Annotated in this window: 54 protein-coding genes and 1 riboswitch (1 of these 55 running past the window's edge); of the genes, 41 read left to right on the top strand and 13 right to left on the bottom strand. The window is 27.6% G+C overall.

Translation table 4 applies throughout. The annotated features are described in order from the left end of the window. Together RDJ14_RS03715 and RDJ14_RS03710 are read right to left on the bottom strand one after the other, a co-directional pair. Window positions 1-39, bottom strand: the beginning of a protein-coding gene (locus tag RDJ14_RS03715) for a hypothetical protein (RefSeq protein WP_308150034.1). 546 nt of this gene lie to the left of the window's left edge; only the first 39 of its 585 coding nucleotides appear in the window; its start codon is at window positions 37-39; its stop codon lies off the left edge, out of view. Window positions 40-103: 64 nt separating this feature from the next. Then, complete coding sequence (locus tag RDJ14_RS03710; RefSeq protein WP_308150033.1) at window positions 104-1756, bottom strand: hypothetical protein; 1653 nt, start codon at window positions 1754-1756, stop codon at window positions 104-106. A 222-nt stretch (window positions 1757-1978) separates the two neighbouring features. After that, window positions 1979-2146, top strand: a riboswitch (M-box (ykoK) riboswitch). 108 nt (window positions 2147-2254) lie between these two features. Between RDJ14_RS03710 and mgtA the strand changes: the two genes are divergently transcribed. Next, the gene (gene mgtA / locus RDJ14_RS03705) at window positions 2255-4972 is read left to right on the top strand and encodes a magnesium-translocating P-type ATPase (RefSeq protein WP_308150032.1); all 2718 of its coding nucleotides are present in this window, start codon (window positions 2255-2257) and stop codon (window positions 4970-4972) included. 85 nt (window positions 4973-5057) lie between these two features. Here mgtA and RDJ14_RS03700 read toward each other — a convergent pair whose 3' ends face one another. From RDJ14_RS03700 to nusA, 6 genes are all read right to left on the bottom strand, one after another. Further along, window positions 5058-5552 (bottom strand): hypothetical protein, encoded by a 495-nt coding sequence (locus tag RDJ14_RS03700; protein WP_308150031.1) that lies wholly within the window; start codon window positions 5550-5552, stop codon window positions 5058-5060. 216 nt (window positions 5553-5768) lie between these two features. Then, entirely contained in the window at window positions 5769-6449 is a 681-nt protein-coding gene (locus RDJ14_RS03695; RefSeq protein ID WP_308150030.1) for an agmatine deiminase family protein, read from the bottom strand. 132 nt (window positions 6450-6581) lie between these two features. Beyond that, entirely contained in the window at window positions 6582-6941 is a 360-nt protein-coding gene (gene rbfA / locus RDJ14_RS03690; protein ID WP_308150029.1) for a 30S ribosome-binding factor RbfA, read from the bottom strand. A 1-nt stretch (window position 6942) separates the two neighbouring features. After that, the gene (gene infB / locus RDJ14_RS03685) at window positions 6943-8775 is read right to left on the bottom strand and encodes a translation initiation factor IF-2 (RefSeq protein ID WP_308150028.1); all 1833 of its coding nucleotides are present in this window, start codon (window positions 8773-8775) and stop codon (window positions 6943-6945) included. 27 nt (window positions 8776-8802) lie between these two features. Then, entirely contained in the window at window positions 8803-9093 is a 291-nt protein-coding gene (gene rnpM, locus RDJ14_RS03680; protein WP_308150027.1) for an RNase P modulator RnpM, read from the bottom strand. A gap of 16 nt (window positions 9094-9109) precedes the next feature. Continuing rightward, window positions 9110-10291 carry a transcription termination factor NusA gene (gene nusA / locus RDJ14_RS03675; protein ID WP_308150026.1) on the bottom strand — a complete coding sequence of 394 codons (1182 nt, stop codon included), beginning with the start codon at window positions 10289-10291 and terminating at the stop codon, window positions 9110-9112. A 389-nt stretch (window positions 10292-10680) separates the two neighbouring features. On the opposite strand from nusA, the gene RDJ14_RS03670 reads away from it, so the two are divergent. Further along, the gene (locus RDJ14_RS03670) at window positions 10681-10953 is read left to right on the top strand and encodes a hypothetical protein (RefSeq protein ID WP_308150025.1); all 273 of its coding nucleotides are present in this window, start codon (window positions 10681-10683) and stop codon (window positions 10951-10953) included. Here RDJ14_RS03670 and RDJ14_RS03665 read toward each other — a convergent pair. Both RDJ14_RS03665 and RDJ14_RS03660 read right to left on the bottom strand, forming a co-directional pair. After that, on the bottom strand, window positions 10950-14237 hold the full coding sequence (locus RDJ14_RS03665) for a DEAD/DEAH box helicase (RefSeq protein WP_308150024.1): 3288 nt from the start codon (window positions 14235-14237) through the stop codon (window positions 10950-10952). The genes RDJ14_RS03670 and RDJ14_RS03665 overlap by 4 nt on opposite strands. 499 nt (window positions 14238-14736) lie before the next feature. After that, the gene (locus RDJ14_RS03660) at window positions 14737-15339 is read right to left on the bottom strand and encodes an FMN-dependent NADH-azoreductase (protein WP_308150023.1); all 603 of its coding nucleotides are present in this window, start codon (window positions 15337-15339) and stop codon (window positions 14737-14739) included. 244 nt (window positions 15340-15583) lie between these two features. On the opposite strand from RDJ14_RS03660, the gene RDJ14_RS03655 reads away from it, so the two are divergent. The 5 genes from RDJ14_RS03655 to RDJ14_RS03635 all read left to right on the top strand — a co-directional run bounded on the left by RDJ14_RS03655 (window position 15584) and on the right by RDJ14_RS03635 (window position 20772). Beyond that, window positions 15584-16930 carry an ankyrin repeat domain-containing protein gene (locus tag RDJ14_RS03655; RefSeq protein ID WP_308150022.1) on the top strand — a complete coding sequence of 449 codons (1347 nt, stop codon included), beginning with the start codon at window positions 15584-15586 and terminating at the stop codon, window positions 16928-16930. A gap of 120 nt (window positions 16931-17050) precedes the next feature. Continuing rightward, window positions 17051-18772 carry a phosphoenolpyruvate--protein phosphotransferase gene (ptsP, locus tag RDJ14_RS03650; RefSeq protein WP_308150021.1) on the top strand — a complete coding sequence of 574 codons (1722 nt, stop codon included), beginning with the start codon at window positions 17051-17053 and terminating at the stop codon, window positions 18770-18772. A 16-nt stretch (window positions 18773-18788) separates the two neighbouring features. Further along, a complete protein-coding gene (locus tag RDJ14_RS03645) occupies window positions 18789-19061 on the top strand; it encodes a hypothetical protein (protein WP_308150020.1) in 273 nt (90 codons plus the stop codon). 59 nt (window positions 19062-19120) lie between these two features. Further along, window positions 19121-19639, top strand: a complete 519-nt coding sequence (locus RDJ14_RS03640; RefSeq protein ID WP_308150019.1) for a PTS glucose transporter subunit IIA — start codon at window positions 19121-19123, stop codon at window positions 19637-19639. A 170-nt stretch (window positions 19640-19809) separates the two neighbouring features. After that, window positions 19810-20772, top strand: coding sequence for an alpha/beta fold hydrolase (locus tag RDJ14_RS03635; RefSeq protein ID WP_308150018.1), 963 nt, complete (start codon window positions 19810-19812; stop codon window positions 20770-20772). Between the two features lie 154 nt (window positions 20773-20926). On the opposite strand, the gene RDJ14_RS03630 is transcribed toward RDJ14_RS03635, so the two are convergent. Beyond that, on the bottom strand, window positions 20927-22084 hold the full coding sequence (locus RDJ14_RS03630; protein WP_308150017.1) for a hypothetical protein: 1158 nt from the start codon (window positions 22082-22084) through the stop codon (window positions 20927-20929). Between the two features lie 271 nt (window positions 22085-22355). Between RDJ14_RS03630 and RDJ14_RS03625 the strand changes: the two genes are divergently transcribed. After that, the gene (locus RDJ14_RS03625; RefSeq protein ID WP_308150016.1) at window positions 22356-23780 is read left to right on the top strand and encodes a hypothetical protein; all 1425 of its coding nucleotides are present in this window, start codon (window positions 22356-22358) and stop codon (window positions 23778-23780) included. Between the two features lie 634 nt (window positions 23781-24414). Beyond that, complete coding sequence (locus tag RDJ14_RS03620) at window positions 24415-25323, top strand: hypothetical protein (protein ID WP_308150015.1); 909 nt, start codon at window positions 24415-24417, stop codon at window positions 25321-25323. Window positions 25324-25493: 170 nt separating this feature from the next. On the opposite strand, the gene RDJ14_RS03615 is transcribed toward RDJ14_RS03620, so the two are convergent. Beyond that, window positions 25494-25718 carry a hypothetical protein gene (locus tag RDJ14_RS03615; protein WP_308150014.1) on the bottom strand — a complete coding sequence of 75 codons (225 nt, stop codon included), beginning with the start codon at window positions 25716-25718 and terminating at the stop codon, window positions 25494-25496. Between the two features lie 38 nt (window positions 25719-25756). Continuing rightward, complete coding sequence (locus tag RDJ14_RS03610) at window positions 25757-27160, bottom strand: ABC transporter ATP-binding protein (protein ID WP_308150013.1); 1404 nt, start codon at window positions 27158-27160, stop codon at window positions 25757-25759. Between the two features lie 387 nt (window positions 27161-27547). Between RDJ14_RS03610 and RDJ14_RS03605 the strand changes: the two genes are divergently transcribed. From RDJ14_RS03605 to RDJ14_RS03455, 32 genes are all read left to right on the top strand, one after another. After that, on the top strand, window positions 27548-28417 hold the full coding sequence (locus RDJ14_RS03605) for a hypothetical protein (protein ID WP_308150012.1): 870 nt from the start codon (window positions 27548-27550) through the stop codon (window positions 28415-28417). Between the two features lie 197 nt (window positions 28418-28614). Then, a complete protein-coding gene (gene mraZ / locus RDJ14_RS03600; protein ID WP_308150011.1) occupies window positions 28615-29079 on the top strand; it encodes a division/cell wall cluster transcriptional repressor MraZ in 465 nt (154 codons plus the stop codon). 4 nt (window positions 29080-29083) lie between these two features. After that, window positions 29084-30031, top strand: a complete 948-nt coding sequence (rsmH, locus tag RDJ14_RS03595; protein WP_308150010.1) for a 16S rRNA (cytosine(1402)-N(4))-methyltransferase RsmH — start codon at window positions 29084-29086, stop codon at window positions 30029-30031. 27 nt (window positions 30032-30058) lie between these two features. Continuing rightward, window positions 30059-31327, top strand: a complete 1269-nt coding sequence (locus RDJ14_RS03590; protein WP_308150009.1) for a hypothetical protein — start codon at window positions 30059-30061, stop codon at window positions 31325-31327. A 35-nt stretch (window positions 31328-31362) separates the two neighbouring features. Further along, window positions 31363-32568, top strand: coding sequence for a cell division protein FtsZ (gene ftsZ / locus RDJ14_RS03585; RefSeq protein ID WP_308150008.1), 1206 nt, complete (start codon window positions 31363-31365; stop codon window positions 32566-32568). A 6-nt stretch (window positions 32569-32574) separates the two neighbouring features. Further along, window positions 32575-32856, top strand: coding sequence for a cell division protein SepF (gene sepF, locus RDJ14_RS03580; protein ID WP_308150007.1), 282 nt, complete (start codon window positions 32575-32577; stop codon window positions 32854-32856). 394 nt (window positions 32857-33250) lie between these two features. Then, the gene (locus RDJ14_RS03575; protein WP_308150006.1) at window positions 33251-33457 is read left to right on the top strand and encodes a hypothetical protein; all 207 of its coding nucleotides are present in this window, start codon (window positions 33251-33253) and stop codon (window positions 33455-33457) included. Window positions 33458-33716: 259 nt separating this feature from the next. After that, window positions 33717-34508 (top strand): SPE_1075/MLC_0560 family membrane protein, encoded by a 792-nt coding sequence (locus RDJ14_RS03570; protein WP_308150005.1) that lies wholly within the window; start codon window positions 33717-33719, stop codon window positions 34506-34508. A gap of 319 nt (window positions 34509-34827) precedes the next feature. Then, the gene (locus RDJ14_RS03565; protein WP_308150004.1) at window positions 34828-35106 is read left to right on the top strand and encodes a hypothetical protein; all 279 of its coding nucleotides are present in this window, start codon (window positions 34828-34830) and stop codon (window positions 35104-35106) included. A 16-nt stretch (window positions 35107-35122) separates the two neighbouring features. Continuing rightward, a complete protein-coding gene (locus RDJ14_RS03560; RefSeq protein ID WP_308150003.1) occupies window positions 35123-35341 on the top strand; it encodes a hypothetical protein in 219 nt (72 codons plus the stop codon). Between the two features lie 177 nt (window positions 35342-35518). Next, a complete protein-coding gene (locus tag RDJ14_RS03555) occupies window positions 35519-35761 on the top strand; it encodes a hypothetical protein (RefSeq protein WP_308150002.1) in 243 nt (80 codons plus the stop codon). 236 nt (window positions 35762-35997) lie between these two features. Beyond that, window positions 35998-36981 carry a signal recognition particle-docking protein FtsY gene (gene ftsY, locus RDJ14_RS03550; RefSeq protein ID WP_308150001.1) on the top strand — a complete coding sequence of 328 codons (984 nt, stop codon included), beginning with the start codon at window positions 35998-36000 and terminating at the stop codon, window positions 36979-36981. Further along, window positions 36974-37285, top strand: coding sequence for a YlxM family DNA-binding protein (gene ylxM, locus RDJ14_RS03545; RefSeq protein WP_308150000.1), 312 nt, complete (start codon window positions 36974-36976; stop codon window positions 37283-37285). The genes ftsY and ylxM overlap by 8 nt, the downstream gene beginning before the upstream one ends. 19 nt (window positions 37286-37304) lie before the next feature. Then, a complete protein-coding gene (locus tag RDJ14_RS03540) occupies window positions 37305-38132 on the top strand; it encodes a TIGR00282 family metallophosphoesterase (protein WP_308149999.1) in 828 nt (275 codons plus the stop codon). 26 nt (window positions 38133-38158) lie between these two features. After that, window positions 38159-39175, top strand: a complete 1017-nt coding sequence (locus RDJ14_RS03535) for an alpha/beta fold hydrolase (RefSeq protein WP_308149998.1) — start codon at window positions 38159-38161, stop codon at window positions 39173-39175. Next, the gene (gene metK / locus RDJ14_RS03530) at window positions 39159-40358 is read left to right on the top strand and encodes a methionine adenosyltransferase (protein WP_308149997.1); all 1200 of its coding nucleotides are present in this window, start codon (window positions 39159-39161) and stop codon (window positions 40356-40358) included. The genes RDJ14_RS03535 and metK overlap by 17 nt, the downstream gene beginning before the upstream one ends. Window positions 40359-40360: 2 nt before the next feature. Further along, window positions 40361-41035, top strand: coding sequence for a copper homeostasis protein CutC (locus RDJ14_RS03525; RefSeq protein WP_308149996.1), 675 nt, complete (start codon window positions 40361-40363; stop codon window positions 41033-41035). Between the two features lie 218 nt (window positions 41036-41253). Then, complete coding sequence (locus RDJ14_RS03520; protein WP_308149995.1) at window positions 41254-43587, top strand: hypothetical protein; 2334 nt, start codon at window positions 41254-41256, stop codon at window positions 43585-43587. A 346-nt stretch (window positions 43588-43933) separates the two neighbouring features. Then, window positions 43934-44704 carry a 30S ribosomal protein S2 gene (rpsB, locus tag RDJ14_RS03515; RefSeq protein WP_308149994.1) on the top strand — a complete coding sequence of 257 codons (771 nt, stop codon included), beginning with the start codon at window positions 43934-43936 and terminating at the stop codon, window positions 44702-44704. A 23-nt stretch (window positions 44705-44727) separates the two neighbouring features. Continuing rightward, complete coding sequence (tsf, locus tag RDJ14_RS03510) at window positions 44728-45591, top strand: translation elongation factor Ts (RefSeq protein ID WP_308149993.1); 864 nt, start codon at window positions 44728-44730, stop codon at window positions 45589-45591. Window positions 45592-45606: 15 nt separating this feature from the next. Further along, window positions 45607-46164, top strand: coding sequence for a hypothetical protein (locus tag RDJ14_RS03505; protein WP_308149992.1), 558 nt, complete (start codon window positions 45607-45609; stop codon window positions 46162-46164). Window positions 46165-46232: 68 nt separating this feature from the next. Then, window positions 46233-46958 carry a UMP kinase gene (gene pyrH / locus RDJ14_RS03500; protein ID WP_308149991.1) on the top strand — a complete coding sequence of 242 codons (726 nt, stop codon included), beginning with the start codon at window positions 46233-46235 and terminating at the stop codon, window positions 46956-46958. Window positions 46959-47584: 626 nt separating this feature from the next. Beyond that, window positions 47585-47839: a phosphate acyltransferase gene (locus tag RDJ14_RS05230; protein WP_374047465.1), complete on the top strand. Its 255-nt coding sequence runs from the start codon at window positions 47585-47587 to the stop codon at window positions 47837-47839. 11 nt (window positions 47840-47850) lie between these two features. Further along, window positions 47851-48135 carry a phosphate acyltransferase gene (locus tag RDJ14_RS03495; protein ID WP_308149990.1) on the top strand — a complete coding sequence of 95 codons (285 nt, stop codon included), beginning with the start codon at window positions 47851-47853 and terminating at the stop codon, window positions 48133-48135. 13 nt (window positions 48136-48148) lie between these two features. Beyond that, window positions 48149-49402 carry an acetate kinase gene (locus RDJ14_RS03490; RefSeq protein ID WP_308149989.1) on the top strand — a complete coding sequence of 418 codons (1254 nt, stop codon included), beginning with the start codon at window positions 48149-48151 and terminating at the stop codon, window positions 49400-49402. 78 nt (window positions 49403-49480) lie between these two features. Beyond that, complete coding sequence (locus RDJ14_RS03485) at window positions 49481-50974, top strand: FAD-dependent oxidoreductase (RefSeq protein WP_308149988.1); 1494 nt, start codon at window positions 49481-49483, stop codon at window positions 50972-50974. A 309-nt stretch (window positions 50975-51283) separates the two neighbouring features. Then, window positions 51284-52420 (top strand): alpha/beta hydrolase, encoded by a 1137-nt coding sequence (locus RDJ14_RS03480; RefSeq protein WP_308149987.1) that lies wholly within the window; start codon window positions 51284-51286, stop codon window positions 52418-52420. Beyond that, window positions 52420-53412, top strand: coding sequence for a lipoate--protein ligase (locus tag RDJ14_RS03475; protein WP_308149986.1), 993 nt, complete (start codon window positions 52420-52422; stop codon window positions 53410-53412). Before RDJ14_RS03480 ends, RDJ14_RS03475 begins: the two co-directional genes overlap by 1 nt. A gap of 84 nt (window positions 53413-53496) precedes the next feature. Beyond that, complete coding sequence (locus RDJ14_RS03470; RefSeq protein WP_308149985.1) at window positions 53497-54654, top strand: thiamine pyrophosphate-dependent enzyme; 1158 nt, start codon at window positions 53497-53499, stop codon at window positions 54652-54654. A 2-nt stretch (window positions 54655-54656) separates the two neighbouring features. Further along, the gene (locus RDJ14_RS03465) at window positions 54657-55697 is read left to right on the top strand and encodes an alpha-ketoacid dehydrogenase subunit beta (RefSeq protein ID WP_308149984.1); all 1041 of its coding nucleotides are present in this window, start codon (window positions 54657-54659) and stop codon (window positions 55695-55697) included. Between the two features lie 23 nt (window positions 55698-55720). Continuing rightward, complete coding sequence (locus RDJ14_RS03460; protein ID WP_308149983.1) at window positions 55721-57013, top strand: dihydrolipoamide acetyltransferase family protein; 1293 nt, start codon at window positions 55721-55723, stop codon at window positions 57011-57013. A gap of 349 nt (window positions 57014-57362) precedes the next feature. Then, window positions 57363-57593: a hypothetical protein gene (locus RDJ14_RS03455; protein WP_308149982.1), complete on the top strand. Its 231-nt coding sequence runs from the start codon at window positions 57363-57365 to the stop codon at window positions 57591-57593. Window positions 57594-57671: the final 78 nt, after the last annotated feature.

Here is a 57671-nt window from a genome sequence, read left to right as displayed (position 1 = left end):
GTTTACTTTGACAAGATTATCTTTTTCATTTTTTAACAATTTATTTCTTTCACATTGTTGAGTATTTATGTGGAGAGTATTTTGTAAGTTTTCAGTAGTTTCCTTAATTAATGTAGTTAATGTGGTAACTTCATTTGTTAAGTTTTTTGAATTGTTCAGTTTCTTTGGTTATTATCTCTTGAGGTTCATCTAATTTTTGTGAAGCATTATGTGTTTTTGATTCTTTACTAGTTGAGGGAATAGCAATATTATTTTCTTGGGATATAGGATTTGGTTTCGTAATTAGTTCTGCTTTATTTTCTGATTTGACATTAGTTAAATTTTGTTTATCTTTATTGGTAAAAGATACACTAGTTTCTAAATTTTCTTGTTTGAACTGAGTAGTATTTTTTGATGATTGTCGTTTCTTTTTCTTTTTAATTTGTTTTTTATCAGTTGCAGTAGATTCTTCTTCTAAACCTTTATCTATCATAAATTGTTTTATGTCTTCTTTTTGTTGTTTTTGACTAATTTGATTAAGAACTATTGATTGTTGTATTTCTATACCTTGGTGACTTACATTTGGTATTAGTTCAGGTATTGTTGATGTTTGTAAAATTAAATCTTCTATTGGACTTATATCAACAAAAGAATATGTTTTTTCTGTTTCTTTAATAAAACTGTCTAATGTTGTTGAAAATAATTTATTTTCATTAAAACGTTTTTCTTTAGAATTTATTTCTTCAATCTTATTAGTAAATCTATTAATAAATTGCTCATTAGTAAATTTAAAAATTGAATCTTTAAGTAAGTTTAGATTATATAAGAATATTTTTATATGTTTTTGTTTGTTTTTTGATTTTTTATTTGATTCTTTAATAGCAGTTAATTTTCATTCTTCAATTTGTTTATTTACAATATGAAAATTGAAAATAATATCAAAATTCATAAAATCAAATTTTTTTTCAGTAAAATAATTAAATTTTGCTTTTATCATCGTTTGTAATTCTTTTTCATTTGGTAGATTTTCAACAATTTTCTTTTTATGAAAAGTAGTAGAATCTAAAAGTTTTTCTATTTCTAATTTATCAGTATCTATCCGTAAAAAAGAGACATTATCATATCCTTTTGCCATAAAATTTCATAAAATTGTTGTTTCTATCTTTTTAATTACTGTAAATTGTTGAATTTTCTCTTTTCAAAATTCTAATTTAATAGTATTGTTATTGTGTTTATCATTTTTTATTGTTTCTAAGATGTATTCTAATGTACTTTTAATTTTTGGTGCCATTTTTAATGTAATAGCATTAAAATCATCATTAGTTTTAATTTGTTCATTTCAATCTTTAATTTCTAATATTTCTTCTAAATTATGAATATCAGTAGCAAACATTTCTTGGTATTTTGTAGTTTTCATTTCAAGAGTTCAATTAAGAATAAAATTTAAGATTCAGATATTGACCTCTGATTTTAAATGTAGTATTGTTGTTTCTAATGATTTTATTTTTTTATTGTTATTCTCCTTTAAAGTTTTAAAATCTTCATAATTAAGAATTTGACTATCATCAATTGTTAAATCTCCTGTATTTATATCAAATTCTTTAATTATTTTATTTTCTTTTATCTCTTTTAGAATTGATGTTGTAAAAATATCTTTTATACTATCTTTTTTTCAAATCTCTAGTGTTTTTATTTTTAACTGAAGTTGAAAAGCTTTAACAATATCAAGATTACGGGTAATCATTTCTTCAGTAATTAATTCATAAGATTTAGCCATTTCAATTATTCCTCTCTTATGTTCTTAAATAAAAAATGCAAATCTCTAAACTTGTAAAAAAGTTTAAGGACTTACATTTTTAATATTATAACACGAATATTTTAATAACGTAATATTAATAATCAGTATGGGAAATAGATAAAGATTAGGTTAATTATATCAATATTGATTGATATTTATTTTTAATTCTGTTATAAATAACTTGTATTTTAAAAACTAATAATTATATTCTGTTCAAAAAGGCTCCTTTATAGAAATACGCTACTGCCCATCCTATGTCCAAAGACATTTTATGGGTCAACAGCAACAGTCGGATTAAGGCTTTTGCTAATGTAGCTGGTAGTATACCCTAAGCTATATCGTGCTCATTCTGCAACGAGGGAATATTAATGTCCTGCTATTTTTTGTAATTATCACGACTTTATTCTCTTTGAATAAAGTTTTTTTATTTATAGTATACAATTAAAGTAAACAAGTTTAGAACTGGGGTTTTGTGTCATGCGCTTTTGAAAGAAAAAACATAAAGAACTAAAAACAACGACTATGTTTAAACAATTCTCCCAAATGTCAAAAGAAGAAGCCATCAAAAAATTAAATGGTAATATGAAAGGTTTAAAAATCAATGATGTTGAAGATAGAATCAAAGAATATGGGAAAAATATTTTTTCTCATAAACGTTTTGTCTGATACAAAAAATTAGTTCATAATATTATTAATCCATTTATTATTATATTAACATTAATTGTTATTTATAATTTTATTAGTTATAGTGTGATTGATGATAGCGATGATCGTAATGTCGATTTGTTTAGTGCTATTATTGTGTTAGTGATGATTGTAATGAGCGTATTTATTTCTTATTTTCAAGATTATCGTTCCTATAAATCATCAGAAAAATTACGACAATTAATTGAAACAACCGCCAGTGTTTTTCGATTTCAGGACAAAAATAAAAATATTGATTTTAATGATTTAAATAGTATTTCAAATTTTACGCAAGAAGTACTAATTGAGAATTTAGTACCTGGTGATATTATTTTCTTATCTTCAGGTGATATGATTCCTGCTGATGTTCGAATTTTAGCATCAACCGATTTATTTATTAATCAAGCAGCCTTAACAGGTGAAACCTTACCAGTAGAGAAACACGCTATTGACCCCACTAACGATGTTAAGAAAAGTAGTATCTTGGAACTACAAAACTTATGTTTTATGGGAACAAGTGTTGTTTCTGGTGGTGCTATTGCTATTGTTATGGCGACAGGTGCTAATACATACTTTGGTTCGATTGCTAGTGCTGTCACAGGAAAACGACCTACTACTAGTTTTAATAAAGGTATCAAAAAAGTAAGTTATATTTTAGTTGGTTTTATGTGTGTGATGGTACCATTAATTTTTATTGTTAATGTCGTTACTAAAGAAAGTATTTTAACTGCGTTAATCTTTTCAATCTCGGTTGCTGTAGGTATTACCCCAGAAATGTTACCAATGATTGTTAGTGCTAATCTAGCACGAGGTGCTGTAAAATTATCACGTAAAAAAGTTATTGTTAAAAATTTAACTAGTATTCAAAATTTCGGCGCCATGGATATTTTATGTACCGATAAAACTGGGACATTAACTGAAGACCGTATTGAGTTAGTTAAACATTTAAATCCTGAAGGTGTTGAATCCGATAAAGTGTTAGCAATGGCTTATTTAAATAGTTCTTTTCAAACAGGATTAAAAAATAATATTGATAAAACAATTGTTGAACATATTAAAGCTCATCATAATAGTGTTACTGATATTCCATATCGTAAAATTGATGAAATTCCTTTTGATTTTGCACGACGTAGAATGTCAGTTGTCGTATCAAAAAATAAAGTAACTAACACTTTAATTTGTAAGGGTGCCGTTGAAGAAATATTAAAAATTTGTACACAAGTTGATATTGGTGGCAAAGTTATTACATTAACTGATAAAATTAAAGATAATGTTTTAAAATTAAGTGTTGATCTGAATAATGATGGCTTACGGGTAATTGCTATTGCCTATAAACCATTTACAAGTGATAAAAAAATCTTTAAAATTAGTGATGAAGAAAAATTAATTTTATCAGGATATATTGGTTTTTTAGATGTACCCAAACCAAGTGCTATTAAAGCAATTAATTCATTAAATCAACATGGGGTAGCAGTTAAAATCTTAACTGGTGATAATGAAATTGTTACTAAAGCCATTTGTAAAAAAGTAGGATTAGAACCAGGTGTTCCATTGTTGGGAACTGATATTGAAAATATGGATGACCAACTTTTACGCACTATTGTTGATAAAACAACTATTTTTGCAAAAATGGATCCACTACAAAAAGCACGTATTATTGATATGCTAAAACTAAATGGTCATACTGTTGGATTTTTAGGTGACGGTATTAATGATGCTGTGGCTTTACACCATGCTGATGTGGGAATTTCTGTTAATAGTGCTACTGATATTGCCAAAGAAGCTTCTGATATTATTTTATTAGAAAAAGATTTAGAAGTTCTAGAACAAGGTGTTGTTAGTGGTCGGATTACCTTTGGTAATATTTTGAAATATATTAAAATTACTATTTCTTCTAATTTTGGTAATTCACTAAGTATTTTAATTGCTTCAATTTGATTACCATTTTTACCAATGATGGCTATTCAATTGTTGTTGCAAAACTTGTTATATGATATTTCACAATTAGCAATTCCTTGAGACCGTGTTGATAATGACTTTGTGGCTAAACCACAAAAGTGAGATACTAAGAGTATTTTACCCTTTGCCTTCTGAAATGGTCCTTTAAGTTCGTTCTTTGACATCACCACCTTCTTATTTTTAGGATACGGTTTACATATTTTTAGCAACTATAATAATTCATCAGGAGCAGATGCCTTATATTGAATATCGTTATTTCAAACAGGATGATTTATCTTAGGAATTACTAGTCAAACCTTAATTGTTCAGTTATTACGAACTTCAAAAATCCCCTTTTTACAAAGTCGTCCATCATGACAGTTATTCAGTACTACCGTTTTAATTACCGGAATTGGGATTTTAATCCCTTATACAGCATTAGGAACTATTATTGGTTTAACAACAATTTCACCAATCTTTTATGTTTATTTATCAGGAGTAGTAGTAGTATACTTCTTTGCTAGTCAATTGTTAAAAATGATTTATATTAAAGTTAATAAACGGTGATTGTAGGTATAAATATTTTTATTATTTATACCTAAGTGGTATTATATTAATGTTATAAGATGAAAGTTATACAAGGAATAGTTAATGCTTTTTATTTTTTTAATGTATCCAATTGAGTTTTAAACTTTGAATTTTCTTCTTGCAAATCATGAATTCAATCTATTAGTTGTTCTAACTGTTCTTTATGTTTTTTTAAAACACTATAATTAATTGAATTTGGATTTATATTAAAATTTTCTTTTATTTCCATCTGAACAAGTTTTATAAAAAATGTACTATATCGATCTAATTCAATAGATTTATTAAATGTGTCTTTTCAAATATCACTAATCTCGTTGAACTTAATTGTTCTAGAATATATAGGTCTTATAAAATTGATATGATTATCATTTTTAATATTAAAATAATCATGATTGCTAGATTCAGTTGTTATTAGTTGTACTTTTACATGACTTGGATAAGACTTAATAACAATGGCAGGACGATATTTTTGTTTTCCAGTTTCTTTCTCAATATCATTGATTATTTGAACTCTTATACCACGACCTCTTTGTAATTTTCTTCAATCTCAAGATTTATTTTTCATGTTTTTCTCCATTAAATTTTCGTAATATTTTCTATTGATAAAATATTGATTTATGGTATCATTAATATTGCAAGAGGGAGTAAACTCTCGCATTCCCAACCCTAGTTGTTGGGGTTTTTATAATATGATAATGATATAATTTAATTAATTTAACTAAGCAAATTCGAGAGATATTACTGCTCTGGTGGATAACTAAACCTTAGCGTATTTTGAACCTTATGGATTATTTTTTTCTTGTAATTCTGGTTGATAGCATATGAAACTATTTAATCCACTTTTCCCTAAAAGTAGCTCTCTAACATCAATAACTATGATTTGTTTATCATTAAAAAGTATTGACATAATATCTAATACTTTTTCTTGGGTTTCTTTATGATTAAAACTAGGAATTAAAACTATTTTATTACTAATGTATAAATTAACATAACTAGTTACTAATTTTTGATTGGGAAGTACTACTTGATGATAAATATTATAATCAATTAGTTTAATATCTTCTTCATTGCGAACGTCCATGGGTGGTAAAGGAACTTTAATGACATTATAACGTTTACCGTGAACATTAGTAGCTCGTAATAAAATATCATAAGCAGCTTTTACTGCTTGATAGCGATCATCTTCGGCATTATTAGTTCAACTTACTAAAATGGTTTTATTGTCAACTACATACATTATATTTTCTAAACGACCTTTAGTTTCATCAAAAGGTAAGCCATGAGGAATTCAAATAATGTTAATAACATTTAAATAATTTTTTAAATAGTCTTCAGCTTGTTCGACAGTTAAACTAGGATTACGATCTTCACACATAATCCCTTCATAACTGGCAAAACATGTTTGGTCATTATCAATCATAATCATACTTGCTATTAAAGTTGTTGCTAATATTTTTTTCATAGTTATCACTTTTACTACCATTATAGCAACTATAGTATGAAAATTTCAAAAAATTTAGCCTTTAAAAGTCAGTCTAATTATGGAAATAGACTTGATTTATTGTTTTAATTTAAGTATTAAAATTATTTATTATTATTCATTGTTATTTGAATTTTTTTTAATGTTTGAAAGAATTTCATCAATCTTTTTAACTTTAGTACTAGTTTCATCATATTTAAAACGGAGAATCGGTACTTTATATTTACTACTAGTTTTAGCTAAAGCACTACGACAGAAACCTTTCGCCTTTTCTAAAGCCACACTTACTGCTTTGATATCAATGTTATCAAAGTAAATAGTTCAATAAATGGTTGCATAACTATTATCTTTAGTAATTTTAACATCAGTAATAGTAATATCTTTGAATAAAATATTGTTAGCTTGTGTTTTAAGAATAATGTTTATTTCTTTTTTAAAAGCACTTGCTTGTTGCTCTAATTTTAATAAGACCATGTTATTTCTCCAATACTTCCTCAACTAAGAATGATTCAATAATATCATTTTCTTTTAAGTCATTATAGTTTTTAATAGTAATTCCACATTGCGTTTCTTTTTTTGCTTCTTTTAAATCATTTTTTTCATGTTTTAAAGTGCTAATATCACCAGTGTAAATTACAACATCATCACGAATGATATGAACTTTACTATTACGTTTAATTAACCCATCAATAACCACACAACCAGCAATTGTTCCTACTTTTGAGAAGTGAAAGGTTTGGATTACTCGTGCTTGACCAAGGACTTTATCTTCAAAAGTTGGCTCTAGTAGTCCTTTAGCGGCTAATTGTAGTTCTTCAGTTACTTTGTAAATAATGTTATGTAACCTGATTTCAACGCCAGCATTTTCTGCTGCGGTGCGAACAACATTATTAGGGCGAACATTGAAACCATAAACAATACTATTTGAAGTTTGGGCTAGTTTAATATCAGATTCACTAATTCCGCCAACAGTGGCCCGAATAAATTTAACAGTAATATCATTAACATTAATTTTTTGTACGGCTTGCACAATTGCTTGGACTGAACCTTGCGTGTCAGCACGAAGAATAACGTTAATTTGTTTTAATTCACCATCAGATGCATCTTGTACTAAGTTACCTAAAGTAATTTGACAATTATTACGTGATGTATTTGTTTCTTGTGTTTTTCGTGCAAGAGCTATTCTTCGTGCTGTTTTATCATCATTAAAAACAATAAATGATTCACCAGGACTAGGTGCAGTTTCAAAACCTAATACTTGGACAGGCATTGATGGCCCTGCTTTAGTAATTTCTTTTCCTAAATCATTGATTAAGCGTTTAATTTTTCCTTTAACACTACCTGCTACGACAATATCGGTTACTTTTAATGTTCCACCTTGTACTAATAATGTACAAATTGATCCAACGTTTTTATCATGGTGTGATTCAATAACTGTTCCATTAGCAATGCGACTAGGATTAGCTGTTAATTCTTTAAGTTCTGCAACTACTAGTATCGCTTCTAACAAGTCATCAATACCTTGATGTTTTAAGGCACTACCATAAACAAAGATAGTATCACCACCTCATTCTTCACTAGTTAATCCACATACTGATAGTTCATTCATAATGCGGTCAGTGTTAACGGTAGGTTTATCCATTTTGTTAACAAAAACAATAATGGAAACGCCAGCTACTTTGGCATGGTCAATAGCTTCACGGGTTTGAGGCATAACACCATCATCAGCAGCTACTACTAATATGACAATATCGGTAATTTTAGAACCACGAGAACGCATTTCTGTAAATGCTTCGTGACCTGGTGTGTCAATAAAAGTAATTAGTTTATTAGTTGCAGTTTTTACTTGATAAGCACCGATGTGTTGGGTAATACCACCATGCTCTTTGTGTGTAATTTTAGAATTACGAATGGTATCTAGTAGTGTTGTTTTGCCGTGGTCAACGTGTCCCATGATGGTTACCACTGGTGGGCGTTCTACTAGTTTTTTCGGGTCATTATCTAATTCTATATTTTCTAATAGGTTTTCATAAGTAATGACTTTGGTTTCTTCAAAGTCAAAACCTCATTCTAAACAGATTTCAGCCATGCTATCTTTGTCCAATACTTTATTTTGATTAAATAGTTGACCTTTTTTCATGAAGTATCGGATGATGTCGGTTACTGGGTGATTTAAACTTTTGGCAAATTCTGATATTGTTAGTGGTTCACTAAATAAGAATGTTCCTTTTTCGTTAATTCGTGATGTTTTTTGTTTTAATTGTTGGTTAATATTTTGTGTTTGTTGAGATACTCGTTTTTTTGCCATGTGCATCTCGCCTTTCGTTTGGGAAAATTAGTCTCAATTTTCTTGGATTTCTTTTATTAGTGCATCATAAAATTCATTGGGAATTTTTGTTTTTAGCGCACGTGCTAATCCCTGATTTTTTTTCAATTGAGGAATTAAATTCAATCTGGGTTGGATGTAAGCACCACGACCAGCATGTTTACCAGAAGTATCAATTAGCAGTGTCCCGTCTTTGGTAACAACAATTCTAATTAGTTCGCGTTTTGGTAAAATAGTGTTAGTAATAACACATTTGCGCATAGAGATTTTTTTGCGTTGGATTAATGGGTGATTTTCCATAAACTCCTCCTTTTATTTAATAACGAACTTTATTATTTCAGTGGGTTTTCTTTTTCAACTCTTTGATAAAATTATCGTACTCGTTTTCTTTAATATTACCATTTCAAGTGAATTTAATATTGTTTTCTTGTGCTTGTTCTAATGAAGAAATATTAATGTTTCAGTGAGTAACTCCAGCTGCTAGTTTTGCTGCCATGCCATTTTTACCAATGGCTAATGATAACTGTTCAGTTGGGACAATAATATTAGCTTGTTTATTTTGTTCGTCAATCGTAATTGAAATAACTTTAGCAGGTGTTAAAGCGTTAATAATATAAGTTTTAATATCAGGGCTTCAAGCAATAATATCAATTTTTTCACCACTTAGTTCAGTAGTAACTAGTTTTGTTCGTTCGCCGTTTTTACCAATACAAGCTCCGATTCCATCAATACTTGGGTCATGACTTAAAATGGCTACTTTAGCACGAATCCCAGGAATGCGGGCCACATCTTTTATTTCAATTACGCCTTGAGCAATTTCTGGTACTTCTAATTCTAGTAAACAACGTAAGAAGTTGGGATGAGTTCTTGATGCTAAGATTTGACCATAGTTTTTATTTTTAATGATGTCCTCAACATAAAATTTAATGTGTTCAGTATTAACAATTGGTGTATCTTTGGTTGGAATTTCATTAGGAATTTGATTTTGACGTGGTAAAAAGGCATAAGCACGTCCAATTTTAATAAGCATGTATGTTTCTTCTCTGCTTTCAACAGTACCAATTAAGATATGGTCTTTTTTGTCAATGAATTCATCGTAAATTGATGTTTTTTCAGCTTCACGAATTGATTGTTTGACTACTTGAATAGCTTGAAAAATTGATAAACGTGAAAATTGATCAGTGGGGATTAGTTTGGTATATGTATCACCAATCGTTAAATCTGGATTTAACTTTTTAACAGTTGATAAAGCAATTTCAGTATCAATATCTTCTACCTTTGCTACTACTTTTAAATCTTGATAAATTTTAATTTCGCCTTTTTGCAAAGCAATTTGAACACGGATATTTTCAAGTGTATCACTTTGACTTTGACGTTCATAAGCTTTAATTAACCCTTCCTTTAAAGCTTCGATAATGTCTTCTTCATTAATTTGTTTTTCTTCAGCGATTTCTTTAATTGCTGCTAAAATAACCTCATTGCGTTCTTTTTCGCTCATTTTATCCTCCTTAAAGTTTGGTAAATAAATTATGTTTTTATAATATTTGAAATAGATTTATTTCAAAATGTTTATATATTAATTATTCTCTGATAAAGAAAGATTAATATATTACATTAAAAATAATAAAGACAGCTTGTAGCTGTCTTGCTATAATTCTAATTCATAAATTATTATACAATAATCTTATTGATAAAACAATATTTTCAAACAATAAAATTTATTTTACAGTAACTTTGAACACCTATAATTTAGAAAGAAAGACAAATTTGCTGGTTTTTAATGACTTAGTTACTAAACTTTGTTATGATAAATAGTGTTTAGATATAGATATTAGAAAAACATAAGGTTATATTATTCAATAATAAAAGAATGGTGGATAAGTGTATATGTTTAAAAAAGATGGTGTTATTAGTCTAATTGACTATTTTAATATGACAATTATGGTTAATTATCTTAATTTGGAAAAAACTAAATCACAAAAGAAAATTGATAAGAACTTAAAATTTGAAATTGAAAATGTGATGTTGGATTTGAGAAGTTTATTTTTACAATTAGAAGGCTTAGTAAAAACTATTAATACTAATCAAACGCAAATTATATTTAAAAATTTACTTAGTCAAGAACAATTTGTACTATTTGAAGATATAATAAAAAATTAATTTAGATCTAGTAGACTTTTTAGTTCAGTTTCACTTAAGTTAGTAATTAGTTGTGCATCATCAGAACTATCAATTACAGAATCAATCATTGCTCGTTTTTTATCTTGAATGGTAATGATTTTTTCTTCAATTGTGCCTTTGGTAATTAGTTTGATGACTTGGACAACTTTTTTTTGTCCAATGCGGTGGGCACGGTCAGTAGCTTGGTTTTCTGTTGATGGATTTCATCATGGATCAAAGTGAATTACAACATCAGCGCTAGTTAAATTAAGACCAACTCCTCCTGCTTTTAAAGAAATTAGAAATACGCTAATATTTTTATCATTATTAAATTCTTCTACCATCGCTAAACGTGATTGGGTTTTAGTGCTACCATCTAAATAAAGAAAGTTAATATTTAATTTTTCACAAATGGGAGCAATATTTTTTAAAACACGAGTAAATTGAGAGAAAATTAAAATTTTATGTCCTAAACCAATTAACTCTGATAGCATGTCTTTTAAAGCATCAATTTTAGCACTTTCATTAGCATAACCTTCATTTAAAATACTAGGGTCACAACAAATTTGACGTAACATTGTTAAGACAGCTAAAATTTTAATTTTGCTTTGGTTAAAACCTTTAGTATCAATGGTAGCATCTAAATCTTTTTTGGCAGCACTCACGTAGGCACTATACATTTTTTTCTGACGGTCAGTCATCTCAATAATAATTTTATTTTCAATTTTATCAGGTAACTCTAAAGTTACATCTTTTTTTAATCTTCGCAAAATAAAAGGTTGTACTTTACTATTTAATTCGTTTAATAACAGTTTATCTTCATTTTTAACAATTGGTGTTTCATATTGTTTTTTAAATTTATGGTGTGATAATAAGAAACCAGGTAATACAAAATCAAAGATTGATCATAGCTCTGTTAAATTGTTTTCAATTGGTGTTCCTGTTAGGGCAAACCGAATCGGAGCATTAATATCTTTAGTAGCTTTGGCATTTAACGAAGTAGGATTTTTAATGTGTTGGGCTTCATCAATAAAGCAATGAGAAAATGATAGAGATTCATATTGAGTAAAATCACGTCGTAATAGTGGATATGAAGTAATTAACACTTGGTAATTTTGATGATCAGATAAGATAGATTTTCTTGTCGCTTTGTCACCAGCAATAACAATAGTTTTTATGTGAGGAGCAAACTTATTGAATTCACTTTCTCAGTTGTAAATAATAGAAGCAGGGCCAATAATTAATATTGGTTTCATGCTGGGATTTTCTTCGTATTCTTGAGCAATATAACTAATAGTTTGTAATGTTTTTCCAAGACCCATTTCATCAGCTAGAATGCCACCAAACCCAATTCCGGCTAAGGTTTTTAATCATTGATGACCTTTGATTTGATAATCACGTAATGTAGCATTAAGGTTTGAATTAATAGTAATTTTATTTTCTGCAAAATTTTTAACTTTTTTAACAAAATCTTTAAAAAATTGATCTTTTTTAATTGACACACCTTTAAATGATTTTAGTTGTTGCTCTAAAAAGAAGGCGTTAAATTTTGGTAATTTTAATTTACCAGGTGCTAGAACATTTACTGGGACATCAAATTTATCAATCAATTTCGCAAATTTTTGTAGTGTTTTATTTTGCAAGTCAATAATCGCACCATCTTCTAAGCGGTGATATTTATTAGTAGATTTCATGGCATTAAAGATTGCTTGTAGTTCTGTAGCAGGGATTTCGCCTAAGGCAAAATCAAATTCTAACAGACTATTTTCTGGGTTTAGACGAACAGCACTAGTAACTAATTTAAACTCAATAAAACGTACTTTTTTAAAATCATCAGTATAATAAATGGTTGAATGTTCTTCTAATGGTGGTAGGAATTGGTCTAGTAATTTCATAATATCATTAATATCACTTAAAAATAGTTGATTATCTTGTTTAACAAATGGTAGTAAATTGATAAAATTATAGTATTTTTTTTCTTTATCATAATCACGGATTACTAGTTTTGTAGGGTGATTACGATTATTATCTATATCAAACAAGACTTTACTGTAATTAAAAATTGGTTTTAAGATTACTGATTTTCCATCAAAATCAAAGTAACTTTCAATTACTAAACTGTTATTTTCAACATATTCTGGTAATTGTTCATCAATAGTAACAATATCTGTTTCTTGTTTTAAAACAGGAATAATATATTGAAATGCTTCTTGACTACCCTTTTCATCAAATAAAATTTCATTTTTATTTTGCAAGTTCATGGTTTGTAAAATAAACCCACTACTATTACGATATTTATCTTGTAAAAATGATATTTTATTGTTATCGAAAATGGTTTGTAGGCGGATAGTTAAAAATAAAGGGTTAGTCTTTTCATTTTTAATTAGAATTTTATTATCTTGGAGTTTAACACTTAAATTAACTTGGTAGTATTTTTCAGTTATGGGAACATTAGCATATAAAGTATCTTTTATTACTAAATCAATTCTTTCATTTTTCATAAACTTGAAAAAACGTTCCGTTTGTAACGCTAACATATTAAAACAATTGCTTCTATTTTTATGATAAACATAGTTAAATTGTGCTATTTGGGAATGATTAAACAACTCTGTTTCTTCTTTTAAAAATTTTAATAATCTTAAAAATTTGTTACTATATTGTTCTGATTCAGGAATTAAAGGAATACCATAAAGATTGGCAAAACGTCTTTCTTGCACAAATGTCGGTTTTTCTTTCATTAATAATTCCAAAAATTCATTAATATCTTTTACTTCTTTGAAATTTTTAATTCCGACACTAAATTTTAATGCAGCTTTGTTTTCATTAATAATTTCACATGTAATTTTACAATCAATAGTATCTGTTGTTACAATTTTATTAGATGATTGTTGCATTTTAAAAAAGTTAATTAAATCAGTAGTTGGTTGGAGAAAGCCACTTCATTGTAAAATATCTCCATTTGATTTATAAAAACAATAAAGTAAAGCACCAATAATATGTTTACAATCAGCTCGATTAGTTAAAACATACATGCAATTACATGTTACCTTTTCTAACTCAACTTTATTATTAAAATATAAAAAACTAATTCCAACTTTATACTCTTCATTACTTTGTGAAGCTAAACAGGAAAAAATAAAAATCAATTGATTTCTTTCATTACTGATATTAATTATTTCTTTTTTAAGTAATGTTAAATAATTATTTTTATATATGCTTTGACCACGATATAATATTGTAGTTGGTGCTATTTGTTTAATGAATTCAATATTAAAATTTGACATTTTAGTTATTTTTGCTCCTTCAATTTAGTTAAAAGTTATTATATAATTATACCTAAAAGTATATTTTTAAAATATAGAAAAACTAAATATTTTAAAATTATTCCTGTGTCCCAAAATGAGATATTATTATTGTGATCTTAATCTAAATTGTGGATCATTGGGGAATATTAATTTTACTATAAATTTTTTTAAATTGTTTATTTTACATGTTTATTATAGATTTAATTTGATTGTTATAATTTATAAATTATTTAAAATTAAAATCGTAGAAGTCTAATAAAAAGTTTGTAATTTCTATAATAATTTATTCCGCTTTGATTTAGAAATTAATGGTTATAACTATGGAATGTTTAGTAGAAATAATATTACTATTAAACAAGGTGATAATGATTCAATTTGACCTGCTTAATCCTAAATTCTATAAAGTTTTAACATTAATAAATGAAATGGAGCTACTAAGAAAACCCTTAGTAACTCCATTTTAAGAAAAGTCTTTATTCTAGAATTCTTTAGCAGCAGATTTAATTTTAGTATCATATTTATCAATTAATTGTTCAGGTGTTAAATCACCTTCTGGCTTAACTTTTGTTCCTGCTACTAATATCGGTTCTACTACTTTTGCCCCAACAAAGTTTCAAGTGCCACGTAAATATTCAGTATGATTTCCTCAAGGATATCAACTAAAGGGTGCACCTTGTGTTGTTAAGATTTGTACTTTTAAGTTATCTAATAAACCAATGGCGTCACCCTTTTTTTGATATTTATAAGAGAAAGTTTTGTTAGCTACTAGAATATGATCTAAGTATGTTTTGCCAATAGGACTAATATTAAAATTAATCATCGGTGAAACAAAAATTACTTTTTGGACACTTTTTAATTGGTTAATATAAAAATCTGAGTCAGTCTCATTGAAATATTCATTAAAGTTATGAGTATTAATATTTTTTTTACTCATATCTATTTCATTTAAATCTAATTCAATAATTTCGTCTTCTTGATGAAATTCACGATAATATTTAACAAAACGATTACCTAGTGCTGTTGAATATGATTTTTCTTTGGTAATTGGTGATGATTTGATTACTAATACTTTGTTTGACATTATTTTTCGTTACCTCCTAATATTTTTATAATTATGATTCTATCATTTTTAATAGTTTTGTTTGTATTTAATAAAAATCGCTAAAACATGTTTAATATGAAATTTCAAGATATTTTATTTTCAAATTTTCTCCCACACATGTATGCAAAAATAACAAATAAATATCAATGAATTCTTGGGTATTGCTTGATATTTATGTGATACAATCTTAATTATATATAGGATTAAAAAAAGGAGCAAGGAAATGGAAGAGAAATATTCAATAAATTCTAAAAATATTATTAAAGAAAGAAATGATTTTATAGAAACTTTAGTAAAAGAAAAACTATCTGTTAATTTAGCACATTTAGAAATGAGTAGAGCATTAAAAGAAAATCAAAAAATTGTAAGTGTTTGCTTAGAATTTCAAGAAGAATATGTAGCAACTATTAATGATAGTAATGAAAAACTAGCAGTTGCCAACAATATCAGTAAAACTAAGATTATTTTGGGATTTTATGATTTTTTTATTACTACTTTCAAAAAAGCTGCTAGCACTAAAAAAGCATTATTTAAAAAGACAACACGCTCAATTGTTTTTGAAAAAATAATTTTTTTATTAATTGATATGAATATTAAAGTTGGTAAAAATACTAATCAGCTTCGTAAACAATTTACTACTCAAATTAATAAAATGATTGATAAAATAATTTCACTAAATAAAAAATATCATTATTTAAAAATTGAAATGGAAAGTTTTCAAGAGATTTCATTAATCAAATTATTTTATGAGATTGGTGTTGATTTTAACCAATTACTTAATCATGTTATTACTGAAAAGAATAAAGAAATAAAATATTCACCATTACATTTAGCAGCAAATAGTGGAAATTATGAATTAGTAAGAGCAATTTTATCATGAGGAGTTGATATTAATGTTGTTGATGGATTAGGAGCTAATGCTTTGTTTATTGCTGCTTATCAGGAAAATATTGCCATAGTAAAATATTTATTAGCAAATGGTGCTAATATTAACATTTTAGCTGATGATGTTAGTACTATTGAAATGCTGATTGAGAAAAATAATCATGAAATACTACAGTTATTAATTGATAGTGGTGCTGACGTTAATATTAGAGATAAAAACTATAAAGTGCCTCTTTATATAGCTATTGAAACTAATAACATTAAACTTATTCAATTATTAATTGATAATGGTGCTGATATTACTAATAATAATGCTTTGCTATTAGTCATTACTGCAATGATAAGCACGCCAACTGTTTTAAAACTACTATTGAATAATGGTGTTGATTTAAACATTAGCAGTGATTTAGATAATGATGTATCATTATTGCATACTGTTGTTACTTATAAGAAAAATAATTTTATTAAGTTACTTATTGAAAAAGGAATGAATATTAATAGTAAAGATAATAAATTTGGACATACTCCATTGCATACTGCAATTGTTAATAACAACAAAGAAGTTGCTGAAATATTATCAACACTTGGTGCTAATGTTTATATTAAAGATAGTAAAGGTCAAACCCCATTTTATTTAACACAAAAAAAGAAAAACTTTGACTTTATTAAGAATGTTAAAAACTAATTTACTATTTAACTTTGATATTTATCACAAATAAATAATTTTTTTCACCAATTATAGGAAATATTCATTATAATTTAAATAGATGTTAAACAAATACAAAGAATATAAGGAGTGAATTGAATGCTAAAATTAAAAGGCATTGGCGCTAGTAACGGTATCGCTGTAGCTAAAGCTTTAGTTTTAAAACATGAAGTAATTAAAACTAGTGATAAAAAGGTTAGTGAAAAAGAATTAGCTAATGAAATTAAAAAATTTCATGACGCTTTAGAAGCTGCTGGTAAAGAAATTAAAGTTTTAATTCAAAAAACAACAGTAACGATGGGTGAAGAAAAAGCTGCTGTTTTTGAAGCTCATCTTAGTGTCACAACCGACCCTGAACTAGTAGAAGGCGTAGAGGAACTAATTAAATCAGAAATGTTAAATGCAGCACGTGCTACTGAAATTGTTGCTAATAAAACTATTACTACTTTACAAGGAATGGATGATGACTATTTCCGTGAACGTGTTGGGGATGTCATTGATGTTCGTGATCGTATTTTAAGAAAAATCTTAAATATTAAAACTATCGATTTAACAAACATTAAAGAAGAAATAATTATTGTTAGTCATGATTTAACTCCATCAGAAACTAGTCAGTTAAATCCAAAATTTGTCAAAGGATTCTTATGCGATATTGGTGGTAGAACATCACATGCAGCCATTATGGCACGTAGTATTGGCATTCCTGCTGTTCTTGGTTTACAAGATGTGACTATTAAAATCAAAGATAATCAAATTTGTGCTTTAGATGGTAGTGAAGGAACCGTTGAAATTAATTTGGATGGTAGTGAAAAAGCGAAATGGGTTGCTAAACAAACATCATGAGTTAAATTGCAAGCAGAATTACTAGTATTTAAAGGCAAAAAAACTATAACTAAAGATAATCATGAAGTGAAATTAGAAGCTAATATTGGTTCACCAAAAGATATGGATAAAGTATTAGAATTTGATGCGCAAGGTGTAGGATTATTTAGAACTGAATTTTTATACATGGAAAGTAAAGATTTCCCTACGGAAGATTTCCAATTTGAACAATATAAAGCCGTATTGGAAAAAACAAAAAATCAAATTGTTATTAGAACTTTAGATATTGGTGGTGATAAAGAATTATCTTATCTAGATTTACCAAAAGAAATGAATCCATTCCTTGGTTATCGTGCTATTCGTTTATGTTTAGATCGTAAAGATATTTTTAAAACCCAATTACGTGCTTTATTGCGTGCCTCTGTCTTTGGTAAATTAGCTATTATGTTTCCAATGATTGCCACAGTTGAAGAGTTCAAAGCAGCCAAGGCATTAACTTTAGAATGTAAAGATGAATTAAAAAAAGCTAAGATTGGTGTTAGCGATGATATTAAAATTGGAATGATGATTGAAATTCCGGTTGCTGCTATTAATGCTGAAACATTTGCTAAATACGCTGATTTCTTTTCAATTGGTACAAATGATTTAATTCAATATAGTATTGCAGCTGACCGTATGTCAGAAAAAGTATCATATTTGTACCAACCATATCACCCTGCTATTTTACGTTTAATTAAAATGACAATTGATGGTGGTCATAAATATAATCGTCCTGTTGCCATGTGTGGTGAAATGGCTGGTGACCAAATTGCTGTCCCATTATTAGTAGGATTAGGGTTAGACGAATTTTCAATGTCAGCATCTAGTGTTTTAGAAACAAGAAAGATTATTAGTACTTTAAATAAAAAGGATATGGAACAATTAGTTACCAAAGCCTTAGAATGTGAAACGAACGATGAAGTTAAATCATTAGTTGAAAAAATGTTAAAAACAAAATAAAAAGGATATGTATAAAATGTATTGAAATTTTCAAGCAGTAGAAACACCTCAAACTACAACAACTGTTGGATTTATTGTGTGAATAACTTCATCAGTAGTGCTAGGAATGATTTTTTTAGGGATTCATTTATGATGAAGTAAACGACCAAATAATCAAAAGTATTTGAAGATTAGCAAAGAAGAAGGTATTTTAGTATTCATTAAACGTAAAATTTTTTTAATGATTGCCTTTATGTTTTTAGTTTCGTTAATAAGTTCCATTATGGCATTAATTAGTTGGTTAAATTAATAAAAGTTATGCTAGAATTATAAAGTATACATATATTGTAATTAAAGAGGAGAATAAAAATGCGAAAATGATTTTCAAAAAATACGGGTCAAAGTAAGAAATTAGAAATTTATGCCCCAGTTTCTGGAAAAATTATTAATCTTAGTGAAGTGCAAGATCCTGTTTTTTCCCAAGAAATGTTAGGAACTGGTTTTGCCATTATTCCTCATTATAAAGAAAAAGCAGGAATTAGTTTTGTTGCACCATTTAGTGGAGTTTTAGCAACTGTTTTCAGTACAGGTCATGCCTATGGTATTAAAGATGATACTACTGGTGTTGAATGTTTAGTTCATATTGGCATTGATACAGTTGAATTAGCAGGTAAAGGTTTTGACATTAAAGTTAAGCAAGGCAATAGAATTAATCAAAATGATGTTATGGTGATTGCAAATTTACAAGAAATCAAAGAAAAAGGTAAAAAAGAAGTTGTTACACCAATTTTATTTACTACTGAAACAATGTTAGACTATAAAGTTAATGTGTTAGTTAAAGGTGAAGTAACACAAGGACAATTAATTGCTGAGATTGTTAAAAAATAATAATTTTATAAAGAATAAATGCATCTAAGAATTATCTAGATGCATTTTAAAACACTTTTTTAATTAAATATACTAGAATTGCTTTAGTTTGAATAAATTATTAATTAATTTGATAAAATATTAATAAGCAGTTTTATTCTTGTGCTATTTTTGGAGGTTATTAAATTATTATGGATAATTTTTGGCAACAGTATTGATGAACAGTAGTCATTGGTATTTTAGCAGTCTTACTATTAATTTATATTATTTATCGCATTTATCAAATTTTTCATATTGACTATTATTGAGAACGAAATCTCCATTTTCCTCAATGAAGTAATGAAGGAATCATAACCCGTGATAATTATTTTTTACATACTGAATTTAAATTTGTTGATAATAGTAAGTATATTATTATTGGTGTTCATGGCATGGGTGCTTCGTTAACTGATTTTAAAACATCAACTAAATATTTTACTAAAAATGGCATTTCTTTTTTAAGTTTTGATCAACGTGGTTTTGGCGAAAATGAAAAATGAAAATATCATACATTAGGAACAACTATTAATGATATTAAAGATATTATTAGTGTTTTAAATGAACGATATCCTGATAAAAAGATTATCTTAATGGGTGAGTCATTAGGTTCTGCTTTAACAGCATTAGCTGCTAAGAAATTAACTAAAATGATTGATGGTGCAATATTAACTAATTTTGTTACTAAAAAACAAGTATTTAAATTAAAACCATCATTGGTTTGTCAATCGTTATGAGGTTTTCTGTTTCATAAGCATCATAATTTACCGCTTACTTTTGAAATGGAAGAAATATCAACTAATCCTAAATATATTAAAAATGGTAAAATGCGAGCAATGACTAATATGAAATTTACTTTGTTATTTTCCTTGCAAGCACAAAAGTTAAGTAAAAATGTTCCTAAAAATCTTAATAGTGCTAAATGTCCAGTTTTAATTGTGCAATCAGGTAAAGATGCATTTGCTGATTTCAATAAGATTAAAATTAATAATAAACATTGGCGAGATGGGATTACTTATAATTTCTACGAAAATGGCAAGCATGCAATTTTAAATGAGTCTAATATTATTGAAATTTTAGATGATGTTAAGAAGTGAATTGATTCTTCAAATGTTTAGCCATAAAACTTGTTAGTTGTTTAAACAACTAACAAGTTTTAAATATTAAGTAAATAAAAGATAATGTTTTAACTTAAAGTAGTAGTTAAAAAATAACTTTCATATGTTAATGTGTCCATAACAATACTTTTATTAAGATTAATTGCGCCTAAGTTTAAATAATTAGTAGGAAAATTTTAATATTATTTCCAGTTTTGTCTATCACATATGATTTACTTTGTCCATTAGTAAATAGTGAAAACATCAAATAATTAGTGTTTACTACAACAGGTTTTGTGGCAAAATCATAACTAATAGGTAAATTATTAATTTTAATTTGAGTATAGTTTAATTCATTTGTTATAATATTTTGACTAATTAAGTAAGATGATTCATTTTGATTAAAAATTATGCCAAGATTATTAGTACAAAATTTAAAGTCACCTGAATGCTTTAGCGCAGAAAAAGAACCATCAATATTTATTTGATATAACGTATCACCTTCTGTGATAATGGTTTTATTGTTTAAAAATTCTAGACCTGTACTTTTAAAATCTAATAATTTTAAAGTGACATAATTATTATTAGTAACTCAGTAGGTTTGCTTGTCAACTGTTGTTAATATACCATTTTGATCATTGAACATTTTAATATCAGCAAAATAAATATCATCAAATTCTTGGATTTGTTTGTTATTAACAATATCATAAATAATTGTAATGCCTACTTTTTTTGTAGGGAATACTTTTATTTTTAAAATAGCAACTAGATTATTACTAATTTTCTTGACATCCAAAACTTCAGTATTTAATTTTATAATATCTATTTTTTCATTGTTAATAGTTAATAAAAATCCAATATGATTTTTATCAATAATCATGATATGAGTATCATCAATTATTTGAGTATTTATAATTTCTACATTTTTTAAAATATCAAAACTGTTTAGATCAACAAATTTATATTTTTTATTAACTAAAAAGAACTGAAATGGTTCGTTAACAGTTTTTCCACCAATAATAATAGCATAATTATCATTAATAATTTGGGTAAAATCATTAGAATTAAGATCGGCATTGTATAAATTAGTATTTTTAATTTCACCTTGGGAATTAATGAAAAAAAGTTTATTAGTTTTTTGTTCTTTAAAAACACTAGTTGTATTATTTCAATATGTTAAACTTTGGATATTTTTATTAGTTTTAGTAAATTTTCATGATAGGTTTGATACAGTTTTTGTAGTATTGGTAAGTGTTAATTGATGATGATTAATAGTTGGTGCTACAGTTCCTATTACAGTTGCTGTTGCAATTAATGCTAATAATGATTTCATAATTTCATTCCTTTCCAAAATACTAAAAATAGTATTTGTAAGTAATTATATATAATAAGTGTTATTTTATATTTTTTTAAATCAAGAAAATAGTAGGTGTTAATTTTGTAAGTAAGGTAGTGTTATTATTTGGTTAAATTGGTTCTCCATCCATATTACTGATTAATCGAATAAGTATATTTATCATTATATAATAATATAATACACTTAGAATGTTTCACAAAATAAGTGATACTTTCAACATAATAAGACAGAAAGAGGGTAAGAATTTATGAGAAAACTATTATCTTTATTAACAGTATTAATTTTGACAGTACCAGTTCCATTAAATGTTGTAGCTTGTGGTAGTAAAGCAAATCCAACACCTAATCCAGATAATGAACCAATAGATACTATAGGTTTATTGAAAACAGCAGAAAACAAAATCTCTGAATTATTTGGAAATCTAATTATAGAAAATAAGAATTTATTAAAACCAAGTAATTTTGGTCAAAAAAATACAGGATCATTGTTAACAGGAGTTGATGCTGCTGCGGTAGGAGTCATTTCCAATCTTGCTTTAACAAATTCATTTTATGATATTTTTAAAGAAAATATTAAAAGTTTTGGTTCATATTTAGCAAATGATGAAAAGTTAAAATTATTATTTTATGGTATTAATAGTAATGAAATTTTAAAGTTAGATGAAAATAAATCAACAATTAATAAAAAAACTTTTGAGGAATGAAAACAAGATGGTGCATTTGGTATTTCTGATTATACATCAACCAAATATAAAGTTGATAGTTGAAATTACCTAAGTTCTAGATTAGTTTTAACTTTAAAATATAAAGCTAATGATGGTCAAATCACAGATTATGAATTAGACCAAAATTATGATTTTTATTTAGCTAACGATGAAGCACAATTAAGTACTATTGTTCACTTAGCTAGCGATAATGTCGTTAATAATTTAAAAAACTATTTAATTGAAATTAAAGGAAATAATAAATTTAATTTATCAAAATGAATTCAAGACCAAGATTTATTACAAAATTTTAAAAACAACATAACAACAAAAATCAATAATTCTAAAGTTACAATTATTGATTCAAATTTAGATGAAACATCAGTAATGACGGGAAATGTATTAGATGGATCTGAACCTACTATTTTTACTAAAGATAAGCAGCAAGTAATTCAAGATATTAAAAATCTTGCTTCAAAAAATAATGAAGAATTTGAAAAAAAATTAAATTCATGAACAAGCAAGAGTTTAATTGCACCACAAGACTTAGATAAAGTTACTTTAATTGGTAGTTATCAACTTAATAATTGAAAATACAATGATTTAATTTTAATACCTACTAAAATTTCAACAGTAGTTATAGGAAATCAAACAAGAAATGAAAAAATTGAGGATGATTCTAATAAATTTGCAGAACTTTTTTCTACAGAAGGTATTTTAATAAATAAATTTTGAAATACAAAATTAGGAGATGCTTCTTATGATACTGGTTTTGTGATGAATGCTTCAGATTTTGATGCTTATGATACCAATAATAGTACTTTTAATGATGCACTTTTATATATGAGTGAAAAAGTAAAAAGTTTTGCTGTTAGCAAAAATATTTTAAATAGCAGTGATTTTTGTACTTGCATTAATTACTATAATGGAAGTGATATTGGGAATACTATTTTAAATACAAAAAAATAGATGATAAATTTTATATGAGTGGTATAAAGAGATTTGATATAAATTTTGGGGTATGTATATAATGGTTTTTCTTCTACTAATTTTACAATTAAAAAAGGTGTAGATAATAAAGTTTGACCATAACAAAATTTTTACAGTTCAGACAATACATCATTTATTAGTAGAAAGAATTTACTTTGAATTTATTATAATTTAAAGTTAAGATAAGTTAGTTCCACAAGTAAAGTATTGATGTTAGTTGAATTTGCATACTTAATTTAATATCTTGGTGATACAGTTCAGTATTTAAGTGACAAGACTAGTGCTTTAGCGACTGCAAAAGGTATTATCAATAATAATGATTTACTAATGATGAAAAATTATCATACAGGCACATCGGGACAAAATTTTAATAATCAAGCTTTAAATACTATAAATTAGTTGATAATAATAAATTTATACATACACAAGGAAGAGGTATTATTGATGTTTGGATGTATTTTAATAGTTTTGCGTATTCATTTGGTTATAGTTCTGTAAACTATATTGTTAATAAAGGTGAAAATAATAAAATTTGAAGTTAATAAATTATTTATCTAGTGGGTAGAATATTAGAATATTCCCACTAGATATTAATTATTAAGGAGTTATGCATATGACTACTAATAAAAGCAGTTGAAATAATTTATTTCAATTTATTTTAATTAAAATTTCTTATTCTTTTATTACCTTATTTTTAATATGCTTGTCATTATTTGTTTCTTTAATCACAACTTTTGTTTTTTTTAACTTAAAATTAGACGCTAATAAATTTTTTATTAATTTTCAATATTATATTATGATTTTATATGGCATTCTTTTATTTATTTTTGTTTTAATAAACGCAATTAAATTATTTGGAACGCAAGTTGAAGATAGTTCTTTTCTTTTATTATTAACTAAACCTTATTCGGTTAAGTCTAAAGTTCCTACTTTATTAGAGTATAATCTTACTAATTCTTATGTTGAAGAATCAGGTGTCAAAACAAATTTAAATGCCAATGATTGAACTAAAGCTTTTAAAGATAGTACAACTTATGTTCGTTTTAACGGGTCTTTGCGTAATCAATATGATGCGATATTTTTAAATCCCGTTTATATTTTACTAAGAACTGTCGAAGACTACATTTATAATCAAATATTAACTTATTACTTAGTAGCAAATAACCAAATTAATAATGATGAAAATTTTGCAAAATATAATAGTACTATGAAAATATATAAAGTTCTTAATTATTTTAATTTTATTGAACATTGAAGTCAATTGTGAACTTATTTCCAAGGCTATTATGGTGATTTTTGATTTAAACCATTAGCACTTTCTGCTATTGATTTTAATATTCAAAAAAATTCTTTATTTAGTTATCCAGATTTTACTTTTCATTTAACTAGTGATTTTAAAATAAATGTCAATGCTATACAAAGTATTCAAAATAATGTAACTATTATTCTTGTTTATAGTGGTTTATGCATTTTCCTGTTTGGATTATCAACTTTCTTATTTATGAAAAAAGTTATTAGTTAGAAGTCAGAAAACATACCATCACAAAATAATTATAAGAGATTAGGGTATGATTTTAATTTTTATTTTCGTACTTGTGATTACAATTCGAGATGATAAATATGCTCAATTAATAAAAAACCAACCTAGTTAAAAACTATGGTTGGTTTAAAAGCATTTATTATAATAAGTATTTAACCCATAATTCCTGCTTCATATAAATGTTTAAAGTGGCCTTCTTTAATTTTTAATTCATCAAAAGTGCCAATTTGCACTAATCCTTTTCCTTTTTCTAATACTAAGATTTTATCAACAGTTTTAATGGTTGATAAACGGTGAGCAATAACAATACTTGTCCGACCAATCATCAACTTATTAAATTGAGCTTGAATTTCTTTTTCAACAATGTTATCAAGCACACTTGTGGCTTCATCTAAGATTAGTAATTCAGGATTTTTTAAAAGATACGGGCAATGGCAACTCTTTGTTTTTGACCACCAGATAAGTTAATACCACGTTCTCCTAAAATAGTATTATAACCATTAGGTAGTTCTTGAATATAGTCATGAAGATTAGCCTTTGTTGCTGCTGCTTTGATTTCATCTAATGTTGCACCTTGCTTGGTATAACTAATGTTTTCAGCAAAGGTACCATATAAAATTTGTGGATCTTGTTCAATATAACCAATGTGATGTAAATATTGTGCTAAATCAACATCACGTAAGTCAGTATCTTTGTTAATTAAAATCCGACCTTGAGCAGGATCATAATAACGTAATAATAATTTTGAAATAGTAGTTTTTCCAACTCCTGTGGCACCAATAATGACATAACTTTTTCCTTTTTCAAATGTGAAATTAAAGTTTTCTAAGATTCATGCTTCTTTATCATCATAACGGAAGTTAACATTTTCAAAAATAATATCATTAGTAATTTCATTAACTGCTAAAGCATTATCTTTCGTTTTAATTTTTGGTTCAACTTCTAAAATTTCGTTAACTCGGATAATTGAAGTTGATGTTTTAGCAAGGTTACCAAGTAAGACAATACTTTGAATAACAGGGAAAATTAAAGTATTAACAGCTAAGATAAAAGCAATTAAAGTTGTGGGTTGTAACATTCCTTTATTAACGAAAATAAATCCTGCTACTAATCCAACAATATTAATACCTGTTAGTAGGGTAATTAGTAATGCTCTAGTAAAACTATCAAAGGTAATAGTTTTCTTAGCAGCTTGATAGTATTTAAGATGTTCATTGAAAAATCTTTCATTTTCTGTTTTTTCGGTAGCATTACTTTTGATTAAGGTAATGGTGCTTAAACGGTCGGTAATATCAGCATTAACATCAGTATATACTTTTCGTCATTTGTAGTTTAAGTAACGAATAATTTGAACATTTAATATTGATACTACTAAGATTAATAAGACAATTCCTAAAACAATTAATGATAACTGTCAGTTTAAAGAGAAAATAACATAAATTGAGCCGAAAAAGGTAACAACAGAACTAAGAATAGTTAAAGGAATTGATTGCATGTTTTCACCAATCACACCTGTATCACTAATAAGTTTAGTTAGAGTGTCGCCAATTTTACGGTCTTCATAATATGACATATCTAATTCTAATAAATGTTTTAAAACTTTATTACGATATTCAATTTCTACTTTAACACCAATCATACTTCCTGTTAAGTTACGAATATACATAAATAATCCTGAACCAATTTGTAAACTAATAAGAATGTAAGCTAAATTTAGAATGTTGCTTAAATTAGTAAAACCATCAGGTTTTGCTAAAAAGTTATTGGTAATTTTAGGGATGATTACTGACACTGCAGCTGATATTACAGTTGCGAGCATGGCAATCATATAAAGGATTGGATACTTTTTAAAGTATTTAAAACAGTTAACATGAAGCCACTTTTTTTAATACGTAGTATTGTATTGTATTTTAATATTATTAGTTTTATAATAGTTTTATAAACACATAAATGGAATATTTGCTTAATTTATTTAAGCCTATTTAGTAACTATACTAGATAGGTTTTTTTGTGTTTAAAAGTAAAAAAGAGATTAAAAAGAGAAAGAAGATAGTAAAAATGCCAATAACAAATAATCAAGAATATAGCCGTTTTAGTAAGAAACGAAGAAGAATTAGCAATTAAAATAGAAGAACCTGTAGTAAACACAGTAATAAAAATATCACTTGATGACAAAATTGCAGTTAGTCAACAAATTGGTGGTCTTATGCAAATGATTAAAGATAATCCTTTTGCTAAAGATTTAACTAACTTTTTAACCAATTTTAATAATCAATTAGGAAAATTAATCAGTGATAATTTATTACAAATTAAAACTATTCTTAGCGACTTTGAAAAAAATATTAAAAGTCAAACTGGTATGTCATCAGCAAATATTTTAAAATTAGTTTTATCAGTTGTTTCATCAATTGGTGCTGCAACTATTACTTTAGCTTTACATAATGCACATCCAATTGCACAATTAATGAATATTACTAATGCTGTTGCTAGAACAGCAGGTACTGTTTATGAAATAGCGCGTGGAAATAATTTAACTCCTTTAGAAGAACAAATTCTTGCAGGACTTGGTATACTTATAAATATTTCTTATTTCATTTCAACTTTAGAAGTAAATGTGGCAGACACAATATTTAAAACAGCGTTACAAGCAACAGATTTTACAATAGGAAATCCATTACCTTATGGCCTATTCACAAGTACTACTATTACAGGAGGTCTTAGTGCTGTACTAAATTTATGTAAAGCTCGTTTAAAAGCAGCAGGAAATGGAAACCTATATAAAACCCTAGATAGAATATCTACTATTTCAGGTGTCACATGTCAAACTGGTGTTCTGGCTGGTGGAGTATCATTATTTACTGTTAAACCAGAACTTTCTACTAAAGGTATAGTTGGTGGTCTTGTTGATGGTACATGTGGATTAACAGCTTCACTAATAGAACTATTTAATAATCCAAATTTTTATAAAGAAAATCCTATTGAACAGGAATTAAAAGAAATTATTGTTAATGTTAAAGAAAAGCTTAAACCTTTTTGCCCAGATACAGTAATTGAAATTGAAACTTTATCTGAATAAGTACAAGACACAAGTAGTTTAAATTCCAACTATTCGTGTTCATAAATTAGTAAAAGGTAACTATAATAACTATTTAATAATCAATTCTAAGTAGTAAGTATCATAATATACTTACTACTTTTTTCTATCCCTATTTCCTATCATTTCTTCCCCTTTTATCCTTATTTATTGCAATTATTTTATAAAGATGAGATAATATGGGTAATAGTGGGAAAGTGTGGGTGATATTAATGCTACTAGGCCAAGCCATATCAACTATTGATGAGAAAAAGCGGATGATAATTCCAGCCAAGTTTAGGGGTTACTTTCATGAAAATGAAACAGTTGTTGTCTCCAAAGGTTTTGAAGGATGTCTCGTTATTCGTAACGAACCTGAATTCATTAAATGACAAGACAAAATTTTAAAACAATCAGAAGGACAGAAAGAAGCACGAATTCTAGCGCGACAAGTATTTGCCAACTCAGAAGAATTAAAAATAGATGGTAAAGGTCGCATTAACATTCCCCACTCATTATTGATATTAGCTGATATTAAACAAAAAGTAATTATGATTGGACTGTCCAACAAAATTGAAATTTGATCAGAAACTAACTGAAATCGCTTTAACCAAGATACCAACGATAAATTTGAGTTAGCAGCAGCTACTCTAGATGAGATTTAACGATATGAATAATACCAATTTACTAGCACATGTTTCTGTTATGTTAACAGAAACTATCGATTTCTTAAATATTAAACCTGACGGGATTTATGTTGACTGTACCTTAGGCCGTGCTGGTCATAGTAAAGTCATCTTAAGTAAACTTACCTCTGGTAAACTATATGCCTTTGACCAAGATGAACAAGCCATTGTTCAAAGTAATGACATCTTACAACCCTTTGTTGATAAATATGAAATCATTAAAAGCAACTTCGTTCATCTTCGAAAACAATTGTTACAAAGAAACATTACGAAAGTTGATGGCATCTTATATGACTTAGGTATCTCATCACCACAAGTTGATGAAGATATTAGAGGTTTTAGTTATATGAAAGACGCTAAGCTTGATATGAGAATGGATCAATCACAAACACTAAGTGCTTGAGACATTGTTAACAACTATGATTATCAACAACTAGTAATGATTATTAGAAATTATGGTGATGAATCATTTGCTAGTAAGATTGCTAATAATATCATTAAAGCAAGAACTATTAAACCAATTAATACAACTTTTGAGTTAGTAGCGATTATTAAAAAATCATTACCAGCCAAAGCATTAAATAAACAACATCATCCTGCTAAAAAAACTTTTCAGGCCTTACGGATTGCCGTTAATAACGAATTAAACAACTTACAAGATTCGTTAAATCAAGCTTTAACTTTATTAAATCCCCAAGGCAGAATAGTAGTTATTAGTTTTCATTCTTTAGAAGATAGAATTGTCAAACAAACATTTAATAAAGTATTAATTGACCCTTTAGCCCAACTCTATGCCAAACTACCAATTGCTAGTAAGTGAACTCCTAAATATGAGTTAATCACAAAACGAGCTTTAGCACCAACGACCAAAGAAATTAACTTAAACCCACGAGCACGCAGTGCTAAGTTACGAGTTATTGCTTTTCTATAACTCTTAAAATTGTTTGGAGGTGAACTTATGAATTACCAAGAACTATATGTTGTTTGTCAAATTGAAGATTTCAATTTAAAATTAATGGTTAACAATTATGTTAATAATCAAATTCAAGTTCTATACAAAGCAAGAATAGAAAATGAACAGTTTGCTGAAAATGGTGTTATCATCAATCCTATTGCCACAGGTAATAGTTTACGCAAGATGCTTGATAAAATTAATAAAACTTTAAATATCAATGTGCAAAGAATTGTTTTAAGTTTGCCATCAAACAATTTAAAAATTTATCAATCACAAGCCATGATGGATTTTAAAGATGACAACCATATTATTACTAATGCTGATTGTAGCAAAGTGATTGATATGGCCAAAAACATTATTATTGATAGTACTGAGGTTGTATGCTTAACTAAACCTTACAGTTTTAAAGTTAATAATGAAAGAAGTAGTGAACAATTACCAATCGGGTTAAAAGGACAAGTATTGAATGTTGATGCGTTAGTTTATTCACTACCTAAAACTTTATATTCTTCACAATTAGAAGTATTTAAAAATGCCCAAGTTGATTTATTAACAGTTACCCTAGATCAGTTTGCCCTAGCATGTAATATTAATAACAACAATAATATTGTCTTAATTGATTGAAACTTAAATAGTACTAAAATTAGTGTATTTAACAATTCTGTTTTATATGCTACTACTAACATTAAAATTGGTTGAAATCAAATTATTCAAGCTTTAATGAAACAAATGCATTGTGGCTATGATAAAGCAGAAAAATATTTACAAAAGATTATTAACATTAATAGTAATTATTTATGTGATATTGTAGTTGATAAACATCTTAATGAACATAAACAAGAAATTTGCTTAACCAAATCTGATTTACAAACGACAGTGCAAAACCAAATTAATGAAATTATTACTTGTATTGAATATTTCCTAGACGAAGTAAGTAATAACAATAGTAGGGAAATGGAAGTTATTTGCACAGGTATTACTGTCGGATTAGCTGGCTTTGCTAATTATTTTAAAAATCATAGTAAACTAGCAACTATTAAATATATGTTAAATCAAAATTTAGGTGCCTACAGTTATAATTGAACTAGTTTAATTGGTGTTACCCACTACCAGCACTTGGTTAATGTTTTTAACAACAATATGATTTCATCGATAAATACTTTACCAATATTGCCAAAAGCCAATCACCATCGTTTACCACAAAATAATGAAACAAAAAAATATAATTCACCTAATTTCTCAAGTTATCAGTATAATGGTAATAGTAAATAGAATGAATTTTAAAAAAGTATTAAGGAGTTGAGAAAATGGAAAATGACAACACTAGTCAATTTGAACAGTTAGCCTCTATTATTAAAAACGATGTAGATGAAGACAATAAATTAGCCTCTATTCGTGTAATTGGTGTGGGGGGTGCTGGTAACAATGCTGTCAATCGCATGATTGAAGCGAAAGTAGAAGGTGTTGACTTCTATGTTGCTAATACTGACCAACAAGTTATTAATGCTTCGTTAGCAGCAAATAAAATTATCTTAGGAAAAGAATTGTCAAAAGGTTTAGGTGCTGGAGCAAATCCTGAGATTGGCAAACAAGCGGCAATTGAAAGTGAAGTTGAAATTAAACGTGCCCTTGGTGGTGCTGATATGGTTTTTATTGCTGCGGGCATGGGTGGTGGCACTGGAACTGGTGCAGCTCCGATTGTGGCAAGAATTGCTAAAGATTGTGGTGCCCTAACGATTGCCATTGTTACTAAACCATTTAAGTTTGAAGGACGTAATCGCAATGCTCATGCTGCGGTTGGAATTGAAAACTTAAAAAAACAAGTTGATGCTATTATCATTATTTCTAATGATAAGTTATTACAAGTCATTGGTAATATTCCTGTGAAAGATTCATTTAAAGAAGCAGATAATATTTTACGTCAAGGTGTACAAACTATTACTGATTTAATTGCTGTCCCAGCATTAATTAACTTGGATTTTGCTGATGTCAGAACTATTATTCAAAATAAAGGTAATGCGTTATTTGGAATTGGAATCGCAAAAGGTGAACATAAAGCCAAACAAGCAGCTACTAAAGCTATTTCATCACCATTACTAGATGATGTTGCCATTAAAGGTGCTAAAAATGCGATTGTTAATGTCACTGGTGGTGCGACAATGACTTTAACTGATGCTAATATCGCTGTGGATTTAGTGCGTGATGCTGCTGGTAGCGATGTTAACATTATTTTCGGTGTTGCTGTTAACGAACATTTAAATGATGAAATGATTGTTACTGTGATTGCTACTGGTTTTGATGAAAAATTAACAACAACATCTAATTTTGGTTTAACTTCTAAAATTGATAACCGCGATTTTGTTAATAGCACTAGTAAAACCCAATACATAAGTAATGAAATACAAGTTCAAACTAAGAAAAAAGAAGAACAACAACAAGCAATAGTTCAAGAAGCAATCATGGAAATTGATGATGATTTACCAACATTTTTAAGAAAAAGAAATCGAGGATAGAGTATTATGGGATGAAGAAAAAAACCAGTAGTTAATAATGATACTACTACTTCTATCAATAAGCATTTTAAAGAAGCAGTTCAAGAATTTGCTCCTAAAAGTTATCAAGAAATTGAACCGATGGCTAATGCTATGATTTTACAAAAACCAATTAAAATTGATTTAACAAATACTGTTGTTAACGACCGCAGAAGAATTATTGATTTTCTTTGTGGAATTTGTTATGTTGTGGGATTTACTGTTGATAAAACTGGCACTAATATTTATGAATTTAAAAATGAAAATTAAGAAAAATACAACTTAAAGTTTATATATTGTTTGCAAAGTAAATTATTCATGATAATATTTATAAGTAGTCTAACTGTGAACAATGGTTAAACTATAATGTAAAATTATTAATTAACGAGAGATTTTAGAGATTGTTAATTAGATTCCCAGGTAAATTTCAAATATTTACTGTGGGAATTATTCCTTTACTATTATAGTAAAGAGTTGTCCTTATTACCTGTTAGTCGTAATCTCAAGAGATTAGGTGGTTGAAAAACCAAGAATAGCGCAAAACTAAATGTTATTCTTGGTTTTTAATGTTTAAATATAATTTATTTATAGTATAATAACATTGATAAACTTAATATAAGTTTTTAACTCATTGCTTTAACTTTAAAGGAAATGGGTTTTTATTTTGAAAGGAAGATGAAAAGATATGCCGAGATGTGTAGTACCAATAAAGAGTGCTAAAAAAAAGAAACAGTTGAAGGCAGAAAAAAATACAACTCAAAAACCTGATAACTTTAATAAAATTGTTGACCACGCAAATAATAAAAACTTAGAAAGTAATGTTTTACAAACATCAAATAAAACAAAAACACTAAAAAATAATATGTGTTAGACTAACCAATGTCAGTATATAACTGTTAAATTAAACTAATAAAAAAGAGAAGCTATTGGTTCTCATAACTTATGTGAGATTTGATTACTCACAGGTTAACTTACATTAACCAATAATAATTTCAAAGAACCGCCCCCAACATTTTTTATGCCACCATTGTTCTATTATTTTATAAATCAATAAAAAAATATATGAGATATTTTTAACTATGATAATATTAAAAAGGTCACATTATTTATCTATAGAAAGGTTAATTTTAATGAAAGAATATTTTACAATTCAATATCAAAATTGAAAGTTAAACTGAAAAAAAATTCTAATAAAGCTCTTAATTTACATTATTGGAGTATTTTTATTTGGGATGGGAATTGCGCTTTATTTAAATACTAGAGTTGGAGCATCTCATATTGATATTACTAACTTTGCTTTTATTGCAATCTTAAAAGGATTAAATAGTAACGGTTCTCTTAGCGACCTAACTAGTTATGCTACAGTCTTATTAATTTTTTATTTATGTATGCTTACTGTTATTGTTAGTTTAAGAGCAACTAGTGCCATCATTAATTACAAAGCAACTCATAATAAACAAATAGTTATTAGTGCTGTAGTAAATACAATTTTAGACTTAATTCCAACTTTTGTTTGAGCATATTTTGTTAAACTAAGTGAATTATATATTCCAGTTGAAAAAATTGGTCAAATAAATGATACGTTAATTCAAACATGAATTTTTATTGCTGGATTTCTACTTTATTGCTTTGGTATTACCTTAACAGTTTTTGCTAATTTACTTTTTGGACCTTATAATGGTTTATCTTATGAATTACACAATTTAACAAAATGAAACTATAAATTATGCCGTGTTATCGTTGATTTTGCATTAATGATTGTCGGAATTATTTTAATTTTAGCAACAACAAAATTTGATTGAACAACAAAGGAACATTGATTTAGTTTATACTTTGGTTTTGGCACAATTTTTATGACCTTTATTGCTGGACCAGTTATTGGAACAATGTTGGTATGAGTTAAAAAAGTTATTAAAATTTAAATTAAATATAATTATGAACTTTTAGATAAAGTTGATTTTTAATTTAATAGTATATAACTATCATAAACGCAAAATATGTTTAACATCTTTTTGCGTTTTTTTTGTTTTTAAAATGAATTATGAATTAAGATAAGAAAAAAGAGAATCTATTGGTTCTCAATAATTAATGTGAGATTTGGTTACTCACCGGTTAACTTTCATTAACCTATAACAACAACATTATTACATATTTAATTTAAATTACAAGTAGGAAACTTGATTATTTTTTATTAATTATTATTGAGCCACTGTTGACATATTTTATGAAAGGAAGAATAAAATGATTAAATTTCAAAAAATGAGTATCTATAAATTGTTAAGAAATCCCAAGTTAAACCATGAAATGGGTCGACCTGTAATTTTTTTAAATTACTTTGGTCAAGAATCGTTAATATGGGCAGGCACAACTCAAATGAATAGTAAATGAAAAGATAAGTCGTTAATGATTAATATTAATGATAAACTACCAAGAACTCTTGCAGAAAACCTTTTATTAAAAAAATACTTTTTGGTTAAGTCCAAAATTGTGTGTAAATTAAAAAAAAATAATAAAAAATAAAATTTAAATGCTCAAAATGTCAAAATATAATCGATGAAAAAATATAGCAACTACTAAAGAAATTAAAACTAAAGGTAAAGATTATACTGATATTAATTATTATATGTATTTCAAAAATAAATATTCATACTTATCATACTTGGACTGCTGTGTAACTCATACCATATATGAATATAGAATTAATGGAACTAAAAAACATAATTTTTACCTTACTAAATATGAGATAAAATACTAAAAAATAAAAATTCATTGTTGATAGACAATAAATAAAAACACTAAAACACGTACTATATCAAATATACAGTATGATTTTTTAAATTTGTTAAAGTTTATTCATAAACTAAATATAGTTTTTAACCCATTACTTCAAAAAATAAAGTAATGGGTTTTATTTTGAAAGGAAGATTAAAAGATGTATACAGATAAAGAAATTAAAGATTTAACTAATGAAGAATTAGATAAAGGAATTGAAAGTATAAAAGAAAAATTTGAAGTTTTCAAACAAAAAAAAGAAAAAGTATTTACCAATTTCAAACGAGAATTCAATAAGTTAGAAGAAGATATTAAAGAAATTAAAGAAATAAACCAATATATCAAAACTAATTTTGAATTAGAGAATCAAAACTCAAATACAAATAAACAAAATACTTTATAAATTAAAAAGTTACCGTAAGATAACTAATTTTATTTTTTTAAAACCCTAGTTACTAATAATCTAATTCCTAAATCTTTAATTCACCAACATGTTATGATTCTCCTACTTTTATCTGTTACCATTTAAAAATTTATTTATTTATCATAAATTGCACCAAAAAATAAATTCAATCTTTTATTACTCACAATTAGTAGAACTACTAATTTATTGGTATAATAAACGATGTAGGTGATATTATGGCATTTTTCAAAAACTTAAAAAGTAAATTATTTGGTCAAAAAACAACAAAATATGAACAAGGACTAAAAAAGTCACGAACATTATTTGCTTCTAAAATTAAATCATTAGCAGCACGTTATCAAACCCTAAATGAAGAATACTTCGAAGAATTAGAAGAAACTTTAATTCTTGCTGACGTTGGCTACAAAATGGCACAAACCATTACTGATGAAATCCGTCATGAAGCTAAAGTTCAGAAATTAAGTAAACCGAAGGATATCAATGATATTATTATTGATAAAATGTTTGTAATTTATACTGATGGCGAAATTGTTTCGACCAGATTAAATTTTTCAGTAAACAAACCCACGCTCTTTTTAATGGTTGGTGTTAATGGTAATGGTAAAACTACAACCACTGCCAAATTAGCAGCTAAGTTAAAAGCTATGGGTAAAAAACCAATGCTAATTGCTGCTGATACGTTTCGTGCTGGTGCTGTTGAACAATTACAAGTATGAGCACAAAGAGTTGATGTACCTTGTTATTTAGGACAACCAAAACAAGACCCAGCCAGTGTTGTCTTCACTGGCATTGATGCTGCTAGTGCTGCTAATTGTGATGTTATTATTGTTGATACAGCAGGAAGATTAGAAAATAAAGTTAATTTAATGAACGAATTACATAAAATTAATAAAATTATTAATAAACAATTAGGCCATGATGCTAATGAAACATTATTAGTAATTGATGGAACTACTGGTCAAAACGGAATTAATCAAGCGCAAGAATTTATGAAAATTGTACCATTAACAGGTATTGTTTTAACAAAAATGGATGGAACAGCCAAAGGTGGTATTATTCTTGCTATTAAAGAATACTTAGATATTCCTGTTAAATTAATGGGATTTGGTGAAAAGGTTACTGATTTAGAAGAGTTTGATTTAGATAAATATATTTTTAGTTTAACAAGTGATTTATTTACGGAGTATAGTGATGAATAGTTTAGAAAAACAAGTTTTATACTATAGTTTATTTGCTTTTTATCAATCGTTATTAACAAATAAACAAATCAAATATTTTACTAATTATTTTATCGATAATTTATCATTACAAGAAATTGCAACTTTACAAAACGTATCACGAAATGCTGTTCATGATAGTTTACAAAAAGTTATTACCTTGTTAACTAATTATGAAAGTAAATTGCAACTTTATGAAAGGTATAAAAAACGACAAAAAATTTATGAAAAATATACAGAAAAATATGATTTTATCAAACAATTACAATTAATTGATAAAATATAGATGAAGCAGGTGTAAAATAATGAAAGTCCTTATTATTGGTGATATTTATAGTAATATCGGCCGTGTGATGGTTAAAACATGAATTACTAAAATTAAAAAGAAGTATGAAAATGAATTTAAAATTGATTTAGTAATTGCCAATGGTGAAAACACTACTCATGGTAAATCATTAAATGAAAGACATTATCACGAATTAAAAGAGGCAGGAATTGACGTTATTACTTCTGGTAATCATATTTTTGCTCATCCTGATGTCGTTAAATATATTGATAAAAGTCCTGATTTATTAAGACCGTTAAACTATAACCCTTATCATCCTGGTAATGGGACGATTGTTGTTAAAGTAGGAACTAAAAAAGTTCGTGTTACTAATATTATTGGTCGTACCTTTATGGATAAAGCTGATAATCCTTATTATGCTGTTGAACAATTAATTAAAACAGCAGAAAAAAATGTTAATGAAACTAGTGACATTCATATTATTGATTTTCATGCTGAAGCAACTGCTGAAAAGTTAGCATTTGCTTGAAACTTTGATGGTCAAGTAACATGTGTTGTTGGAACACATACGCACGTTCAAACAGCTGATAATCGTTTATTACCAAAAGGAACAGCATTTATTAGTGATGTTGGCATGACAGGTCCATTTTATTCAATTATTGGCGCTAACCCAAAAGAAGTAATTTATCGTGATAAAAAAACTATGCCTGCCCATCTTAAACCAGCTGATGGTGAAGGTCAATTTTCAGCTGTTTTATTAACTATTGATAATGAAACTAATAGAGCAGAAAAATTAGAACGAATCTTTATTCACCCTCAAGCACCTGATTTAAAAATTAATCAATAAATTATAAGAAAGGAACTTAATTAAAAATGAAATGAAATTTTCTTAATTTCTTTATAAAAGATAATGGATTATACTCAATTATCATTGGTATCGTGATATTGCTAACCTTAATAGTATGACGAAAGATAACCATTAGTAAAATTAAAGATAGTGTGGTTCATCAACAAACTGCAGAATTACGTGATCGTGATAAGATTATTATTTTACGTGATTTATACGAAGTGAAAATATTCAAACAAATGGTTGATAAAAGTAAGGTTATTATTATTGGTGTTCATGGTTTACAAGGTCAAAAAGAAGACTTTAAATTATTAAGTGCTTTTTGTAAAAAATCACAACTATCATTAATTTCATATGATCGTCGCGGGATTGGCAAAAATGCTTGTTTTTCCAAATTTAAATCATTAGGAACAGATATTAATGATTTAAAAGATGTGATTAATGCTGTTAAAACTAAGTATCCTAACCAAGAAATTGTTGTTTTTGGTGAATCTTTAGGAGCAGCGATTGCTAGTTATGCTGTTAAAAATAATCCCCAAGTTGCAGCATTAATTATTAGTAACTTAGTTACTAAACGTAATTTAGCGCAACATTCATTATCACTTGTTTTCCGTTATGGTTTTGCTTTTCTGTTTAATAGTAAAATTGAAATGCCGATTTTTATTGATAATCAAGATATTTCTAGTAGCAAAGCACACATTACTAACATGAATCAAAGATACAATGTTCGTCAAAACTGATCATTACGTTTCTTTTTACAATTTAAAAAAATTAATAAAAATAGTATAAATATCATTAGCAATTTAAAACAACAAACTTTAATTTTACAAAGCGCTGATGATGTCTTTAGTGATTTCCACCAGTTAAAAATTAATCATAAATATTGAAAATCTCAACACAATTATGTCTTTCTTTTTGAGGGTAAACATGCTTTAATTAATGAACCTAGTATTAAAGATTTATTTGACAAAGAAATTATGCCGTGAATGGTAAAAAATATTAATATCCAGAAAGGTCCTACTAACAATGAAATCAATTCCTAATATTACTCATCATCTTTTCACTAGTGAATCAGTTGCCCCAGGTCATCCTGATAAAATTTGTGACCAAATTTCTGATGCCATTCTAGATGCTTTTTTGCAACAAGACCCTCATGCTAAAGTAGCATGTGAAGTTTTTATTACTACTGATTTTGTTTTAATTGGTGGTGAAGTTCATAGTCATGCCATTGTTGATTATGAAAAGATTGCTCGTAAAGTCATTGTTGATATTGGTTATGTTAATGACGAAATTGGTTTTAATGGTCACACATGCCAAGTTAAAATTTTAATTCATCAACAATCACCCGATATTTTACGTGGTGTTGATTTAAAAAACCACCAAATTGGTGCTGGCGACCAAGGAATTATGTTTGGTTATGCTTGTCAACAGACACCTGAATATATGCCTTTAGCGCTTGTTTTAGCCCATGCTTTATTGTTACGTGCTAATACTTTAAAACAACAAAACAAGTTTCCTCACGCATTACATGATATGAAAGCACAAGTTACTATTGATCAAAATAATCCTGAACAATTAAAAATACATACTATCTTAATGAGTATTCAACACCAAGCTGACTATGATGAAACTAAATTTAAAAAAATTATTCATGAAGATATTATGCAATTCATTGCTAAAAAATATAATTTAAATGATGATTTTAAATTCTTAATTAATCCCACAGGTAAATTTGTCATTGGTGGTCCTGCTGGTGATACGGGTCTAACAGGAAGAAAATTAATGGTTGATACTTATGGTGGTGCTGCTTGTCATGGTGGTGGTGCCTTTTCTGGTAAAGACCCTACTAAAGTTGATCGCACAGGTGCTTACTATGCTCGTTACATTGCGAAAAATATTGTGGCAGCAAAGTTAGCACAAGTATGTGAAGTGCAACTAGCATATGCGATTGGTACTCCTGACCCCATTGCTATATATATTAATACGCATCAAACAATTATTACTGGTTTAACAGAAGCGCAATTAACTAACATTGTTGTTAAAACATTTGATTGTAGCTTAAAAAATATGATTAATAGTTTGAATTTAACTAAACAAAATTACCAACAATTAGCAACTTATGGGCATTTTGGTAGAAATGATTTACATTTATCATGAGAACAATTAGACAAAGTTGAACAATTACAAAAATATTTACCAAAAAATAAAGTGAAGGAAATTAGTTAACAATGTTTTTAGAAGTTATTGCGACATCATTACAAGATATTGAAAATATTAATAAATCACAAACTGATCAAATTGAACTTTGTGCAAACATGGAATTTGGTGGCTATACGCCAAGATATGATTTAATTGCCCAAGCATGTAGTCTTGCTAAAGCCCCAGTAATGGTTATGGTGCGACACAATAATGATAACTTTGAAGTTGGTGACATGGCATTTAAGCAATTTAAAAAAGATATTGACTTTATTAAAACGACACATGCTGCTGGTATTGTTTGTGGTGTTTTAACAAAAAATAATAGTGTTGATATTAACAAAATGCAAGAAATTATTGAATTAGCAAAACCATTACGTGTAACTTTTCATCGTGCTTTTGATGGATTAAATAATCAAACAAAGGTTTTACAAGAACTAGTTGCTTTAGGGATAACTACTGTATTAACAAGTGGTGGGGCAGATAAAATCACTAATAATATTGCTAATTTCAAAGTTTTGAAAAATCTAAATTTGCCAATTAGAATCCTTGCTGGTGGCGGCGTTAGTATGGAAAATTTACCATTATTTTTAGAAAATGGCATTACTGATATTCATGTTGGTAAGTGTGTTCATAAAAATAATAGTTTTGATAATCCTATTGACCCGATGTTAATTAATAGAATTAAACAAATGGGTAGTAAGTAAGATGTATTTATAATACATCTTTTATTTTGTGAGAAGTGAATATCTAGGTTGGCATCTATTTACTTACTTATGTTTAACTCTTTTTTAGAACATTATGCATATATTATGTAAAGTTAATAGATTTATATACAATCTAGATGAGAAACTAAAGATTGTTTTCAATCCATTATTTTTTTTAAAAGATAATTGATTTTTTTATTTTGAAAGGAAGATAACCAATGATAGGAGTAATAAGTAAAGTTGCAGAAAAGCTATTAAGAGAAATACCACCTGAAATATCAGGATTTTATAAAAAAATAGTTGACATAGTGTCTGAAAAAGAACTTGGTATTGCAACATTAAATCAACAATCAGAAGAACTAGTACTTAAAATAGAAAAAGCAACTAAATATAAAACGAAAATATTAAACGAATTATTATCCAAAATAAATCAGTTGAAAGAACAATTAGAAATTAAAAAAGATGAAGAAATTAAAGAATTAAATAAAAAAATAAAGAAAACTAAAAAAGAAACTGAAATAATAGCATTAAAACAACAAATAACGGAAATAGAAACTGAAATAGTGCCAAAAATAGCAGGGTTCTATCAACAAATGACTGATTTGGAATCTGAAATATTAGAAATTAATCAACAACTAGAAGAAAGCCTAAAAACTGAAAAAATAGAAGCAATTGCAACATTAAACAAGCAAATAACTAAAATAATAAAGAATTTAGGAAATAAAAAGATATCAATAAATCAACAATCAAAAGAACTAGTAACTAAAATATTAGAAATTAATCAAGAACTAGGAAAACTAGCACTTAAATGAGAAAAAAAAACAGAACAATTAAATAAATTAGAAACTGAAAAAGTATCTGAAATAGCAGCAGAAATTAATCAACAACTAAATAAAGAAATAGGTAAGATTATAACAGTAGAAATAGAAGCAATCACAGCTAAAATTGATGTATTAAAGCAAAAATTACCTGAAAAAGCATCTGAAATATTAGAAATTAAGCAACAAGTTAAAGAACTGAAAACTAAAAAATCAGAAGAACTAGTAACTAAAATAATAGAAATTAATCAACAATTAGAAAAACTAGAAGTTAATAAAAATTTTGCAAAAATAAAATTTAACAAAAAAATAAAAGAACTGAAAACTAAAAAAATAGAAGCAATTGCAACATTAAATCAACAATCACCTGAAGTAGAACAATTGAATAAATTAGAAGCTGAAATAGCATCTGAAATAGCATCTGAAAAAAAAACGTTTACTGAACAAGTAAGCACACTAGACAATGAAATAAGGTTTGGAATAGAAAAACTAAATAAAGAAATAGATAAGATTGTAACAGTAGAAATAGAAGCAATCACAGCTAAAATTGATGCATTAAAGCAAAAATTACCTGAAAAAGCATCTGAAATATTAGAAATTAAGCATCAAATAAGTAATATAACATTTGAAAAAGAATTTAAAATAAAAAATAAAGTATTAGAAATAAAGGCAAAAGTAGAAAAAATAGTATGTAAATGAACTGAAAACACAGAAAAATTAAATGAACAAAAAACAAAAATAACATCTAACAAAGAAGAACTCTATGAACAATTAGAAAAACTAGAAGTTAAAGAAACAGAAGAAATAGCAAAATTCTATCAACAAATAACTGAAGTAACAAAATTAAATGAACAAAAAAGTAATATTGTAGCAGAAGAAAAATGTAAAGCAGAAGAAATATCAGCTAAAATTGATGCATTAAAGCAAAAATTACCTGAAAAAGCATCTGAAATAGCAGAATTTTATCAGAAATTTAAAGAACTGAAAACTATAAAAGTAAAGAAAATAGAAAAATTAAATGAAGAAATAACAAAAAAAACAAATGAAGTAGTACCAAAAATAGCAGGGTTCTATCAACAAATGACTGATATAATATCTGAAAAAACATCTAAAAAATTAAATGAAGTAGAAGGATTTAAGATTATAATAAAAGATAAAAGAAATGCATCAATTGGTGATTGTTTGACTCGTATAAAAGAAGAATTAGAAAATTCTGAAGTATTTTCTAATTCAAATATAAACTCTGCTGAATTTGATTCAGCAGGTAATAGTAATAATAAACATTTTACATGAATTGGAAAAACTGCTAATGGATTTAAGAAAAACGTTACAGCATTTTTTCAAGCGATTACAGATAAAGTTACAGAATGTGTAGATAACTTAACATTGGATCAATGCAATAGCAAAAAAAATGATATAGAAAATGAAATAAAAAAACTAGAAGTTAAAAAGCTGGGCAAAGGTTGAAATAATTTTTGAAAAAATCTTTCTTGTGGTATTTTTGATCGAAACGCAAGATTAGATAGAAAGATAGAAAAAAGACAAAAAGAGTTGAGTGAAGTTGAAAAAAAAATGAATGAAATCAATACAAAATCACAAAGTTTTGAGGAAGAACAACCCTCAACTTCTGCAAATTTACGTTCTAGATTAGTTGGAGAATGTAATGCTGAAGCGCAAGTACATATGCCACTAGAAAGTTCCATTCAATTCCCGAATTATAGTCTCAATTGCTAAATCATGACATAAAAAACTGAAAAAATTTAAAGATAGATTCTGCATTAGATTTAATTTGGTTGCTGTTATTCATAATTTAGATTAGTTAAACTTAGTTATGCAAGAACTCTATTTATTAAAATTATATTAATTTTAAAACGTAAGCAGGTTTATAAAACCTGCTTACGTTTTTTTTTTTTTTTTTGTAAAAATATTTTTCTAAATTATCAAAAATATGCTACAATATACACGCTTAATTTAGAATAAAAATAAGCATCACATTTGTGAATTCATTACCTAGTGCTTTTAATTTAAAAGTGGTTAATGTTAGAAGCTAATGGAAGAAAAACAAATTAAAGGAGACATTATGTCAATTGTAACACGTGAACAACTGCTTGAAGCAGGAGTTCAGTTTGGACACCAAACTAAAAGATGAAACCCAAAAATGCGTAAATATATTTTTGGTCAAAGAAATGCTATCCACATTATTGATTTACAAAAATCAATGCGTAAATTAGATGAAGCATACAAATTTGTAAAAGAAATCAGTGAAACTGGCGGGAAAGTTTTATTTGTTGGTACAAAAAAACAAGCTAAAGATGCAGTTAAAGACCTTGCTATTAGTTGTAACTCACCATATGTAACAGAACGCTGATTAGGTGGTTTATTAACTAATTTTAAAACTATTAAAACAAGTATTAAATCTTTAATTGATATTGAAAATAAAGAAAAAAGTGGAGAAATCAAACTTTTAACTAAAAAAGAACAAATTCTTGTCGCCAAAGAAAAAGACCGTTTAGAACGTAATCTTGGTGGTATTAGAAATATGTACAAAATTCCTGAAGCTATTTTTATTACAGATACTATTGCTAATAACATTGCTGTGCAAGAAGCCAAAGTATTGGGAATCAAAGTTATTGCCATTTGTGATAGTAACTCAGATCCAGATGGTATTGATTATATTATCCCTGGTAATGATGACGCTACTAAATCAATTACTTTAATTACAAGTAAAATTGCTGCTGCTATTTTGGAAGGTCAAAGCATTAAACCTGTAGTTGATAAAAAAGAAGAAACTACTGAAACTATAATTGAAAGCATGGATGCTGATAAAGTAGTTAAAACTGAAGAAAAGTAATAAATTAAAGGAGTAAAATTTATATGCCAGATCTAGTAAAAGCTGATATCAAATTAGTAAAAGAATTACGAGCAAGCACTGATTTACCAATGAAAGATTGTATGGAAGCATTAATTGAAAGTAATAATAACTTAGAAGAAGCCCATAGAATTTTAAAAGTTAAAGGACTTGCTAAAGCTGAGAAAAAAAGTGTTAATACGGCAGCTGATGGTATTACTAAAGTGTTAATTGACGGTGATAGAGCTGTAATTGCTGAATTAAATTGTCAAACTGAACAAGTTGCTGCCCTTCAAGAATATAATAATCTATTTAATAAAATTGCAACTACTATTCTAAAATATTCACCAAAAACAGTTGTTGATGCTTTAAAATTAAAATCAAGTTCCAGCGCTGATAACCTTGGTGATGAATTAAAACTTGCAATTGCTAAATTAGGTGAAAATATTATTCTAACACGTTTTGAAATTGTAACTAAAAATAAAGATGAAGTTTTTGGTTCATATGTTCATGGTGGAGGTAAATTTACTTCATTAGTTGTCATTAAAGGTGTTGACAACAAAAGTGATGTGCCTCATAACATTGCAATGCAAATTGTTTCAGGAAATCCTAAATTCATTGACCTTAACAGTATCCCAAAAGCAACTCGTGATAACGAATTAAAAATTCTACAAGAACAAGCTAAAGATGAGAAAAAACCTGCTGCTATTATTGAAAAAATGATTGAAGGTCGTTTACAAAAGTTTTTTGCATCACTAACTATTGTTGATCAAGACTATAGTAAAGACCAAACAATGAAAGTCAAAGACTACTTAACTAAAAACCATGCTACAATTATAACGATGGTACGTTATCAATTAGGAGAAAAAATTGATAATTCCACAAAATAATTAGGAGGTAACAAAATGCTGGACTTTAAAATTATATATTATATTGGATTAGTAATGTTTGTATTGTTACTAGCCATTTTTGGATGAGGATGATTTAGTTTCAATAAACCAAAAACTAATAATAGATTTTTAAATATAAAATTATTAATACCAACTTTAGCAATCGGAGTAATTGGTTTAATTTTATCAATTGTGCCTATTGGCATGCAAGTATGATCATATGATACTGTATTTGTTAAAAATGATCCCACTTTCTTAAGCATTTTAATTATCGAATATATATTCTTAGCTGCACTTTTAATATTAGCTTATGTTTTTAGTTTTGATTTTGGAATTGCTGTTGATGAAACTAACATTTATTTCTTTGGACAAAGTGTAAGTACAAATAAAATTGTTGCTTTAGACCAAAAAAAGCATGTTTTAAAAATTGTTTATGAACAAGGTATTAAAAAAATGAAAAAACGTTTAACTATTATTACACCACAATCTCAATTATTTGTAAAAGAACATTTAGTTCAAAAAATTGTTGATAATACTAAAGATTTAAAATCAAGCGAAAGCAATGATAAATAGTAAAAAAAGCCACAGATTATTTTGTGGTTTTTTATAATGTTAAAAAGGTGAGGAGGGGATTATTAAATATGGAACAATTTAAATATAAAAGAGTCTTATTAAAAATAAGTGGTGAAGCTTTAGGTGGCAACGCTAGTGATTTATATAATAACAAAAGCATTGATAATATTTGTCAACAAATTCAAACTTTAGTAAAAAGCAAAGTACAAGTGGGTGTTGTAGTTGGTGGTGGTAATATCTGACGTGGTGCCAAACAAGGTGAAAATGTTGGATTAAAACGAATTAATGCTGATTATATGGGAATGTTAGCAACCATTATGAATGCTTTAGTAGTAGAATCAAAACTAAAAGCGTTAGGACTAAAAGTTATTGTCCAATCATCATTAGAAATTAACCAAGTAGCAGAACCATTTTATTATAAAAAAGCCATAAGTAGACTTGAAAAAGGTTATGTATGTATCTTTGCTGGTGGTACTGGTTCTCCATACTTTACTACTGATACATCAGCAGCACTGCGTGCTACAGAAATTGATGCTGATGTTTTATTAATGGCCAAAAATGGAGTTGATGGTGTTTATGATAAAGATCCAACAATTAACAAGAATGCTGTTCGTTATGACCATCTAACTTATGAAGAGATTACTAACAAACGATTAAAAGTGATGGATTTAACAGCAGCAACAATGTGCATGGAAGCTAATTTAAAAATTATGGTTTTCGACATTAATGGTGAAAACAATATTATTAAAGCAGTTCAAAATAAAGCTATCGCGACAATTATTAGCAAAAAATAACATTTTGAAAGAACTTATAGCAATATGTTTTAATTTTAGTTTCTAACAGTTATGTTATTTCTTTTGATATAAAAGTCCATGATGGTGGTATAATATTCATTAGCAAACCTTCTTTTTTTATTTTTATACAACTTAATTGTAATAGAAAGTTTGCTAATTTTAATTACGGATTTATTCTCACATGTACGCTAGAAAGAACAAATGTGAAATTCAATTCATTGTTGAAAACATGGTGCAGATTGATGAAATGTATCTTTCACATATGGGTGCTAAGAAACAATGAAGATCTTTGGTTATTGGTATCTATGAAAAATACAAACAGGAAAATCTTTTAAAGTTTGCACGAAAATATATTTCATCTCAATGCTATGTACATATTGCCTCAAAAAAATGATGTAAATACAAACCAAATTGAATTAATGTGAAAACATATACGTAGAATTTTAGGATATACATATCAGACTTTCAAAACAACATGTGCATTTATATATGCTAAAGAATCTGCATATAATAAATTCAACAAAAATCCTAGTTTTGAAGCAACGTTATTGTGTTTAATTTAAAAAAGATGTAGAGAAGAAATCCGTGGGTAGGTATTTTTTCAACATTTATGTAGTAAAATTTTATTGTACATAAAGGAAGAAAAGCTTTTAATTAATAAGATAATTTTTATAAATTTTATTGGAATTTGATTATTAATTAAAATTTCCTGAATCATAAAATTAGTAGATATTGTTAAATCAACAACACACTTTGCCCATCTTTTACAATTTAATCCTATTAAATTAGCTTTATTGTCATACTCAACTGATAAAAGTGGTAGTGGCAAAAGTGCTGATAAAGTTCGTAAATGCTACCGAATTAATAAGTTTCTAAATTAGAAAATGTGCAAGTGGTAGGACCAATTCAATTTGATGCCACTTGAGACCAAGAAGTACGTGGCAAGAAATTACTAAGTGTTAAAATGTCAGGAAATTGTAATATCTTTATTTTTCCTGATTTAAATGCTGTTAATATTGGTTATAAAATTGCCCAATGTCTGGATGGATATAAAGCTATCAGTCCTATTGTGTTAGGTTTAAACCAATCAGTTAATGATTTATCACGTGGCGCTAGTGTTGATGATATTTATTATACAGTGCTAATTACAGTGTTTCAAACTTTAATTAAAAAATAATAAGGAGAAAAAAATGTCAAATCATAATAAAATTTTAGTTATTAATGCTGGAAGCAGTTCTATTAAATTTCAAGTTTTTAGTATTGATGAAACAAAAAATCAACCAACTTTTACAATTCTAGGAAAGGGATTAGTAGAAAGAATTGGTATTAAAGATAGCAATTTTATTATTGAAGTTGCAAATGGTAATGATTTTACAAAACATGAAGGTGTGCAAGACATTAAAGACCATGTCGCAGGAGCACAAGCTGTAATTGATGGTTTAATTAAATACCAAGTAATTGCTAACTTTGATGATATTGCCCGCATTGGTCATCGTATGGTTCATGGCGGACAAAAATTTAATAGTTCTATTGTTCTTGATAAAACAGTTGTAAGTGGCATTGAAGCTTGTATTCCATTGGCACCGTTACATAATCCACCAGCTTTAAAAGGTTTATCTGCCTTTCAAAAATTAATTCCCCATGCTCATCATGTGGCAGTATTCGACACATCATTCCATACAACTATTCCACAAGAAAAGTTTTTATACTCAGTACCTTATGAATGATATACTGACTACGAAGTAAGAAGATATGGTTTCCATGGTATTAGTTATCGTTATATCTTAGAAAAATTAGTGATTGTTATGAACAAGCCACAAACTAAAGTTAATGCTATTGTTTGTCACTTAGGTAATGGTGCTAGTATTTGTGCCATCAAAGATGGTAAAAGTTATAATACTAGTATGGGGTTAACACCACTTGATGGGTTAATTATGGGTTCTCGTAGTGGAATTATTGATCCATCAATTCATGGATACATGTGTGATGTTAAAAAAGGTACAACGATTGCTAGTGTTACGAATGATTTAAATAAAGCATCAGGTTTATTAGGAATTAGTCAACATTCATCTGATTTACGTGATGTCATTACTGCAAGTGAAGATAAAATTCACCCTAAACATATGGAATCACAATTAGCAATTAAAATGTTTGTCCAAAGAATTGCTAATTACATTGTTCAATATGCCAATGACTTACAAAATAATATTGATGCCTTAGTATTTACCGCAGGAATTGGTGAAAACTCATTTATCATTCGTGATTTAGTAATTAATGAAATTAAAATATTAGCATTGAAACTAGTGGACAGTAAAAATAAAGATAAATACGATGATTTTTTACTAATTAGCGATAAACAGTCGCAATTTCCAATTTATAAAATTAAAACTAATGAAGAAATTATAATTTGCCAAGATACATATAATTTACTATTAAATATTTAAAATAAAGTGTTAAAATTAAATATATATTTCCTAGGTATTTAGTATTTAGGAAAATAGAAATCAGGAAGGAAATTTAAAATGGAAAAAAATCCAAAAATTGTTGTAATCGGGATTAATCATGCCGGAACAACTGCTTTAAAAGCAATTATGAAAACTAACCCTAATGCTCAAGTTGTAGCATATGACCGTAATGATAACATTTCATTCTTAGGATGTGGGATTGCCCTATGAGTAGGAAAAGAATTTAATGACTCAAAAGGTTTATTCTATGCTGATGAAGAAAAACTAACTAAACTTGGCGCTAAAGTTAATTTAAATCATGAGATGATTAGTTATAATGGTAAAGACAAAACCATTAAAATTAAAAACATGAAAACTAATGAAATAATCACTGAAACTTATGACAAATTAATTTTAGGTATTGGTTCATGACCAATCTTAAATCCAGGTGGTAAAGAAATTCCAGGTTTAATTGCACATAAAGATGGTGTAATTGTTAAAGATAACTTAAATGGTGTTAAATTAACTAACGGTATTCACTTATCAAAGTTATACCAACATGCTCAAGAAATTATTGCTCATTTAAATAAACCTGAAGTTAAAAAAGTAGTTGTAATAGGTGCTGGATACATTGGTATTGAATTAGTAGAAGCTTTCTACAAAGACAAAAAACAAGTTACTTTAATTGACTTTGAAAGCCGTATTATGCCTCGCTACTATGATGAAGAATTCACAACTGATGTTGAAACAACTATGAAAAATGCAGGTGTAAAGCTACAATTAGGTGAAACTTTACTAGAATTCATTACTAAAGACGATAAAGTATCGCAAGTAAAAACTAATAAAGGAACATATGATGCTGACTTAGTTATTATGGCAGTTGGATTCTTACCAAACACTACTGTTGTAAAAGATGAATCAGGAAAACCACAAATTACTTTAGATGCTCGTGGTGCCATTGAAGTTGACCAATACTTCCAAACTTCAGACCCTAACATTTATGCCATTGGTGATTGTATTAACATTCGTTCAAATGCTTGAAATAAAAACGTTAACATTGCTCTAGCTACTAACGCTGTTCGTACTGGTTTAGTAACTGGCATTAATGTTACAAAAACTAATCCAAAAGAAAGAGTTGCTTTCCCAGGTGTGCAAGGAACTAATGCAATTTCTGTCTTTGGTTGAAAACTTTGTGCTACTGGATTGTCAGAACTTTCTGCAGGAGCTATTTTTGGGAAAGATAAAATTGAAGCCTATTTTTACAAAGATACTGTTTTTCCTCCATTTATGGCAGAAAACCATGAAGTTAAAATTAAAATTATATGAGAAAAAAGTTCTCGACGTATTCTTGGTGCTGAAATTGGTTCAACTCATGATCATACCGAAACTATTTCTATGTTCTCATTAGCTATTTTAAAACAAGTAACAATTGATGAAATCCCATTAGTTGATATGTTCTTCCTACCACATTTCAACAAACCTTATAACTTCGTAACTGCTGCTGCTTTACTAGCAACAGGTTTACTAACAAAAGAAGATATTGCTTATCCAGATCCATATAAGAAAAAATAATTATCTTAGTAATTTATAGTAGACTTATTCCGTAACTAAAATGCCTAGATGTCAATAAAATATTAATTAATTTTATACATGTTATTGTGTTATAATTGTAAAAAACAACGAAATAGACCATTTAAAATTCAATTATAGTTTTTTTACAATTATAGCCATAGCCAATATTAAATTAAACACTGTTAATATTAAATATTGGAGTAATTTTCTACTTGACTTTTTCAAAAACTAGTTATGAGGTAAATCTATTTTATACAAATAATCTGTATAAAATATAAATTTTTGGTCTTTGAAAGGAATAAATAAGTAATGGCAAAAGATGCAAGATATTTAAAACAACGTGCTACTATGACCATACCTATAGAGGAGGTTAAGTATAAAATCGCTTGGTGATTAAAAATAATTTTGTTATTAACTTTTCCATTATGAATTATTCCTTTTTTACTTACTAATGCCGTTTTCGGAAAAATTATGCGCAATACTATGCAAAAATTTCAACGAACAGGACGAATTGAAAATCCTAACTTTGAAAAAATTGACCTTAATAGTTTGGATTTTTATAATCGTGATATGGAATTACAACAAGCCCCCCAATTAATAATTGATGAAGCTAGTTGAAGTATGATGGAACCGCAAGATGTTACGATTACTACTTTCGATAACATTCAATTATCAGCCTTTGTAATTGTTAATCAACGTTCTAATAATAATCATAAATGAATTATTGCTGTCCACGGAAGACAACAAAATCGTTATAGTATTTTATATTTAGTAAAACACTTTTATGAACAAGGTTATAGTATTTTAACTTACGATGCACGAGGCCATGGTAGTAATAATATTAAAGATAGTGTTACTTTTGGTACTAAAGAAGCTGATGACCTATACGCAGTTATTAGGTATCTTAATGGTTTCATTGAAAATCAAGATTTTAATCATGCAATTAGTATTAGTTTAATTGGTAATAGTATGGGTGCTACTACTATTTTAGAAACTATGTGCCGTTTTGAAATCGCCACCTTAGGTGTTAAGTGTGGTATTTTTGATTGTGGATATGATAGTTTTACTCATATTATGAAAGTTATTCCGCAAAAGTATTTTAAAATGTCATGATTTTGAGTTTATTTTGGTTTACAATTTTATTTTAAACATCAAGATAAATTTAAAATCAAAAGTATTAATACTATTAGTAAACTAAAATATTGTGCTAATATGCCTGCTTTATTTATTCATGGTATTGATGATGAAACTGTCCCAGTAGCCATGGCTAAACGTTTATTTGCGAAAAAAATTAGTTATGAACAAACACCAGAAATTAGCGAACTATTAATTATGCCAAAAGCTAAACATGTGCGAGCAATTACTACTGATTACAATATGTATTGTAACATTACATTAAAGTTCGTTCATAAATGAACTACCACTGACCAAGGAGAAACAAAATAATGATATATTATATTAATGATAGTAAAGACCCATATTTCAACTTAGCAACTGAAGAATATTTAATTAGTAATCCTAATATTACTGATGAAATCTTATTGCTATGACAAAACAATAATACAATTGTCATTGGCCGTAATCAAAATACCATTGAAGAAATTAATAATGAATACGTACGTGAAAAACAAGTTAATGTTGTGCGAAGATTATCAGGTGGTGGTGCTGTTTATCAAGACTTAGGTAATTTAAACTTCACTTTTATTTTTAATAAAAACCAAGATAATGCTCGTAACTATGCCCTATTTACGAAACCAATTATTGAAGTTTTACAAAGTTTAGGATTAAATGCCCAAAATAGTGGTAAAAATGATATCGTTATCAATGACAAGAAAATCTCAGGCAACGCGCAATACACATTTAATAATCGCATTTTACACCATGGTACGATCTTATTTAATGTTGATATGCAAATGTTACCAAAAGTATTAAAGCCTGATTTAGAGAAATTACAATCAAAAGGTATTAAATCAGTGCAAGCTCGTGTTACTAACATCTTACCTTTGCTAAAAACCCCATTAACTATTGACCAATTTCAACAATTAATTGTTGAAAAATTACAACATACTAAAAATACTAAAGTTTTAAAATTAACCCCAGAAATGATTAGCGAAATTGAAACGTTAGCTACTAAAAAATATCGTACTTGAGATTGAAACTATGGTAAATCACCAACCTTTGATTTAAAACATAAAACTTTATTCCCTAATAAAGGTACGATCCATGTGTGACTTAATGTGCAAGCAGGAATCATTAATAATATTAAAATTTATGGTGATTTCTTAGGATCAGCAGGTACTGATGAACTAGAACAAAATCTAATTCATCAAAAATATAACGTTCCAACAATTACCAATATTGTTAAAAGCATTGATATTACTGCCATTTTTGGTCAGAATTTTATTGAAGAAGACATCATCAGTAGTATAATAAAATAGAATGTCTAGGCATTATTTTAAAAATTAGTATAATTAAGAGTGCACGCTTGCAATTAACTAAAATATCTAGGAGGAAAAAAATAAATGTGAGTTGAGAAATTCGATAATCCACAACAAGAAATTTTTCAAATATTAAATGAAAAAGGAATTATAAAACCAGATTTTGTTACATATTTAAATAAATTTGATACTAAAATATTATTAACAGCATATGAAAACATGTGTTTATCACGACTACAAGAACAAATGCAAATGGAACTAAACTATGAAAAAGATGACCAAGGTAAAGTTATTTTAAAAAAGGGTCTACCAAAAGTAATTGGAAAAGTCATTAACTTTTTATCATCACGTGGCCAAGAAGGTGTAGAAGTTGCTTACGCTAGTTGCTTACGTAAAGGTATCGATTGATTTGTTCCTGCTTATCGTAACAATGCAGCATGAATTACTGCTGGTTATCCCATTGAAAAATTAATTCAATATTGATTAGGGAACGAAATGGGAAGCCAAATGCCCAAAGGTATTAATATCTTACCAGTTAACATTCCGATTGCTACGCAATATTCTCATGCAACAGGATTAGCTTTTGCTGAAAAATACAAAAAAGGAAAAGGTGTTGTCTTAACAACTATCGGTGATGGTGGAACTTCGGAAGGTGAATTTTTCGAAGCGATTAACTTTGCTGCCATTCAAAAACTACCTTGTGTTTTCTTTGTTGAAAATAACCAATGATCATTAGATACTCCAACATCAAAAGCTACTATGAGTCCAACTTTTGCCCAAAAAGGTTCAGCTTGTGGTGTTCCTAATATTCGTGTTGATGGTAATGATTTTTTTGCTGTTTACTATGTCACACAACAAGCGATTGAAAGAGCTAAAAAAGGTGAAGGACCATCGTTAATTGAAGCTATTACTTACCGTCAAAATGCTCACTCAGCCTTTGATATTAAGAAAGATTACTTCACTGCTGAAGATTACAAAATTGAACAAGAATGATTTAAAAAAGACCCCATTGATCGCATTAGAGAATACTTAAAATCAATTAAGTTATGAGACGATAAAAAACAAGAAGCCTTAGACAAAAAGATTACCAAACAAATTAGTGATGCTATTGTTTGAGCACAAAAAAATGAAAGTGTTGCGATTGATGAAATCTTTGATTACACATTTGAAAAATTAACACCACAATTAGCTGAGCAAAAAGCACAAGCGAAAGCATTCTTCAAAGAAGGAGAGAAAAAATAATTATGAAAAGAAATAATGTCCAAGCTATTACTTTAGCATTAGAGTTAGCTATGAAAAAAAATCCTAATGTTGTTGTTTACGGTGAAGATGCTGGTAACGTCGGTGGTGTCTTCCGTGCGACAAAAGGACTACAAGCCAAATTTGGGGTTAACCGTTGTTTTGATGCTCCAATTGCAGAAGCAGTTATTGCTGGTAGTGCCATTGGAATGGCGATTAATGGTTTAAACCCGATTATTGAAATGCAATTCTCTGGCTTTGCCTTCCCAGCTTTCCAACAATTACTTTGTCATGCTGCACGTATGCGTAACAGAAGTCGTGGTCGCTTCACTTGCCCATTAGTTGTTCGTATGCCTTCATATGATTGAAATAATGGCTATAATGGTGCTTTAGAACACCACTCAGAAGCGATTGAAGCTTTATTCTGTCACATTCCAGGGTTAAAAGTAGTTATGACTTCAAAACCTAATGATACGAAAAAATTATTATTAGCTGCAATTGAAAGTCCAGATCCGGTTATCGTTTTAGAATGTTTAGGAACTTATTTCAATAGTTATACTAGTCGTGATTATACTTATGATGTTCGTGAAGAAGTTAGCGATGATTATGAAGTTGCTGTTTTAGGAAAAGCGAAAGTAATAAAATCATATTCTGCTGCTGATAAACCTGATTTAACAATAGTTACTTACGGTTCAAAAGTTTATGATTGCGAAAAAGCTGTTGAGTTATTAGAACAAAAAGATAATTTAAAAATTGAATTAATTGACTTACAAACATTGCAACCATGAGATGAAGAAACAGTAGTTAATTCAGTTAAAAAAACTGGAAGATTACTAGTTGTTTCAGAAGCCGTTCGTTCATTTTCCGTAGCATCTGAAATCATTACTGTTATTAATGAAAAATGTTTTGAATATTTAGAATGTCCACCAACCCGACTAACAGGTTATGATGTTACTGTACCATTATCAAAAGGTGAAAAATGATTTATCATTAGTCCCGATAAAATTATTGACAAAGTTAAAATAATGATGAACTATCCAGTTTAGTTAGAAGAAAGGGAAGTGAAAATATGGAATTAAAATTTAAAGACATGGATGGAATTGAAGAAGTTACGGTAACTCAAATTCGTGTCAAAGTTGGACAAGATGTGAAAAAAGGCGATGACTTAGTTGATATCGAAGCTGATAAAGCATCTGATACTATCAAAGCCGAAGCTGATGGTAAAGTTTCTAAAATTAATGTTAAAGAAGGTGATAGCATCACTACTGGTAAAGTGGTGATGGAATTTGGTGGCCAAGCAAGTGCTCCACAACCACCTGCGAAAGAAACTTCAAAGCCTGTAGTTGTAGATAAAGTGGAAGTTAAAACAAATCATGAAACACCTGTAGCTAGTGGAGAATCTGCAAAACCAGTTATTCAAACTGGTAAAGTATTAGCAACCCCATTAGCGCGAAGAATGGCTCATGATATGGGTATTGATATGGGAACTATTAAAGGAACAGGTCCTGGTGGTAGAATCTTAAAAGCAGATTTATTAAACGCAAAACAAGGTGGTACAACATCTGTTGCACCAACAGTTGTTCAAACAACAGTAGTACCATCAGCACCAGTTGTGAATCAAGGAATTAACGTTGCTAAAATTGAAAGCTTTGGAAAAGTTGAACATATGCCATTATCTGGAATTCGAAAAGCCGTTGCTAACCAAATGTCATTATCAGTTTATACAGCACCCCATGTTAGTTTAATTATTAATATTGATGCTGAAAACCTAATTCAATTGCGCGCTACTTTAAAAGAACCAGCAGAAAAAGACCCAGATGGAGCAGCAAAACTAACATTTATGCCGTTCTTCGTGAAGGCAGTTGCTAAAACTTTAAAAGAAGATCGTTTTAAACTATTAAACTCAACATTAAATATAGCAGGTAATGAAATTCTTGTTAAGAAATATTATAACATTGGTATGGCTGCTGATACTGATAAAGGATTAGTAGTACCTGTTATTAAAGATGCTGATAAAATTTCATTATTTGAAACAGCACGACAAGTTAATAGTTTAGGTGATAAAGCTCGTAAAGGGTTATTAAAAGGTGATGACATGCAGGGCGGTACTTTCACTATTACTAACTTTGGTTCAGCAGGAATTGAATTTGGTACACCTGTTATTAATTACCCCGAAGTTGCTATTTTAGGATTAGGTATGATGCAAAAAAAACTAGTCATTGTTGATGGTAAAATCATTGAACATAAATTCTTTCCATTATCACTTTCAATTGACCACCGTGTAATTGATGGCGCCCCAGCTGGATATTTTCTAACTCGACTTAAAGAGTTATTAGAAAATCCAACATTAATATTAGCATAAGGAAAATATATCTAGGATTGAATTTTAGGTTTACTAGACCATGATGTAACTAAGAAATTAATAACTATTTTAGAAACTTGCAGTGTAAAAAATACAACTCATATAAATAACAAATTTATATTTTCTTGTATAACAAGTTCATTAGTTGAATAAATAATACATAACTACTTTTAATATCATTAGTATATTAAGAGTAGTTATTTTAATTTTGAAAAGTTAAAAGTCATGAATTATTTTCTAAATTAGCAAGCAAGATAGGTAAAATAAGCTATTTATCATTATATATATAATGATAAATATGAAATGTGTCACTAATAAGTGGTAATTATTATGTAATTCACAAGGATTAATGGCGCTTAACAACATCTTCGTTAAAGAAGGTAAAAAAAGTTATGATGGAACAACATTAGTGCCACAAAAAATTGATTACAATAAAATGCCTAATTGTATTTATACTTTCCCGGAAGTAGTAAGTGTTGGTTTAACTGAAGAGGAATGTAAAAAGGTTAAGTCTAAAATTGTGTGTAAATTTAAAAAAGTAATAAAAAATGAGCCATATACCCCTCCTTATCAAATATAATTAGTTTGAAAATAAAAACTAGATAGGATGAGAAATATATGACTCCATTAAATTTTACAATAGATTCTGAAATAATTA

Origin of the sequence: Spiroplasma sp. AdecLV25b (genome assembly GCF_030913225.1) — a bacterium.
In the GTDB taxonomy this organism is placed as follows: Bacteria; Bacillota_I; Bacilli_A; order Mycoplasmatales; family VBWQ01; genus Spiroplasma_E.
This window is presented reverse-complemented; position numbering and strand designations above follow the sequence as displayed.